Consider the following 57,671-nt stretch of genomic DNA (forward strand, 5'->3'; position numbering starts at 1 on the left):
TCGAGTTTACCGTTCAGAGTGATCGGTTGTTGGCAATGATACTGAAAATAAACTTCCAAATGGTCCTGCAGGTTTTCACCCACACCGGGTAAATTTTGGATCACGTCGACACCCGCGTCCTGCAGCACCTTTTCAGGACCAATACCCGAGAGTTGTAGTAGTTGCGGCGAGCCGACAGAGCCGGCCGCCAGAATAACCTCTTTAGCCGCCGTTGCGACCGTGATCTGGCCGTTTTGCTCATACTCAACGGCGCTAGCACGCTTACCATCCAACACCACTTTACGGGTGAGTACACCACTGATCAGGGTTAGATTGCTACGTTTCATAGCATCACGCAGGTAAGCATTTGAGGTGGATGCTCGCACACCGTTTTTAACGGTCATGTGCATGGTGCCAAAGCCTTCTTGACGGTAACCGTTATAATCATCGGTGGTGGGGTAACCGGCGTCTTCGCCAGCATTAATGAATGCCTGATAGAGCGGGTTGAGCTGCATATCATTACCACCGCAGGTGGTTAATGGGCCGCTATTGCCGCGGTATTGATCACCACCATGATCCCAGCTTTCCGCTTTTTTGAAGTAGGGCAGGCACTGTTGATAGCCCCAGCCAGTGGCACCCTGTGCTTCCCACTCATCGAAATCACAGGCATGACCTCGAACATACACCATGCCATTAATCGATGAGCCACCGCCCAGCACTTTACCCCGCGGGCAGTGCATTGAGCGGCCATCTAAGTAAGGCTCCTTTTCGCTATGAAACTGCCAAGCGTATTTGGGCGTATTCATCGGGTAGGATAGGGCGGTGGGCATTTGAATAAAGATGCTTTTATCACTGCCGCCGGCTTCAAGAATCAGCACGTTGTGTTGGCCACTCTCGGTGAGTCGGTTGGCGAGAACGCAGCCCGCAGAACCTGCGCCAACGATGATGTAATCATACTGTTTTGTGTTCGTCATACTGCTACCGCTTACTCATGAACTGAATATAATTGCCTATTTGTTTACCACCATCATGTGACAGCGCTTCATCAATAGGCTACTAGGGGCGATTTAGCTATTGCTGTTATTGATAGGGGCATTCCACATCCCCAAGTTCGACATACACGCTCTTCACTTGGGTGTAATGATTGAGCGTCTCGATCCCATTTTCTCGGCCAACCCCAGACTGTTTATAGCCACCGACGGGCATCTCAGCGGGAGATGCGCCCCAAGTATTGATCCAACAGATACCGGCTTGAAGGCGTGCAATCACACGGTGAGCACGGGAAAAGTTAGTGGAGAAAACCCCCGCGGCGAGGCCATATTCAGTATCATTGGCGCGCTCGATAACCTCATCTTCATGGCTAAACCGCAGGATCGACATGACTGGCCCAAAGATCTCTTCTTGTACATTTGGCATCTCATCGGTGCAGTCGGCAAACACGGTGGGTTTGACAAAAAAGCCGTTAGTCAGGCCGTCTTCAGTGACGCGTTCACCACCACAAACCAAGCGAGCACCGGCGGCTTTGGCTGCATCGATAAATCCGAGCACTTTTTCCATATGATTCTCTGAGATCAGCGCGCCTACCTGAGTGTCTAGATTGGTTGGGTCGCCAATCACCATGCGTTCGGTGCGTTCAACCACTTTGCTTACAAATTCATCGTAGACGCTGTCATGGACAAACACTCGAGTGCCGTTGGTGCACACTTCTCCTTGAGTGTAAAAATTTGCCAGCATGGCTCCGCCAACGGCGTTATCAATATCGGCATCAGCGAACACAATCAAGGGTGATTTGCCGCCGAGTTCCATGGTGACCTCTTTCAGCGTCCCAGCCGCATCGGCCATGACCTTCTTACCGGTACCGCATTCGCCGGTGAAAGATACTTTGGCGATGTCCGGATGACGGGAGAGCGCCTGACCGACGCGATAATCACCCTGCACCACATTGAAAACGCCATCGGGAAGTCCGGCTTCAGTAAATATTTCGGCTAGTTTAAGTACGCTTAATGGTGTTTCTTCGGAAGGCTTGAATATCATGCAGTTACCAGCGGCCAGCGCGGGGCCGGATTTCCACATCGCAATCTGAATCGGATAATTCCAGGCACCGATACCGGCACAGATACCTAAAGGTTCACGACGGCTATAGAAAAAGTTTGTGCCGCCGAGGTCTTGTTGTTGTCCATGAATGGTAGCGGCCAGCCCTGCATAATATTCGATCACATCGGCACCGGTGACGATATCGACGCAGTTGGCTTCTTGTAGCGGTTTGCCGGTATCCAATACTTCTAGCATGGCGAGTTCATCGTTACGTTCGCGCAGAATAGCCACCGCGCGCATCAGAATTCGTCCCCGTTCAGCGCCACTCATGGAAGACCAGACTTTAAAGCCCGCGTTAGCCGCTGCGACCGCTAGATCGACATCAGCTAAAGACGCTTGTTGTACTTCCGCAAGCACCTCTCCGGTAGCCGGGTTGACGCTGGTAAAGGTCTCACCTGAGGTGGCATCTTGATACTGGCCGTTAATATAGAGCGCTGTTTGCATAGGTGTTTGTCTCACTTCTTTTGCTGCCTGACATTGATGTTGGAATGATCAGGCTTCGCTATTTATATTCAATCGTTGCCAAGCATTAAGGTGCAGCTTAAAGCGGCAGTCGCTGAACTTAACAGGTCAGCTTATTTGGCAATTTTTTATTGATTGATCGTTTAATTAAAAATAATACTGGCTATTTCTTGAGCAAATGTCAAAAGTGAAACATGTCGTTTTTAGAACTTAAATTTATTGAATAAGCCGTTTTTGATTTTTAAGTGGACTGATTTTCCATAAAAAACTTTATAAACTGTTGATTTTAAATGATTATTATTATTTTAAATTTAAGGTTGATTTTTTGCTTTGATTGTCAGTCTGTCGTAAAAAGATATTTCTTTGACGTGAACGGGCAGTGATTTCATGCCGGTAAATTGACCATTAGAAAGTATGTCGTTTCTGATTCATGTCGTTTGACGGTTTTTAGCTGCGACATATCGTTGAATATCTGGGCGAAGACGTTGCTGAATGCTTTGGCGTTAACATTCGGGCTTAATCGTCAGTCTCAATGAGAGGGTTATCTGGACGGTTTATCTGGATGGCTTATCGATAAGGGATAGAGAGTCTGGAAGTTGTATTTTAACTCTGGAGTGATCGATGCTAATGATTTGAGATGTGAGCCGCTCGACCATCGCTTGGCTCACGTCAACGTTGGGCGAGTCCGCTTAAAAAGCGGAGCGGCCCTGCTTTATGCCTATCGATCAGTGCGCTTGATAGTCATTAAGGTGTTCATAGCTATCAACAAAGCGGCGGTACTTATGTTGTCCACAGGTATAGGGTTGATAGCGTGGTGGGTTATCTACCCCCTGACATTGATCAATCACTTTCACTTCGGCATCGAAATCCAGATCCATAAAGAAGGGGATCGAATAACGTTCTTGACCACTAGTATTGATGACGCGGTGAAGCGTCGAGACATAACGATTATTGGTGAAGGTTTGCACTAAATCACCGATATTAACAATAAAGGTATCATCGATCGGGGGCGCACTGATCCATTCGCCATGAGCATTCTGTACTTGAAGTCCGCCAACATTATCCTGCGACAGTATGGTGAGAAAACCATAATCGGTATGTGCACCGATACCAATTTCACGCTGACTCACTGCGCCTGTCTGCGGTGGGTAGTGGAGTAAGCGTTGAATGGTGATGGGGTTTTGTTGTAGCTTTTCAAAATAATCAGCCGGTAGTCCTAGGCTTAACGCGATACCGCTGACTAAGGTACGTCCTAGCGTCATCATAGCTTGATGGTATTGTTCGGTGATGATACGAAAACCATCGGGGTCATTTGCGGGCATCAGGTTTGGGCCGAAGAAGGGCGAAACCTCATGCTCGTGCAGGCCAAAATCAAAGACTTCCTTATAATCACGAGTATTGTCTGGGTCTACATTTTCGCCATACATGGGAATGTAGCCGCGCAATGTTGGCCCTGAATGAATAATATTGAGTTTCTGTTTCTCTTCCATGGGTCGATCAAAGAAAGCTTTTGTTTGTGCATACATCTGTGAGATGAGTTGCTTATCGATACCGTGATTTTTGATATAGAGGAAACCGATATGCTCACAGACAAAGGCCAGCTCTTTGGCGACTTGCTGAGGGTTACTCCCATCGATCAGAGGTGCTATATCGATGACCGGTATTTCGTTGAAGGTCGTGGTTTTACTTTGTAGTCTTGGATCCATTTGAACTGCAGCGGTAGTAGACATGATATCACCCCTAAATAAGACGGTTTAGTTATTGCTGTTGTAGGAGGTAGTGTCTGTGATTAGGGGCTTTTCGGACTATCACCAAAGCGAAAATATAGCGTGTTAAAACGAGAAATTAATGTTTTCTGAGGGCCGAGGGGGAACAACCGTAGCGCTCTTTAAAACATTTGCCAAAGTGGCTTTGTGAACTGAATCCGGTGGCCTGAGCAATGGCACTGAGATTCAGATGGCTTTCTTCCAGTAACTGTTTGGCTTGCTGTAAACGCAGCTGAACATAGTAACGGCCAGGGGTTGTCTGTTCATATTTTTGAAACACCATTTCTAAATTGCGCTGTGTTGTGCCTATCCGCTTGGCCAATGTCGCAATGGGGTAGGGGCGGTCTAGGTGTTTCTTCATGAGTTCGACCGCCGCCCCTAAGCAGGGTGATTTAATTCGCAAGCTGACTTGCTGGCAAGTGGTCTGCATCTCAGCACTACTACGGATTCTTTCTTGCATAAATTGCTGCGAGACTTGATAAATAAAATCGCGCCCCTGATCTTGCCCGATAAGGTAGAGCATCAGATCGAGAGTGGCAGTGCCACCGGCACTGGTGAAAATGTTATCGGTGACGGTATATAGGTTTTCCTGCAGAGCAATCTGTGGGTAAAGCTCAGCAAAAATGTTCAAATGTTCAGGCACTAAGGTGCAACTCTTACCTTGTAATAAACCACATTTTGCAAGAATAAAGCTGGCGCTACTCAACGAGACAATTCGACGACCCTGTCGGTTTAATTGTTTGAGCAGGAGGGTTAGCGCTTGGTTGTGATAGCGGGCGCAATGTTGATAGCCGGCAATCAATACTAATTCGCTATGATGACAGCTATCGAGAGTAGCTGTCATTGTCACAGGCACACCATTAGAACTAAGAATATGCTGCTGAAGACTCTCTTCCGGTGAGCAGATGCTGTAGTGATACAGGGCTTCGCCACGGAGTAAATTCGCCACACTCAGCGCTTCAATTGCGAGCGAAAAAGAGGTGAGGGCAAACCCTGGTAACAGTATAAAGCTAACGTTGATACTCAAGGCGGCGATATCTCTTAGTGAGGGCTAGTTATGTTGTTTTTGTCGGACGGCGCTGGGTGACAAACCAAAGTAATCTTTAAAGCAGTTGCTGAAATGGCTGGTACTGACGAAACCACAGGCGAGCGAGACATTGGTGATACTCTCGTTGCTTTGGAGTAGCAGGCGGCGGGCGTGAGTGATACGCAGCTCTAGGTAATAGCGTGATGGGCTTGTCTCTAGGTGAGTCTGAAACAAGCGCTCCATCTGGCGGCGGGAGATATCGATACAATCAGCCAGTTCTTCAAGGCTGAGAGGCTCTTCGATATTATTACGCATCAATACCATGATGTTGCGTAGCGTTTCCGGAAAGGTTGGGTTATCACCGACCTGTAACGGAATCGATTCTTGATTTTCAGCAACCTGATCGCAGCTTAAGATCTCTCTTACGGCGCGAACAATGTCATTACCCTGCCGTTGAGCAATCAGTTTCAGCATCATCTCTAGGGCGCTCACGGGGCCGGCACAGGTGGCGCGTTTTTCACCAATCACCAGCGTTTTGTCGGACACCTTGGTGTTAGGGAACTGTTCGCGCATATAAGCATGGTTGTCTGGATGGGCGGCACACTCTTGTTGTGCCATTAGGTCGGCATGGGCCAGCGGAATGGCGCCGTTCCATAGGCCCGCCAAGGTGATCCCCAATTTATCCGCCGCTCTTAGACAGGTGGTGAGTTTGGCATTAGGGGCCAGTGAACAGCGAAAACCGCCGCAGACAACCAGTATGTCCAACTCATTACGATGTTGAATAGGCAGGGTTTCAATGGTGCCGCCGGTGGCGATATCGATACCTAGATCACTGGTGACCATACGGGAATCGATCCCGAGGGTCATATAATCAAAGCGCTGCCCCGGCAGTACGAGATTGGCGGTTACCAGCACATCGACCGCGCCAGTAAAGGCCACCATCGAGAAGTTTTTCTGCAGAATAAAACCGACTTTAACCAGCTGTTGCTCAGCGTTATTCTCGTTTAAAAATACCTTGTTGGTATCACTGATCGCTTTGCTGAAGTCTCGTTTGGTCGGTGAGTCTGTCATTGATCGCGTCTCTATAGATGAAAAGATGGGCCGTTTAAGGAGGTAATTGTACTGCTATTTTTAACAATAGATGTAGTAATTACGACCTTAACGGCTTTTTATCTCGCTTTATCAACGGGTTGTGTGGAGCTGGAAAAGCGTTCCAGCGACCTTTTAGGGTTGCATGATTAGATTAAACAGCGTGTTACAGTGTGGGGCATTATCCAATTGTTCAACCGCAGTGACTATCTGCTGGCATCGGGCTAGCTCAAGGTTAACACCGGCGAGGCGGGCAAACTTCTCTTTAAACTCTGAGTCACTCATCGGCGTGCCTGGGTCGCCTTTGGCCTGGGTGATCGGACTAGTGAAACAGCGACCGTCTTTCAGCGTTAGGGTAACGCGGGACAGGATCTCTTGCGGAAACCGTGCAGACAGGTCAGCCGCTTCTTTAATCTCGATCTTGCCACTGATCGCTAGAATATCATCGGCAAAGATAGCGTCCCCGGTAACTTCAGACGGGCCTACCTGACCCCTAGCAATTAAGGCGGCGACGGGAAAGGCCAGCCCATATTGCGCTTCATCGGCATTGCGCGGGAAATGTCCTTGGAGACGCATCGACTCATGAAACGTTTCAATCTCGATTTTATCGACACTGTCTCCGTTAATTTCTGGATGCGCGTGCAGCAACGCCGTGACCGCGGTCAGTGATGGCTGTGCCCAGCGGCATACCGGCCAAGGCTTAAAGTATTGGGCATCGATCTCCCAGCGTTCACCTAGGTCATCCCAACAGTGGGCGATCGTGTCGTCGGCAACGGTTTCTGCCGGTGCGCCGGTAATACCGGATTGCGCCATAAAGACCGCATTAAGACCGGCATAGGCCCCCGCGCCATGAGCATCCCGAAGGTTGGACGGGAAATCAATTAAACGCATCATTGGGCAGCGTGGGCCAAAGTATTCGGCGATCCCCAGTGCATGGAGAAACTGTTCTTCATTCATATTGAGTAAACGAGCGGCTCCACAGACTACGCCCAGTCCGGAAAAAGCCCCGGAAGCATGATACTCAGAGGCACTATCCATGAGCGCAACACCGGCACGCAGGCCCGTTTCGTAGGCCACTGTCAACGCTGATAAGAAGGTTTCACCGCTGATCTCATGACCCTGCTGACGATAGGCATCAGCCAGTGCCAGTAGGGCAGGTACGACCGTCGCGCCAGCATGACCTTTAGAGGTAAAGTGACCTTCGTGGGCGTCCAAACTATCGGCACTGAAACCACCGGCCCAGGCTGCGCCGAGAGGGTGCACAGAACGTCCATCAAACAGTAGCCGAGCGCTATGGTTGGCACTCGGGTAGTGTTGTTGGGCATATTCACGGATATTCTGGCTAGTTTGGTTATTGATGGCACCGGCTAGCACGCCAATGATGTCCAGCAATGAGGTGCTGACACGGTGACGGGTTGCTTCCGGTAGGTTAGAAAAACTCAGCGTTTGCACAAAGTGATACAAATTCATGGCAAATAATCCTGCTGATAAAGACTCAGTAGAGGGTAAAAAAGGCACTCGAAAGTGCTTCTCGAAAGCGTCTCTCGAAAGTGCCTTTGTTTAGCTTAGGGTGAGATTATTCTGCAACGGCCCGGGCAGCGGCTAACCAGCTATCAAACTTAGTTTGGTGAGCGGCAATCCAGTCGTGAGCATGACGCTTGATATCGGCAATAGATTTTTCGCCATTTTGCATCTTCAAGTTCTGAGCACTTTCATCACCGGCGGTTATCTGTACCAATGATAGAAACTTAGTGGCGACAGGGTTTTCTTCAGCGAATTCGCGATTCAATACGGATTTTACTTGATCGACCGCAAACCCTAGGTTTTTACCTTCAAAGCTGGTGTTAACATCGTTGTTGCCGTCGGGGAGTGATGTGTGTGGTACTTCTAACCAGACAACATCTTCGCCTTCTACCAGTACACCGGCGATCCATTGTGGAACCCAAGTGAAGTAGAAGATTGGCTGACCTTCCTTGTAACGGGTAATGGTGTCGGCCATGAGGGCAAAGTAAGATCCCTGATTGTGGCTAACGGTGTCTTCTAAACCATAGGCTTTCATATGGTGGTTAATCACCAACTCACAGCCCCAGCCTGGGTTACAGCCGGTTAGATCGGCTTTACCGTCGTCATTGGCATCGAATAATTTAGCAATCTCCGGCTTTTTAAGGTCGGTCAGCTTGGTGATGTTGTATTTATCAGCGGTCTTTTTATCGATCAGGTAACCCTGTAAAACACCGGGAATGGTATCCCCTGCTTTAACCATGTATTTATCGCCACCGGCTTTTTGATAAAAGCTGTCATGAAGGATATCCCACATGTGTACACTGAAGTCTGCATCACCGTATGACAGCGCCAGCATCATGGTGGCATATTCGGTTTCTTTCGGGTCTTCAACGTCGTACCCGAGCGCTTCTAATCCAGCAATGGCTATTTCACCACGAAAACGTTCTTCGGCAATACTGGGAAAAATAGGCGTCACTTCAACGCCCTTACCCGGCAGGGATTCTGCTTGAGTGGTTACACTGAAGGTCAGTGCGGCTAGGGCAGCGGTTGCGGTCAGTTTGACCATCGAGCGATTGAGTTTTTTCAGGTGTGACTGGATCATGAGTAAATCCTCATTTATTTTTTTAAGTTGAGCATCATTTAGCTAAGTAATTAGCGGGTTTGCATGCTGCGGTAGCCACGCACGAAGAAACCAACGGGACCCGTTTCGTACCAATGTAAGGTATTGTTTATATCTGAGCGTTCACCCATTGCTTGGGTTAAGCGATCAAGGAAGATGGCCAGCAGTACCAGACCTGCACCGCCAACGGTTGCCAAGCCCATATCCAAACGGCCAATGCCCCGTAATACCATTTGTCCAAGCCCGCCGACTGAAATCATTGAGGCGATTACAACCATTGAAAGTGACAGCATCAGGGTTTGGTTGACCCCCGCCATAATGGTCGGCATAGCTAGAGGTAATTGAACCTTCAGGAGCATCTGTTTAGGTGTGCAGCCGAATGCGCGGGCGGCTTCAATCTTATCTTCAGGCACCTGACGGATACCGAGGTTAGTGAGGCGAACCAGCGGCGGCAGGGCAAAGATGATGGTGACCAATACGCCGGGCACATTACCAATACCAAACAGCATGACGACCGGCACCAGATAAACAAATGCAGGCAGTGTTTGCATGGCGTCGAGTAGTGGACGGACGATTCTTTCTACGCGGTCACTACGGGCTGACAGAATGCCCAGCGGCACACCGAATACAACACAGAAAAACAGTGAGGTGAGCACCAATGAGAGGGTGGTCATTGATGCCGACCAGACACCGATCAAACCGAGGCTGAAAAGGGTAATGGCACAAAATAACCCCATTTTTTTACCGGCGAGTTGCCAGCCCAAGAGTGACGATAAGATGATACCGATCAGTGGTGGAATTGATTGTAATATCGCTTCGGAGAACTCTAAGACCTGATCAATTGGCCAGCGGATAGCGCGAAAAAATTCACGAAAATTTTGTACTAAATAGTTGAGAATGCTCTCGACCCAGTCACCCAGCGGGATAGTGAGAAACTGAAAAGGGTCTAGCAGGTTAAATTCTGACATAGTTCTTCCCCGAATTATTGTTATTAAAGAGTGATTAGCTGTGGCTCATTGTTTGCAGCAGTAGATCTTTGGAGATCACACCACAGAAACGACCGTTGCGAGCGATGACCGGCACCGGATAGCTAGCATTGGCGACTTTTTTGATCACATCTTTGATCATGTCGTCGCTATAAATGGATTGATGCTGCTTGACCTGCCGGGAGAGTAAGGCATCAACATTGTCGGAGGCGTCAACCTCGTTAAGCGGCACAATTCCCTGTAACTTGTCCTGGCCATCCAGTAGGTAACCAAATTGGCTATTGGCTGGATTAAACGGCTGTACAGCGCCATTGATGCGAATGCTGCAACCGCTTTCTTTACAGGCAATGTCGCCGGCTTTAAGAAACTTACTGACATCGACACCTTTGAAGAAGGTTTCAACATATTCATCAGCGGGGTTGCTCATAATCTCTTTTGGAGTACCGACCTGAATAACCCGCCCGCCTTCCATAATGGCGATACGATCGCCGATACGGATCGCTTCATCGAGATCGTGGGAGATGAAAATAATGGTGCGTTCCTGCTCTTTCTGCAGCCGGATCAGTTCACCTTGCATCTCATAGCGAATCAATGGATCGAGTGCCGAAAAGGCCTCATCCATCAGGAGAATGGTTGGGTCATTTGCCAGCGCACGTGCTAGACCAACACGCTGTTGCATACCGCCGGATAACTGGTGTGGAAAGCTTGAACCATGTTCACCTAAGCCCACCTGTTCGAGTGCCTCAAGGGCTCTGCGTTCACGTTCGTGGCGTTCGATACCGGAGATTTCCAAGCCGAAAGCGGCATTTTCCATCACGGACATATGCGGCATTAGCGCGAAGGACTGGAACACCATGCTCATCTCTTTACGGCGAACATCCAGCAGGTCGGCGTCACCTAGGGCGGTAATATCTTTGCCGTTTAACTCAATGGTGCCGGCGGTTGGTTCGATCAGCCGATTGAGCAACCGGACCATCGTTGATTTGCCTGAGCCTGAAAGGCCCATGATGACAAAAATTTCACCCTTCTTAACGGAAAATGACGCATCGAAAACACCGACCGTCTGACCCGTTTTATCAAAAATTTGATCTTTACTTTCGCCGTTACGGAGCATCTGCATTGCCGTATCCGGTTGGTCGCCGAATACTTTATAGACGTTTCTGATAGACAGAATATTTGTGGAGTCTGTCATGCTGCCCTCTATCAATTTTTATGTTTGTTATCTTTATGAACTGCGGTGAGTGTCTCCCTCAGTCCTTTAATGACTGTACCGTCAGCTGATCGTCAAAATGATCAATTTTCGGTGCAGCATTCTTCTTATTGTTCTGTTGTTCACCCCATTTAAGTTAAGGGGTTTGAGAAAAATCGTCCAACGACTAATTTTCCGTAAAAACCATAACGTTTAGTTATTAGTGATGATAAAAATGCAGCTTAAAACTGTATTAATAACTAAAAATGGGGGAAAGGGGTTGAGATGGTGAATTAGGTCTATCGTCATATGCAGGGCGTGAGTATGACGAGCGCTGTATTGAGAACTATTTTGCAGTGCTGTCTTAAGTGCTGTCTTAAGTGCTGTCTTAAGGACTATCTTAAGGGCTATCTTAAGGGCTATCTTAAGGGCTGTCTTAAGGACTGTCTTGAGGGTTATCTTGAGGAGTATAAACAGAAATACCCAGCCTGCAGAAACAGGCTGGGTTGTGGTCAGTTGCGACTTAACTCAACTTGCTTTTCATTGTGTCGCAGTACCAATCAACAAACTGGCATACGCCATTTTCGGCAACTTCAGAGAATGGGCCTGGGATATAAGAGGGTGAGCTAACACCTCTAAAGGTTTCTTCGACGAGCTGACGGTCCTGATCGTTAGTGGCCAGCCAAACTTTGGTGAGTGTGTCGAGATCATAATCGACGCCTTCAACGGCATCTTTCGGCACGATCCACTTGGTGGTGACCAATGTTTCGCCGGAGGATAGCGGCAATATCCTGAAGCTCAGTGCATGGTCGCCCAAAAAGTGATTCCAGGTGGATGGGTAGTTGAAATACAGCAGTGCGCCGATATCTTCAACATCGGTATTATCTAAACGACCGTTGACCGCGGGCTTGCCGTCCATGGTGTAACTCACCGCTTTTGCAGCCAGTGGAATACGGGTCATGCGGTATTGGCCTGCTTCATCCATCACTAGGCGGCTTGGTAAACCCGCTGCTTCGCACTTATCCCAATGAGCGGTTAGTTCTGGATCATCGCTACCGCCAACGCCGGCAACCGAGAGGTTTTCGACGAATGAATTTAGCAACTCTGGATGGTTACTGTCGCAGTGATAACATTCGCGGTTGTTTTCAAATACCAGTTTCCAGTTGCCTTTTTCAAGTAAGTTGGCTTCATGGGCGACCTTACAGTTTTCTAAGTTGTGAGGCGCAATAAAGGGTGAAACATCCTGACGAAACTGCTCGAAATCCGGAGCCTGATCTGCAACACAGATATAGATGAAGCTGTTGACGATCTCGCAGTGTACCGGCATCAGGCCGTGATCATCATTGTTGAATTTTTCGCCCATGTTACCCGCGAATAGAAGTTTACCATCGAGGCCGAACGTCCATTTGTGGTAAGGACAGACTAGTTTAGCGGTTTTACCTTTGGCTTCTGAGCAAACGCGCGAACCCCGATGACGACAAGCATTATGAAAGGCGCGCACATTATTTTGATCGTCACGCACAATAACGACGGGGTAATCACCCACCTGAATGGTGAGGTACTCGCCAGACTTTTCGATCTCAAAAGTATGACCGGCAAAAATCCACTCTTTGTGCCAGATCTGTTCTAGATCTTGCTGATAGACCTCTTCGTCACGATAGATCTCGCGGGTGAGTGCATGTCGAGGTTTACGTTGATTGATGAGCTCCAGAGTTTTGGTTTTGTTGGTCATCTTTGTGGCTCCTATGACCCTACACTACGGTAGGCTTTTATTGTTATGGCTTTATTGGCCGCTGAAGTTACACTGGTGCTGCTGTCGTTGACGTTCACGCTGGTGTCGTAAAACTGAGAGACGAAACCAGTAGCACAGTTTAAACTGCTGTGAATAAGTTGAATCCTGCTTATATTTACAATTTCAGTTTATGGCCGGGTGAGAAACCGATAAAGCGACTTTTTATTAAGAGAATTGAATACCTGACGTTATGGTTAAACATGTAGAGCCCGACCAGATTTTAGTGAAGATGCCCTCCTTGCGAGCAGTAAGGTCGTTTGTTGCCGCCGCTAAATATCAAAACTTTACCCGTGCCGCAGAAGCGTTGTGCGTAACTCAGGCGGCAATCAGTCGTCAAATAAGAGAGTTGGAAGCTTCTTTAGGGGTTAGTTTATTTAAGCGGGCAGGTCGAGCCGTTGAGCTGACAGAAGCGGGCACTATTTTGTATGATGCGGCTTACCTATCGTTTGTGAACATTGCTCAGGCAGCACAGCGGATTAAAAACAGCGATAAACGTAAACAGGAGCTTATTATCTGTTGTTCGCCGGCCTTTTCTGCATTTTGGTTATCGAGTCGACTACCGGGTTTTTTTGCAGATCACCCGAAAATCGATGTGAATATCGTCACTACCAATAATTTTTTACAGATGGAGCCGGGTGTTCATCCAGATATCTTTATTAATAAGGTGAGTGATCCCCGTGAAGGTTATCATTCCATCCCCCTGTTTTATGACCTGATCTATCCGGTTTGTTCACCCCTGTTTCTGAAACAGAATCCGGATATCGTTACACTCGATGGTTTATTAAACACCACTTTACTTAACCTAAGTCCCTATGGCCGTTCGCAGATTGCCGAACATGTTGATTGGGAAGTGTGGTTGGCCAGTCAGGGCGTCTCGATGGATGTGAATAATTCGGATGGTCGTCGGCATGTTTTTAATGCGAACGATTATAATATGCTAATTCAGATGGTGCTCAATCATCAGGGGGTCAGTCTCGGCTGGAATCAGTTAGTGAAGCCCATGATCGAGCAGGGTTGGCTGGTGCGGGTCGGTGAGTTTGAAACCGATTATCGAGAAAAGCTGCATTATTTAACTTACTCTGAAAGCAAGCGAGATAATCCCGCGTTTCGTTCTTTCAGGGATTGGTTTTTGGATGTGATACAGGCGGAAGAAACATGGGTGGGGAAGTAACGTCGCTGAGTTAACGCTCAAACATTACTTTTCTATCATCTTTGATAAAAAGCCCTCCGAAACGGAGGGAAGTCACTTAGGTTAGATCACTGACTAACCGTCTCACAGTAAGCACTGCGCCGAATGGCGATTAGTCAGGATCGAGTGAAGAACGCTTTAGATATTCATGGCCGCCATCTCACGGGCAATGTATTCAGATTGTCGAATGGCTAAGGCAACAATGGTGAGTGTTGGATTTTCAGTCGCTCCGGTGGTGAATTGGCTGCCATCGGATATAAATAGATTATCGATATCATGGCTCTGACCCCAACCATTAACGACCCCATCCTTGGCGTTAAGGCTCATTCTGTTGGTACCAAGGTTATGGGTGCTAGGATAGGGCGGCACTCGAATGGTATTCAGTGCGCCAATCGATTCATATACCGCCGCCCCTTGCTTGTAAGCATGTTCTCGCATGGCAATGTCATTGGGATGATCGGTGACATGAACATTAGCAACCGGTAGACCATAGTGGTCTTTGACCTCATGGTTTAGGGTAATTCGGTTGGTTTCTTGTGGCATATCTTCACCAACGAGCCACATACCCGCCATATTTTCATAGTTGTCTAATTCGCCGGTAAACTCCTTGCCCCAACTGCCTGGGTTGAGGAAGGCGGCTAAAAAGGGTAGGCCGAGCGATATGGTTTCCATTTCATAGCCCCCAACAAAACCCCGTTTGGGATTATGGTCGGATTCATCCTGAATAATACCCGCCATCGTGGTGCCGCGATGCATATTAACGGGCTTTTCAAATACACCATAGACGGAGCCTGTCACATGGCGCATGTAGTTTCTGCCCACTTGGCCCGAGCTGTTAGCCAGCCCATCTGGAAATAGTGTGCTGGCGGAATTCAGTAATAACCGTGGACTTTCAATTGAGTTACCGGCAACGCAGACTATACGGGCTTTCTGCTGTTGTTGTTGACCGTTGGCATCCATGTAGACAACGCCATCGACTTTGCCCGCTTGGTTATGGGTTATTTGTAGCACATGGGACTCTGCGCGCAGCTCGAAGTGTCCGGTAGCCTGAGCTTTAGGAATCTCAGTATAAAGTGTTGACCACTTAGCGCCCATTCGACAACCTTGGAAACAAAACCCTAGTTGACGACATGATCCACGACCATCTCGGGGTTGTGAATTGATCGCCATACGCCCGGTATGAACTTCCTTATAGCCGAGCTGTTTTGCGCCAGCCTCCATCACCTTATAGTTATTATTGCCGGGTAATGCGGGGATGCCGTTAGTTTGTGTCACCCCCATTTTATCTTCGGCCTTATCATAATAGGGCGCTAGATCTTGAAGCGTAATCGGCCAATCTAATAGGTTGGCGCCCTCAACATGGCCGTAGGTGCTAAGGCCTTTGAATTCGTGTTCTTGAAATCTTAAGCTGGCGCCTGCCCAGTGCAGGGTTGAGCCGCCGACGGTTTTACAGATCCAGGCGGGTAGGTTCGGGAAGTCTTTAGCGACTCGCCATTCGCCGGACGCGGTACGCTTGTCCAGCCAGGCCTCTTTGGAGAACATTTCCCATTCTTTGTTAACGAAATCGGTTCTAAAATCGAGGTGCTTGCCTGCCTCTAAGCAGACCACATTAATGCCTTTCTGTGCTAATTCATTGCTGAGGGTGCCGCCCCCTGCGCCAGAACCGATGACAACCACGACACTGCTATCGTTCAGATCAAATTTTTTCATTGTTATTATCCTTAATCTTATTAGTGGTTAGGCAGCCAATCGATATCGTTGAAGCCACGTTCTAAATAACCACCGTAGGGGAAAGAGGGGCCTTCATAGCCAAACAGGCTCCAGATCTTGTCATTGTTATACAGTGCCACCACGACGTGACTACGTACCTGATTGAAGAAAGGGCTGCCTTCAATTTTCTTAACCACGACAAGCTGCTGCTCAGCCGATAAGGCTAAGAAGTTATTTTGGCTGTGTGCATTGAGAGTCTGAACACCCTCGGTCAATAGTGTCAGTAAGGCGGGATCGTTTTTGGCGTTAGCATCTAATCCTTCGACACAGGCATCGTAGTAAACATTCGTCAGTTGGTTGTGAGGATAGAGAACACGACAGAGAGCCGAAAGGCTCTTGCCTGTTTTATGATCAAGTGTGGTTAGCGTCATTGCCCATGCACTGGGGCTAATGCTGATGCCTGATAGGGCTATAGCAACGGCACCGGCTGCGGTCATGGTGCCTTTTTTTAAGAAGCTTCTACGGCTCAAGTTTTGCTTTGTCATACTCAACTCCGGAATTTTATTGTTGTGGTTTCGGAATGCTGTAGCAGAGGGTTATTGATAGCGACCATGTTTTTCTAAAAACTCGATTTTGTAACCATCAGGGTCGGTGACAAAAAAGAAACGCGCAAATAATTGATTATCACGGTGAAACTCTTTCACCTCGGCGGGTTGATAGCCTAATTCGGTGAGTTGCTGTTGCGAGGCGACGGCATCGTCAACACAGACAGCGAGGTGACCATAACCGGAGCCGTGAGTATAGGGCTCGGTTTGGTTGTGATTATGGGTGAGCTCTATTTCGAAATCGTTTTCGTCGTTACGCAGATAGACCAGTGTGAAATCGTCAAAGTCGAGACGTTCTGCGATATTCAGGTCTAGCGCCTGTTGGTAAAAAGAGAGTGACTGATCTAAATCAAACACTCGGATCATGGAATGGATAGCTTTGGCCATTTCTGAATTAACCTCATCTGATTGATGTCGTAAAGGTTAATTCTTTCTCTGCCGGTTAGGTGGTACTGGAGTACCACACACATAGTCTTTGCTGTAAGTAAGTTAGCTAGCCACTGAGAGTTGTTCGCGCACGGTACTCATTACCTCGTTCGGTTTTTCGAGATAGAGTGCGCAGGCACAACGTAGTAAGGAGGCGAAGTTGGGCACATCGCCGTTTATATCCAGTGCTTCATCATAAATTTTAGAGAGAAACTGTGGGGTGCTGACTTCCTGCTCTGCCGCGACGCCATCGAGAATACTCCAAAATTTGGCTTCCAACTTAACACTCGTCGAGTGGCCAGCTAAGCGCAGCGAGCGGGTGACAAATTTATAATTCTCAGGATTCTGACCAGCAAAAATATGGCACATGGTGAGCTCTCTTTTTATTTTTTGGCGATTAACAGACCCACAGTATAAGGCATTGGTTGACCGAGTTTCCAGCCAGGCTTTGTTTTGCCGCACCGCTGTTTGGCTTGCTGACGGACTATGTGGAGGTGTAGATGTTGGTTTTTTTCATAACCTGAGGTTATGTTTTTAACGAATAAAAGGTTGATTGTGGAGGTGTTGGCCCTGTCATTACAATTTTAGTCAGTTCGGATAGCCCACTCAGGAAGAAGAATCCGGTCATATAACAATGATAATGAAGGTAAATAAAATGTATTTTGAAGGGATCTATACCCCCGTTGTTACGCCGTTTAAAGCCGATTATACGGTTGATTATGATGCTTATGCGATGCATGTACAGTATCTGCTTGATTCAGGTGTTCAGGGCTTAATGATTGGTGGCACCACGGGTGAATACTATGTTGAGAGCCATGCCGAAAGGGTCGAGTTGCTGAAAATAGCGCGTCAAATCTGCGGCGATAAACTACAAATTATTTTTGGTACCGGCTCTCTTAATCCTCTTGAATCGATCAAATTAGCCGAAGACGGCGCTAAATATCAGGCCGATGTCATTCTTATCTCTACGCCGCCTTACTCTTTGCCAACGCAGAAAGAACTGGCTGAACATGCGTTGACGATTGACCGAGCCGCTAACCTACCGGCGATGCTTTATAACTACCCAGATCGCATGGGTGTGAATATGGAAGCTGAATTTTTCGATCGTATCGCCGACTGCAGCAATATTTGTAGCATTAAAGAGAGTTCAGGCGACATCAACCGCCTGCATATGCTGATCAATGACTATCCAAACATTCAGGTTGCCTGTGGTATGGATGATCAGGCGCTGGAGTTTTTTGCTTGGGGCGCTAAGAGCTGGGTGTGTGCTGGATCTAACTTCCTGCCGCAGGAGCATAAGGCTCTCTATCAAGCCTGTGTTGTCGATAATGACTTTGCCAAAGGTCGTCGCATTATGGCTGAGATGATGCCGTTGATGCATGTGTTGGAACAGGGTGGCAAGTTTATCCAGAGCGTTAAGCACGGGGTCACACTGGATGGTCGTGTTGGCGGGGAAGTGCGTAAGCCGCTGCTGGGGTTAGATGATGCAGAGAAAGAAGCGATGGCTCAGGTTGTCGCTCAGCTAAAAGAGAATATTGCCAACATTGTTGCGGAGGGTTAAGCGATGGCTGATTTACTGACACATGACGAGTATAAAACGATTGCGGCTCAGCTGACGCCGCCGTCTATGAGTTTTATCAATGGTAGCTTACGGCCCGCCAGCGATGGTGGCACTATCGCTGTGACCAATCCAGCGACCGGCGAGCGGATTACCGAGATTGCCGCCTGCACCACAGAGGATGTTGATTATGCGGTCGCGAGTGCGCGTGCAGCGTTTGAAAGTGGCTGTTGGAGCAAGATGCACCCGTCTGAACGTAAAGGCATCTTGATTAAGCTAACCCAGTTGATCGAACAACACGGTGATGAATTGGCGGTGTTGGAATCGATCGATTCGGGTAAGCCGATCTCTGATTGCGTCACCATCGATATACCTGAAGTGGTGCATACCCTTAGCTGGCATGCAGAATTGATCGATAAAATTTATGATCAGACGGCCCCTGTTGGCTCGGGTGCGATGGCGATGGTGGTGCGTGAGCCGGTCGGTGTGGTCGGTGCGGTGTTGCCGTGGAACTTCCCCATTTTGATGTTGGCTTGGAAAATGGCCCCTTCACTGGCGGCGGGCTGTTCAGTGGTGCTGAAGCCTGCTGCGCAGACGTCATTGACGGCCATTCGAGTGGCTGAATTGGCCGCTGAAGCGGGCGTGCCTGCGGGTGTGTTCAATGTGGTGACAGGTTCCGGCCGTGTTGTGGGCGAGGCGATTGGCCGTCATATGGATATTGATATGGTGACCTTCACGGGCTCTACCGTCACTGGGCGCCGTTTCCTTAACTATTCTGCAGACTCTAATATCAAAGAAGTCGTGCTGGAATTGGGCGGTAAAAACCCCTGTGTTGTACTCGATGATGCGGAAGATCTTGATACCGTTGCCGAGCAAGTGGTTGCCGCAGCTTTCTGGAATATGGGTGAAAACTGCTCTGCGGGTTCTCGCTTAATAGTGCAGGAAGGGGTTAAAGAGGCACTGCTGGCAAAAATTGTAGAACATGCCAAAGCGTGGAAAACGGGTGATCCCCTCGATCCTAGCAATCAATTAGGTGCGCTGGTCGATAAAGGTCATTTCGATAAGGTTACAGAGTATTTCGACATCGCCAAACAAGACGGGCACCGACTCATCATGGGTGGCGAGTCTGTTGATGGTTGTTATGTTCTGCCGACGATCTACGACGATGTTAAAAACAGTGATCGTTTAGCCACAGAAGAGATATTCGGTCCTGTTCTTTCGGTGATCACCGTGAGTAGTTATGAAGAAGCGATCGCCGTTGCCAATGATACTGAATATGGTTTGGCCGCCTCTGTCTTTACGGCGAATGCGCGTAAGTCTATGCGGGCTGCTCAGGCGCTGCGGGCGGGTACGGTCACGGTTAACTGCTTTGGTGAAGGTGATATCACCACGCCATTCGGTGGCTATAAGCAATCGGGCTTTGGTGGCCGTGATAACTCCATTCATGCCCATGATCAATTTACTCAGTTGAAAACGATCTGGGTCGATCTCGGTGATGAAGCGTAGACCGTTGCGCTGACTGACAGCTAAAGCACTCGATATTCAGGTACAAAGCTCAGGGCGAACCGCTGTGAATGGGTTCGCTCAGGGGGCGCGTTTGCCTGATGATAGGGGCGGAAAAAGTTATGAATAACACGATAAATGTAAAACGATTGCCGAAAGACCCAGGTCCCGCCGCGTGGAATCGTATTCTGCCATCATCCGCCGGTTATTCGACGCTGAAGGATGATATTCATGCGGATTGGGTGGTGATCGGAGGTGGATTTGCCGGGTTAGCCGCGGCTCGTCGCCTCAGTCAGTTAGTGGGTGATGAATCCATAGTGGTATTGGAAGCCAGCCGGATAGCCGATGGCCCCGCCGGTCGTAATAGTGGTTTTATGATTGACCTGCCCCATGATCTGAATTCAGATAGTTATGCCGGTACTCAGCATCAAGATCAACAACAGATTCGACTGAACCGTGCTGCGATTGAGTTTGCCCGTGAAACGGCAGAAGCCTACGGCATGGGGCGTCAGGTCTTTGATCCTTGTGGGAAAATGACCGCTGCAGGCACCACCAAAGGTATGGCGCATATCGAAAGTTATCGCGGCCACTTGGATGCCCTCGGCGAAGCCTATGAACTGAAAAGCGCGGCCGATATGAAAGATTGGACCGGTAGCGATTTTTATCAACAGGGATTATTCACCCCAGGGGCGGTGATGATTCAGCCCGCCGCCTTTGTTCGTCAAGCGGCGAGAGGCATGAGCGAGCGAGTATCTATCTATGAGAATAGCCCGGTAACGTCGATGCAACTTGGTGCGGAGCACCGTTTAATCACACCGAGTGGAAGTGTACGTGCCAAACGGGTGATTCTGGCGGTTAATGGGCATATTCAATCCTTTGGCTTTTTCCCTGGTCGGTTGTTGCATGTGTTTACCTATGCATCGATGACTCGGGCGCTGAGTCCGCAGGAAGTCACCCGTTTAGGGGGCGCGCAAGACTGGGGTATTTTACCTGCAGACCCGATAGGCACCACGGTGCGGCGCAGTTCGGATTACCGTGGCAGTGGCAACCGGATCGTGATCCGCAACCATGCCACCTTGAATCAGTCGATTGAAGTCGGCCCTAACAATATGAAGCGGGCAGCGGGCTTACAGGATCGCTCCTTTGCTAACCGTTTTCCTATGCTTGAAGGGGTGGAGATGGAGTATCGCTGGGGTGGACGGCTCTGTTTGTCATTGAACTCCATGCCCGCGTTTGGCGAGATTGAAGAGCGAGTCTGGTCGGCTTGCTGTCAGAACGGACTCGGGACTGTTAAAGGCACATTGTCAGGCATGATGGCAGCGGAAATGGCGGTATTAGGCCGTTCCGATCTGTTAACTGATTTTCTTGATCATCAACAGCCGAAACGCTTACCACCGGAGCCATTTTTATCGCTGGGGGCGAATGTCACCATGCGCTGGAAAGAGTGGATGGCGGGTATCGAACTCTGAGCGGACAACCCGAATAGCGTTGAAATAATAATGATAAACACCAGCCAATAACTGGATGGGAGAAACCGATGAGTGAATTTAATACCTCCGATTTTATGAATCCGATGATGACCCAGACCTGGTCAAATGGTCGTCATTTGGTACGTTGCGTTAAAGTGATTGCTGAAACCCACGACGTGACAACCTTTACCTTTGGTATGAACCAACCGGTGTTATTTTTCTTTAAACCGGGACAATTCGTCACCTTAGAGCTGGATATTGATGGCGAACGTTTAATGCGTTCTTATACCATTTCGAGTTCACCCTCGATCCCTTATAGTTTTTCGATCACCGTTAAGAAAGTGCCGGGTGGTAAAGTATCGAATTGGCTACATGAGAACCTTAAATCCGGCGATCAAATTGCGGTGCATGGCCCGGTGGGGCAGTTTAATGGGATGGATTTTCCGGCGGAAAAAGTTTTACTGTTATCAGGCGGTGTGGGTATCACACCGGTGATGTCGATGGCCCGCTGGTGGTTTGATACCGACTCTGATGTGGACATGGTGTTTGCCCATAGCACTCGCACCCCCAACGATATTATTTATGCGCGCGAACTGGAATATATGTCTACGCGGGTGGATAACTTTAAACTGCACCTGATCTGTGAACATACGGAGATCGGTCAGGCGTGGGGAGGGTATCGGGGTTATCTTAATTTACCGATGCTCGGCTTGATCGCCCCCGATTTTCAAGAACGAGAAGTATTCTGTTGTGGTCCACAGCCCTATATGAGCGCGGTTAAAGCCATGCTGCAAGAGGCGGGCTTCGATATGGATCGCTATCATGAAGAGTCGTTTGGCGAAACACCGGTCAAGGATGTTGAGCGGGCAGAAAAACATGCCGATGAGGCAGAGATAGAAGCGCAGGAGCCGAAAGAGTTGGTTGAGGTGCGCTTCATGGAGTCCGGCACATCAACCGCGGTTGAATTGGGCATTAACCTCAATGAGGCCGCCGCGGAAGCGGGTATTAATATTGCCAAGGCCTGTGGTGTGGGGATCTGTGGAGCATGTCGAGTTAAAGTGATTTCCGGCGAGTATGATATGCAGCAAAATGGTGGCATTACCGATGAGGAAATAGCGCAGGGGTATGTGTTATCGTGCTGTACTCAAGTACAAGGTGATATTGAAATTGATTACTAATGTCAGCGGCTAATGTCATAATCACTACTTGTTATTAGGATTGCAGGGCTTCGGCCCTGCTTTTTGCTTTAAGTAGCTGATGGCTAAGGTATTACTGCAAGGAATCGAGTGTGAAGGATTATCGTAAACAGTTTTGGTTGGGCGTGCGGGATCTGCTGCCGTTGATGTCGGGGGTGTTACCGTTCGGGTTGATCACAGGTGCTACCGGTGTTTCGCTAGGGATGGATCCGGCGATGGTGGTGGGAATGACGGCGTTATTTTTTGCCGGTTCTGCACAGTTGGCGGCTTATTCGCTGATTCAAGATAATGCCCCCTTTATTATCATAGTGGCGACCACCATGGTGATTAATCTACGTTTTGCGATTTATAGCGCTTCTTTTGCCCCGATACTGGGGCCGTTGCCTAAACGCTATCGTTTTTCATTAGCCTATATCTTATCGGATCAGGTCTATGGGCTTTGCTCAATGCCAATGGAGATGGCTAAGAATCGCTCGGAACGAATTTGGTATTTAGCTGGGGTGGCATTAGCGCTCTACGTTACTTGGATGATATCGGTGATACTGGGTATCGTATTAGGCGCGGGGATTCCTGCCCATTGGTCGCTGGAATTTACCATTCCGCTAGCTTTTCTCGCGATGTTGGTGACCACCATTACCAGCCGTTTGTTGTTTATGGTGGCGATGATCTCCGGTTGCTGCGCTATCGCCTTTCAATTATTGCCGTTTAATAGCGGCTTTATCGTTGCCGTGGTGGCGGGTGTTTCGGGTGGTTTGTTATTACCGAGTTGGCTAAAAATGAAAGGGCGTTCTCATGAGTGATAACCTGCAACTCTGGTTACTGTTTATCGTCGTTGGCTTAGGCACCTTTTTTATTCGCCTCTCTTTCATTCAGTTTCATGGCAGTGCAGAAGCGTTGATCGCTCGAAGTAAGCATATTTTAATGCTATTACCGCCGGCTATTTTAGCGGCACTGTGTATTCCCGCTATCGTGTTTACCCGCCCCCTAACGGCGTATCAGCCGGACTATTTTCAATGGATCGCTGCCCTTATCGCTATCTTAATTGCTCGGTTTAGCCGCAGTGTTTTCTGGCCTGTTACCGGTGGGATGATCTGTTTATGGTTGCTGCGGTATATGAGTAGTTAGTATCGCGAGGCGGTAGGAGCTGTGCCCTCACAGCGATAAGATCGTAGTCTGACGTTCGAACGCTTCGTTTGTCTGAGATCCGCAAGGTAGGAGCTGTGCCCTCGCAGCGATAAGGCCGTCGTCCGACGTTCGAACGCTTCGTTTGTCTGAGGCCTGACAGGTAGGAGCTGTGCCCTCACAGCGATAAGATCGTAGTCTGACGTTCGAACGCTTCGCTTGTTTGAGGTCCGTAAGATAGTTGTTGTGCCCTCACAGCGATCTGACGTTCGAACGCTTCGCTTGTTTGAGATCCGCAAGGTAGGCGCTGTGCCCTCACAGCGATCTGACGTTCGAACGCTTCGCTTGTTTGAGTTCCGCAAGGTAGGCGCTGTGCCCTCACAGCGATAAAGCCGTAATCGTGTTCTTGATGTGCATTATCTGTTCTGTGCAAGCATCGCCCATCGTTAATACCCTCGCTAGAGGTGCTTTGTTCATCACTATTCTCATTGCGACATGAATTTTTGCGATCTGATGCTCTGTCGTATTTGGACATTCTCGAGGCGTGTTCGAGCATAGCGGCTTTAAGTAGACCCGTTAATATCAATCTCACGAAATCTAATCTGTTGTCATCTGTATGACCGCAGTGCCAGACATTCTCATACATAACGATAAATTGATATTTAGGCTCGCCTGATTTGATCTGGCGTGGAGGTTCAGATGTTTAAGAAAGAAGACTTGATTCAGGGATATGATGACGTATTGTGGAATGCGATCTGTAACGAGGAAGTGCGTCAAGAAGATCATATCGAGCTGATTGCATCTGAGAACTATACCAGTCCGCGAGTGATGCAGGCGCAAGGTTCTGCTCTGACCAATAAATACGCCGAAGGTTATCCTGAAAAGCGTTATTACGGTGGTTGTGAATACGTCGATGTCGTTGAACAGTTGGCACTGGATCGTGCTAAAGAGCTGTTCGGTGCTGAGTATGCCAACGTTCAACCACACTCGGGCTCGCAGGCTAATGCGGCCGTGTATATGGCATTATGTGCACCGGGCGATACGGTGCTAGGTATGAGCCTTGCGCACGGTGGTCACTTGACTCACGGTTCTCATGTTAACTTTTCCGGCAAAATCTATCACGCGGTTCAGTATGGTTTGAACGAAGCGACCGGCGAGATCGATTATGACGAAGTTGAGCGTTTAGCGCTCGAGCACAAGCCTAAAATGATCGTGGCGGGTTTCTCGGCCTATTCTCAGATTGTCGATTGGGCGCGTTTCCGCGAGATCGCCGATAAAGTAGGCGCTTACCTGTTTGTCGATATGGCGCACGTTGCCGGCCTAGTGGCGGCGGGTCTTTATCCAAACCCGGTCCCTTTTGCCGATGTCGTCACGACAACCACTCACAAGACGCTACGTGGCCCACGGGGTGGTTTGATTCTGTCTCGCAATAGCGAATTTGAAAAGAAACTTAACTCGGCGGTATTCCCCGGAGGACAGGGCGGCCCGCTGATGCATGTTATCGCCGCGAAAGCCGTTGCGTTTAAAGAAGCGCTAGAGCCTGAATTCAAAACCTATCAAGCGCAGGTGATTAAAAATGCCAGCGTGATGGCCGATGTCCTCAAAGAGCGTGGTTTTGAGATTGTTTCCGGTGGCACTAAAAACCATCTGTTTTTGTTGAGCCTGATCAAACAAGGGCTGACCGGTAAAGATGCCGATGCGGCGCTGGGTCTGGCCAATATCACCGTCAATAAAAATGCTGTACCGGGCGATCCACAATCACCGTTTGTGACCTCGGGTTTGCGTATCGGCTCTCCTGTGATTACCACACGTGGCTTTAAAGAAGAACAGTGCCGTGTATTAGCCGGTTGGATTGCCGATCTACTGGATGTACTGAATCAGCCTGAAGCGCTAGAAGCAAAAATCGTTGAAGTGAAACAACAGGTTAAGGCGTTATGCGCCGATTATCCGGTTTATAAGTAAGTTTTTAAACACCCGGCGGCCGATAGCGACGTGTAAGCGACGAGCCGCCCATTGAGTTGGAGCTGATGTAATGCAGAAATATTCAGGTTTCGGGCTGTTTAAACACAGTCTGACACATCATGAAAACTGGCAGCGTGTATGGCGCAATCCTACGCCAAAGAAAAAATATGATGTGATCATTATCGGTGGTGGCGGCCACGGTTTGGCGACCGCGTATTACTTGGCGAAAGAGCACGGTATCACCAATGTGGCGGTGCTGGAGAAGGGGCATCTCGGTGGCGGTAACGCCTGTCGTAACACCACCATTGTACGTTCTAACTATCTGTGGGATGAATCGGCTGCGCTGTATGAACATTCGATGCAGCTGTGGGAAGGTCTCGCACAGGAACTGAACTACAACGTGATGTTCTCGCAGCGAGGTGTTTATCATACCTGTCATACACTGCAGGATATGCGCAGTAATGAGCGGCTGGTCGCGGCTAACCGCTTGCAGGGTATCGATAACGAAATGGTCGATGCCGAACAGCTGCAAAAAGAGATTCCGACCATGGATTGCTCGAAAAATGCCCGTTATCCCATCATGGGTGCCTCGGTGCAGCGGCGTGCCGGTAACGCGCGTCATGATGCCGTGGCTTGGGGTTATGCCCGTGCGGCAGATGCACTGGGTGTCGATCTGATTCAAAACTGTGAAGTGATCGATATGGAGATCAGCGATGGCAAAATCACCGGTGTAAAAACCAAGCAGTACGGTGTTTTGAAGGCTGATCGTGTCGGTTGTGTAGTGGCGGGTAACAGTGGTGTATTAGCGAAAATGGCCGGTATCGAACTGCCAGTTGAATCGCATCCGTTGCAGGCTTTAGTGTCTGAACCGATCAAGCCGTTCCTGGATACGGTGGTGATGTCTAACCATGTACATGGCTATATGAGTCAATCCGATAAGGGTGACTTGGTGATCGGTGCCGGTATCGATGGTTGGGTAGGTTATGGTCAGCGCGGTTCTTACGGCATTATCGAACATACCATTCAAGCGATTGTTGAAATGTTCCCTTGCACCAGCCGGGTGCGGATGAACCGTCAGTGGGGCGGTATTGTCGATGCTTGTCCTGATGCCAGCCCGATTATTTCTGAGACGCCGATTAAGAACCTGTTCTTCAACTGTGGTTGGGGTACCGGTGGATTTAAAGGCACGCCGGGTTCTGGCAACTTGTTTGCGCATACCTTGGCCGATGGTAAACCCCATCCGATTGCCGAACCTTTCTCTATACAGCGCTTCCATACGGGTGCACTGATCGATGAACACGGCGCTGCCGGCGTCGCACACTAATAGGGGCTTAACATGTTACATATCTATTGCCCGCATTGTGCGGAATACCGTGAAGAAGACGAGTTTCATTGTGCCGGTCAGGCGCATATTTCTCGCCCGTTGGATCCTGAAGCCTGTTCTGATGAAGAGTGGGGTGAGTATCTGTTTTTCCGCAAAAACCCGCGCGGTCTTCATCATGAATTATGGGTACATGCGGCCGGTTGTCGGAAGTTTTTCAATATGACTCGCGACACCCAGAGCTACGAAATTAAAGAAGTCTACAAGATTGGCGAACAGCCATCTGTAGTTGCTGAGTAACAGGAGCGGAATCATGACACAGCAGAACCGCCTCACTAGCGGAGGTCGTATTGACCGTTCCACACCGCTGACGTTTACCTATAACGGTAAACAGTATAAAGGCTTTAAGGGTGATACGCTGGCATCAGCGATGCTGGCTAACGGTATCGACGTGGTTGCACGTAGCTTCAAATATAGCCGTCCTCGTGGCATCGTCGCCTGTGGCGCCGAAGAGCCGAATGCGGTATTGCAATTGGGGGCGACGGAAGCCACTCAGGTGCCTAACGTGCGTGCCACACAGCAAGAGCTGTTTAATGGTTTAGTCTCGGCTTCAACCAACGGTTGGCCGAGTGTCGATACCGATGTGATGGGCATGATTGGTAAAGTGGGTGGCAATATGATGCCACCGGGCTTCTACTACAAAACGTTTATGTTTCCGGAATCCCTGTGGGACACCTATGAATCGATGATTCGTAAGGCCGCCGGTATTGGCCGTGCGCCCCGCGAAAGAGATCCCGATACTTATGACAGCATCAATCAGCACTGCGATGTGATGATTGTGGGTGCTGGGCCTGCGGGTTTAGCGGCGGCGTTAACGGCTGCTCGTGGTGGCGCTCGGGTGATTATTGCCGATGAGCAAAATGAGTTTGGCGGTAGCCTGCTCAATGGCACTGAAAAACTCGATGGTAAGCCTGCCTCTGAGTGGGTGCGGGCCGTGGTTGAAGAGCTCAGCCGTTATGATGATGTTTTGCTGTTACCGCGTTCAACGGTGAATGGTTATCACGATCATAATTTCCTCACGATTCATGAGCGTTGCACCGATCATTTGGCGGATATTGCACCGGTCAATCAGGTGCGTCAGCGGATGCATCGCGTTCGGGCTAAATGGGTGGTACTGGCAACGGGTGCTCATGAACGTCCATTGGTTTATGCTAACAACGATGTACCGGGTTGCATGGTCGCCGGTGCTGTTTCTACCTATATCAATCGTTACGGCGTCGTACCGGGTAACGAATTGGTGGTGATGACCACCAATGATTACGGTTATCAAGCCGCGTTGGATTGGGCCGATGCTGGCCGTAAAGTGGTCGCCATTGTCGATACTCGTGAAGCAGCGGTGGGTGATCGTACCGAAGCGGCGCGTCAACGAGGCCTGAATATCATTTCCGGTTCTGCCGTGATTGAAGTGCAGGGCACGAAACGTGTGACTGGCGTGTCAGTCGCCGGCTTGAGTGCCAGCGGTACTAAAGTTATTGGTTCAGTGACTAAGCTGAAAGCCGATACCGTGGCCACATCCGGCGGTTGGAGCCCCGTTATTCATCTGTCTTGTCATACCGGTAGTCGCCCTGTTTGGAGTGACTCCGTGGTTGGCTTCTTGCCCGGCGCTACCGTGCAGAAGCAACTGACCGCCGGTGGTATCAATGGCCAGTATGAAACGGCGATAGCCTTGCAAGAAGGCTTCGATGCGGGTCAGAAAGCGTTGGCGGAAGTGGGCTTAGCCGCCGCTAACGTGGTGTTGCCTGAAACCGAAGCGATGAAAGTTGCAGCGCCGATGAGTCTGTTTCATATTCCGCACTTGAAACCAACCTCTCAAGCGCCGAAACAGTTTGTCGATTATCAAACCGATGTGACGGCTGCGGGTATTGAAATTGCTTGTCGCGAAGGCTTTGAAGCGATTGAGCATGTGAAGCGTTATACCGCGATGGGATTTGGTACCGATCAGGGTAAGTTGGGTAATATCAACGGCATGGCGGTGGCGGCGAAAGCGCTGAATAAGTCGATTCCCGAAACCGGTACAACGGTTTTCCGTCCAAACTACACGCCGATTGCCTTTGGTGCGATTATCGGGCGTAACTGTGGCGCACTGTTTGAGCCCGAGCGTTACACCGCGATGCATAAATGGCATGTGCAGCAAGGCGCGCTGTTTGAGGATGTAGGACAGTGGAAGCGCCCTTGGTATTTCCCTCAAGCGGGCGAAACCATGCAGCAAACCCTTAACCGTGAGTGCCTAGCGGTGCGTAATTCGGTGGGTATTCTGGATGCTTCGACACTGGGTAAAATTGATATTCAGGGTAAAGATGCGCGTGAGTTCCTCGGCCGTGTGTATTCCAATGCTTGGGCTAAGTTAGCCGTGGGCAAGTGTCGTTATGGCCTGATGTGTGGCGAAGACGGCATGGTGTTCGATGATGGTGTTACCGCTTGTCTGGGTGAAAATCACTTCGTCATGACCACCACCACGGGTGGCGCAGCGCATGTGTATGAATGGTTGGAAATTTACCATCAAACCGAATGGCCAGAGTTGGAAGTCTATTTCAATACCGTGACGGATCATTGGTCAACCGCTACGATTACTGGCCCTAACAGCCGTAAATTGTTGGCAGAATTGACCGATGCCGATGTCACCAATGATGATTTCCGTTATATGGATTGGAAACAGATTACCGTGGCGGGTGTTCCTGCTCGGGTATTCCGTATCTCCTTTACCGGTGAGTTGTCATTTGAGATCAACGTGCAGGCGAACTATGGCATGCATGTATGGGAAAAACTGATCGAAGCGGGGGCTAAATATGGCCTGACCCCTTACGGTACAGAAACCATGCACATTCTGCGCGCGGAGAAAGGCTTTATCATTGCCGGTCAGGACACTGATGGTTCGGTGCATCCTTATGACTTGGGCATGGGCTGGTGCGTCTCTAATCAGAAGCCATTCAGCTACATTGGTAAGCGGGGGATGAATCGTTCGGACTGTACGCGGGAAAACCGTAAACAGTTGGTGGGCTTAAAAACCAAAGATCCTAAGCAAGTGATTCCGGAAGGTTCTGCCGCGGTATTGGATCCTAAAGGTCCTAAGCCGCTGGAAATCCAAGGGCATATCAGTTCCAGTTATTGGAGTGAAACGCTAGGCCACTCGATTGCGATGGGCTTTATTAAAGGCGGTCTCGATAAAATGGGTGAAACGGTGTATTACCCAATGGCCGATGGCACGGTGATTGAAGCTGAAATTTGCAGCCCGATCTTCTTCGATCCGAAAGGGGAGCGTCAAAATGTCTGATCTAAATAACATGACGGCTGCCGAGAGTGCAGCCACCAAAGCGGCAATAATGAATCAGGTACCTGGCTCAGAGATTGAAGGGCAATCGCCACTGCATCATGCGGATTTTGCCAGCCTTGCACAGCAAGGCCCGAAAACCGGTGGTATCCATCTGCGTGAGCATAAGTTGTTGGGGCATTTGACGCTACGCTGTAATGCAGAAAATGCTGAGCAGCTGGCGGCGGTGGAGCGGGTATTGGGCGTTGCGTTACCCCTGCAACCCCTATCATCGGTTGAAAGTGGCAATTACTCGATTCGTTGGATGTCACCGGATGAATGGCTCATTCTGGTACCAGGGCTAGAAACCTTCGAGATTGAAACGAAGTTTCGTGATGCGATGCCGGGTCATTATTCACTGGTTAACAGCAGCGGTGGTTCAACGGTATTAGAGCTGTCCGGTGACAATGCGGTGACGTTGTTGCAGAAAGCCACCTCGGTTGATCTGCACCTTAACAGCTTCCCGGTGGGCAAAGTGGTTTCGACGTTATTCGCTAAGAGTACGGCGACCATTCGGCGTATCGATGAGCAACGTTTTGAACTGGTGATTCGTCGCTCGTTTTCAGATTATATTTGGCTCTGGATACAAGATGCTAGTCTAGAGTATGGCCTCGTTATCGAAGCCTGATAGTTGCTCTGCCTTAACTGAATAAAACCAGCCTAAGGGCTGGTTTTATGTATGTATGCTCAATAAGAGCAGGAGTTCTCCCATGACAATGATAATAAAATCAAAGCCTTGGATTTTTACTGCAAGCTGTCCCAGCATGTTAGGCACCGTCGATGTGGTTACCCGCTTCATGGCGGAGTCGGGCTATTATGTTGATGAGATTCACTCATTTGATGATCGAGTATCTAAGCAATTCTTTATCCGTATTGAGTTTCAACCCATTAACGACGATTTCAGTGAGGCAAAATTCGATGCTGAGTTCGCGCCGCGGGCCGCTGAATTTGGTATGCAATGGGATCTGACCGAACCTGAGCATCGGCCTCGGGTGGCGATTATGGTGTCAAAGTATGATCATTGTCTTAATGACTTGCTGTATCGCTATCGTACTGGTCAGTTGAATATTGAAGTACCGGTGATTATCTCTAATCATCCTGATCTTGAAGCGTTGGCGCAGTGGCACGATATCCCGTATTACCATCTGCCGATTACCCCAGAGACCAAGCCGGAACAAGAAGCAGAGATCGTCAAACTACTGCAACAGTATGATATCGAACTCACCGTGCTAGCGCGTTACATGCAGGTGCTATCTCCGTGGATGTGTGAGCAGCTCAACGGTAAGGCGATTAATATTCATCACTCTCTGTTACCCGGTTTTAAAGGCGCTAGGCCTTATCATCAAGCGTGGGAAAAAGGCGTGAAAATGGTGGGTGCCACCGCACACTATGTGAATAATGACTTGGATGAAGGGCCGATTATCACCCAGGGTATTCAGACCGTTGATCATGCTTTTTATCCCGAAGACTTAGTCTCGAAAGGGCAGGATGTTGAGCGAGTGACGCTATTCAATGCCATCCGTTATCACATTGAAAAGCGCGTGTTTCTCAATGGCGGACGGACGATCGTTTTCTCCAGCTAAAGGGTTTCTCCCTTGTTAATGCTGTAGCGTTTTTCACTCAGGTGAGCAGCGTGTCTTTATGAGGTTGGTCGGGATTACTTCTTCCAGAGGGGTATGTAGTGTGTGGCTCATTCCGGCTAACCTCTTTTTCTTGTCAATGACGGCCGACGCTGATGGCAAATAGCCCACTGCAACGCAGTTGGCAAATTTCAGGTCGTAAATTGGCATACAGCTACACTGATATCAGACCATAATTAATTTTTAGTATAAATACAGCGCACAGAATGCGCGGTGGAGCCTTTATGTCTATCTCTGTTTTCGATCTTTTTAAAATAGGCGTTGGTCCGTCCAGTTCTCATACGGTGGGGCCAATGGTGGCTGCCGCTAATTTTGCCGACTACTTAGCTGAGCAAGATTTAGCCAAATCCGTTGCCCACATTCGGGTCGATCTCTACGGCTCGTTAAGTGCAACCGGTATTGGTCATGGTACCGATAACTCGGTGATTGTTGGCTTAATGGGGGAACGGCCTGCTGACATCGATCCGGATATGATTTTGCCAACAGTGATGGCCCTAAAAGAAAGCAATACACTTCATTTGCTGGGGCAATATCCCATCGAATTTGTCTGGCAGCGAGATATGAAGCTGTTAGAGGAAAACCTGCCGTATCATCCCAATGCGATGGGTTTAACCGCGTTAGATGCCGATGATCAGGTTCTCTATGAGAACACTTACTATTCTATCGGTGGCGGGTTTGTCATCGATGAAAGTGAAGCCACGGCGGATGCTCACTTAGTGCCTCAGGTTAGCCTACCTTACGAATTTAATAATGCGGTAGAACTGCTGAAACTCTGTGAGGAGCATCAATTCTCGGTCAGTCAATTGATGATGGAAAATGAAAAAGTCTGGCGCAGCGAACGGGAAATCCGCGATGGCTTGATGGATATCTGGGCGGCGATGAAAGATTGTATCGCGAATGGTTTGCACAGCGAGGGTATTTTGCCCGGCGGACTCAATGTTAAGCGACGGGCGATGAGTCTACATAAATCCCTGATTCGATCGACTAAGCCTAATATTATCTCCTCGACTCTAGGGGCGATGGATTGGATTAACCTTTACGCATTGGCGGTGAATGAAGAAAATGCAGCGGGTGGGCGTATGGTCACGGCGCCAACCAATGGTGCCGCTGGCATTCTACCGGCGGTATTGATGTATTACACAGAGTTCACTCAGAACTCGACCGAAGAAAATGTGGTTGATTTTATGCTAGCGGCCGCCGCGATTGGCGCGCTGTGTAAGAAGAACGCATCAATTTCAGGCGCTGAAGTGGGCTGTCAGGGCGAGGTGGGTTCGGCCTGTGCGATGGCTGCGGCGGGCTTATGTGAAGTACTCGGGGGTACCCCAGAGCAGGTGGAAAACGCGGCTGAAATAGGACTCGAGCATAATCTAGGCTTAACCTGTGATCCTGTGGGTGGCCTCGTGCAAGTGCCCTGTATTGAACGCAACGCCATTGGCGCAATGAAAGCGATCAATGCGGCACAGATGGCGCTGCGAGGCGATGGGAAACACTTTATTTCACTGGATAAGGTGATTCGCACCATGCGCGATACCGGCATGGATATGCAAGATAAGTACAAAGAGACGTCCCGTGGAGGCCTAGCGGTTAACGCGATTGAGTGTTGATATGAGCGGCATGCACCTAAGAGACCGTCTTGGGTGCACTCTGCTGTGTATTCTAAGGTACGCGTTAATACGTTAGCCGCTGTGAACAACGGTTTTATCGTTGTTTACGTTGCGTGATGGCGTTAAAGGTCCATCTTTTTGGACTGTTCCCGGGCATGGCTCGGGGAGGCACCGAAATAGTCTTTGTAGCAGTTGTAGCAGTTACTGAAATGGCTGGTGCTGATAAAACCACTGGCCAGCGCAATATTGGTGATCGATTCATTGCTCTGTAAGAGTAAACGGCGAGCATGGGTAATGCGCAACTCTAAATAGTAACGTCCTGGCGAGGTCTCTAGATGATTCTGGAATAAGCGCTCGATTTGGCGACGTGAGATGCCGGTACAAGCGGCTAACTCTTCCACGCTCATCGGCTCTTCAATATTAGCGACCATTAACGCCATAATATCGCGTAAGTTTTGCGGTAAGCAGGGGTTGTCCCCTGGCTGATTAATGCGCACATGGCTGCTTTCTGAGAGCTGATCACAACTGATAATCTCGCGAATAGCGCGAGTGATATCCTTGCCTCGCAGTTGGCTGATCAACTGCAACATCATCCCCATGGCACTCATCGGTCCAGCACTGGTCAGGCGTTTTTCTTCTATGATGCTCACCTGTTCACTGACCTTCACCTTCGGAAACTGTTCGCGTATATAGGCATGGTTATCAGGGTGTAAGGCACAACTTAACGTATCTAATAAGCCGGCATGAGCCAGCGCAATTGCGCCATTCCATAGGCCGCCAAGCAATCGATCTTGGTTATCGGCTAGCTTAAGTAGGTGGGTGAGAGCGGCATCTGGTTGGGTTGAACAACGGTAACCACCGCAGATAATCAACAGGTCGGGTAGTGGCTGGTTAATCAGGCTACTGAGCGACCCTTGAGCGGCTATCTCTATACCAAGGTCACTCAACACTGGGGAGGTTTCAGCAGCATAGGTTTGATAGTGAAATAACGGTGTCGTACAGACAAGGTTAGCGGTGACCAGTGTATCGACCGCAGCGGTAAAGCTGGCGAGGGAAAAGTGCTGTTGAAGCACAAAACCAACTTCTAGGATGGCTTCATCCTGTCTGCCTGATGGCAGAAAAGCACTGTTCGTATCACGCATCAGTGCACTAAAATGTCGTTTTTCTTTTATGATGGCCATGATTTAACTCTTTTATAATGTCTGTGTTATATCAGTTTTATCGACGGGGTGGTAATCAGATGATTTTTGTTTTTTTAATATTGTAAAAGATTGTAAATAGATGTTAATGAGTATTTGTTTGATGATTTTATGCTGTAAATCGCATTGCTTTTTGTAATTTTTATATGACCGTTTTTGGGTTGATTTAGTTGTTTTAGCCATTTAATAATGGTTTTGTTTGTTTTGGTTTACATTTGTTTTTATGAATGAATTTCATGCGTTTTTTCATGGTTTTTTGAGGGCTTTTTAAGTGGGTTTTATCCCTGTATAAAATAGGTGTTCGTTTTTAAACGATTGATTAAGGTCGACAGTACGTTGATGGCTGTTTCGATATCTATGTTAATCAATATATAAAAATAACCTGCTTATATAAAACGCGGAGACCACAATGAAAAAAATCAATAGTCGCTATAGTTTGAAATCTGCTATCGCCTCCAGCCTGGTATTAGGCGCAGTATTGGCGACACCTGTTGCCTCTGCGACCACCTTGCGTATTGCTAGTCAGCACGCCCCAGATCAATATGCATCGCAAGTATTACGTCAGATTAAAGCCGACCTAGAAGGTGCCGGCGTTGATTTGAAAATCAAACTCTATCCAGCAGGTCAGCTTGGCTCTGGTGAGCAACTGATCGGCGAAGCCGTACGTGGCAGTATCGATATTGTTCACTCATTTGTTTATAGCCATAAAGACCCCGTGTTGGAGATTAACTCACTGCCATATCTGGTATCTAACTACGATGAAATGGAGAAGGTATTTAGCCCCGGCTCTAATTTCTACGGTATCTTCGATCAGCGTATGGATAAGATGGGCCTGAAATTACTGGGCGTGACCGCTGAGGGCTTTATCGGTGTGATGTCCTCTTCTATGCCGGAGAACTACACAACCACCGGGCCTAAAGGTCAGAATATCCGTGTGTGGAGTGCTCAGTCTGCTAAGTTAGCCACTAAAGATATGGGTTATAACACCACTACGATTGATTGGGGTGATGCGTTCCCTGCGATTCAGCAGGGTGTGGTTGACGGTATGATTGGTGCAACACCTGAAGCGGCTTACACAACCTTTAAAGAAGCGATTGAAAATTATATTCCTTACAACGCCTTTGTTGAAAACTACGCTTATTATGCCAGTAAGAAAACCTGGGAGAAAAAGTTAAACGAAGAGCAGCGCAGAGTGATTAGCGAGGTCTTTGCTAAAGCGGCGGCGGGTTTTGTTGACTGGAGCCGTGAAAACGATGCCGCTAACCTGAAAAAGCTTGAAGCGTTTGGCGTTAAGATCCTACCGCTAACCGATGCTGAGCGCAGCGCAATGGCCACTGAAATTCGTGCTAAAACTTGGCCTAAACTGGAAGATCGTTTGGGTAAAGATATCTTAGAAAAAGTAAAATCTGACCTTTAAGTTTTACTCTTGACTCCCCGCCTTATGGTGGGGAGTGCTACGTCGATACTATTTAATATTCTTATTAATGTAGATGAAATAATGTTTAAAATAATTTCATCAGTGGTCGATATATTCAACAATAAGAGTGTAGCTCTATGCATTTAAATATACCTCGCCCATTGAGCTCGTTGGTTAATGTGATGATCCGTTGCCAAGGATATATATTAGCAACGGCCAGCTTGATCATGGCATGTGTCTTTTTCTTTGTCGTCATTCTTCGTTATTGGTTTCAGGCTGATCTGTTTGCTTACGAAGAGTGGGTGTTAATGATCGCCTTCTGGGTTTATTTCCTAGGAGGTGCGATGGGTAGTTATGAAAACACCCATGTAAAAGCCGATTTTCTACTCTCGGTGATCGATAATGTGCGTACTAAATGGATCGTTGTTAACTGTACGCTGTTCTTGGAAATCGTGATTGGTATCGTCCTCTGTTACTGGGGTTGGCTGATGTTGTGGGAAGAGATCAGTGCTTACCCTGATTGGCAACGTACCACCGGACTAGAACTACCGTTTTTCATTCCTAAGCTAGGCATCTTTCTGGGTTTTGTCCTGATGTCATTCTATAGCGCGTTGCATCTTTGGAGCGGCCTACGGGATGGACCAACCGAAGAATGGGCTTCGGACGAAGCGCCACCTCATATCTAATTTAGGTATTCCTTATGTTGATTTTACTGACACTTTTAGTGATCTGTGTTGCTTTGGCGGTGGGTATTCCTGTCCCTTTCGCCTTTGGCTTGGCATTGATCTATATGTCTCTGACCGGTGATCATGAGCCGGCTGGCTTTCTGACGTCCGGTCACTGGCGCATGAATGTTCTGGTGCTACTGGCTATTCCGCTGTTTATTATGGCGGGTACTATTATGGAACGGGGCAAGATTGCTGAGCCCCTTGTTGAGTTGGCTGAGCTATTTGTTGGTCGTTTTAAAGGCGGTATTGCTTATACTGCGGTGGGTGCGAGTGCCATTTTCGGCTCGATTGCCGGTAGCGCAACGGCGACGCTCACCTGTATTGGCAGCATTATGATGCCGCAACTACGTAAAGCCAACTATCCGGAAGGGCTATCAGCGGCGTTGATCACCAATGCTGCACCATTGGGTTTGTTAATTCCTCCGAGTGCTATCCAGATTATCTATGCGTGGGTTACGCGGCAATCGGTACTTAAGTGTTTCTTAGCGACGATTATTCCGGGTCTGATTTTGGTGTTCTTACTCTGTGTTGTTAACTACGTGATGTTACGTAAACACAAAGATATTAAAGTGCTGCCAAAATCCGATAACTTTACTAAAGAGGTGACGAAAAAAACTCGTTTTGCCTTTCCTGCTCTGCTGATGCCGTTTATGATTTTGGGCGGTATTTACGGTGGTATTATGACGCCGACTGAAGCGGCGGGTATTGCGGTTGTATATGCTATCCCAGTCGGTTTCTTTATCTACCGAGGTTTAAATATCGCTAACTTTAAAGAAGCATTGGTGCAGTCTGCGACGACCACCGGTGTGGTGATGGTGATGTTCTTTATGGTGATGATTGTTAGCCGCTTGCTAATTTTTGAAGATATCCCTGATTTAGCTAAAGAGCTGATTTTTTCGGTATCGGATAACCCTATTATTGTGCTGATTATGATCAACGTGGTGATGATTCTGATTGGTATGTTGATGGATGATGTCAGTGGTGTACTGCTCGCCTCACCGCTGTTATTCCCGATCGTGGTTGAGTTGGGTATTGATCCGATTCAGTTTGCGGCGATTGTTGGGGTGAACCTAGGTATGGGTAATATCACACCACCAACCGCGCCTCTACTTTATCTTGGCTCTCGGGTGACCGGTGTGAGAGTCAGTGCGATGCTCAAACCGACACTGATTATGATTCTGTTTGCGTGGATTCCAACACTGATTATCACTACATATATTCCACAGGTATCACTCTTTCTACCGGAGATGTTCTTCGGTTGATTATTCCCGTTAGGCCATGGGTTATCGAGAAAAACAAAAAGCCCCTAAGTGTTTAGCTTAGGGGCTTTTTTAGGTTTTAAGTCTGATGAGGTTTAGGCATCAATAGACTAGCAGGATATAGACGGAGTAAGTACTTAGTTAAGCTTTCCACTGTTGCGCTAGCTCGAGGGTATCCGCCATCACTTGCTGGAGTGTTTCGAGCAATGCAGGTGGTGCGATGTCATTGTTTTCAGCCAATTCTTCAAGCTGTCTCAGTAGATGGCTTGCATGAGTAAAACCGATGGTGTCGCAAGCCCCCGCGAGCTTATGTGCCTGCTGCGCAATTTCATAGTCGTCGACTGCTTGCAGACTTTGTTGCAGTGTCGGCCAGAGATCACCATGGACTTTACAGTAGCCCTGCATCAGAGTGGCGAGCTTTTCCGGTCCGAGCATCTGTTGGTGAACCTGAATAACCGCTTGATCGAGTAACGGTTGTGTCTCTGTGGGTAGTGTTGGCGCGGCGGTAATCTGTTGCCCGCCTGATATCGCGTCGAGTAGCTGCTTTTTACGTACCGGTTTAGCGATGACACTACTGATACCCGCTTCAAGATAACGATGGATATCTTCCGGTCTGACGCTAGCGGTTAAGGCGATGATGCGGGTATGGTAATTAATACAGTCGGGATCGTTATTGAGTCGGCCACAGACTTCCAAGCCGCTGAGTCCCGGTAGGTGCATATCCATGAGGATAAGATCAAAATGTTGACGCTTGCCAAGCTCGAGGGCTTTGATACCATCGCTGACAATCGTTACCTGATGGAGAGTATCTGCCAATAATCCCAGCACGACTTGTTGATTGATATGGACATCTTCAACCAATAGGATGTGTAGCCCCGTACTATCTTGCCATACAGGTTCGGTTATCGTGGCGGAGGTTGTCGGCGTTGCGATCGGTAGATCTAATTCAAACCAAAATGTACTACCTGCGCCTGCATGGCTGGAGACGCCGATCTCCCCTTGCAGATGTTCTACCAACTCCTTACAGATGGCCAAACCTAAACCGGTGCCGCCAAAGCGACGGGTAATGGTTTCATCGGCTTGGGTGAAACGGTCAAAAATATGTTGTTGTAGTTCGGGTTCAATCCCAATACCTGAATCGTGAATACTGAATTTGATGCGTTGCTTATCCGTATCCTGAGACACTAATTCAGCGCTCAGGATGACATCGCCCTGGTCGGTAAATTTGATGGCATTGCTGAGTAAATTTGTAATGATCTGTCGTAGGCTGCTCTCTTCGGTATAAAACTGCTCGGCAATGTCATGGCAGTATTTTAATTGCAGGTTGAGTTGTTTACGATTCGCCTCGGGTGTTAACAACGCGGTGATATTGTGGAGTAAGTTTTTCACCGAGAAGCAAGTGGGGCTGATCCGGTAGGCTCCTTCCACCAGTCGGCCGTATTCGAGTACATTATTGAACGTTTCAAGCAGTGCATTGGTGGCATCGTACAGCACCTGAATATGTTCTCGCTGGCGTTCATCTAAGGGCGAGTTTTCTAACAGTTGAATCATGCCCAGCATGCCGTTCATGGGGGTTCGAATCTCATGACTCATGGTTGAAAGGAAGCGCGACTTCGCATGACTGGCTTCTTCGGCAGCTTCTTTTGCTTGCAATAAGCTGGCGGTGCGGCGTTCGACCATCACCTGCAACTGATCTCGGTTATAGCGCAGTTCTTGCTGTTCCTGTTCGCGACGACTAATCTCTTGGCGTATCGATTGACGCATATCATTCAGCGCGGTAACCAGTTGATCGAGCTCATCGCTACTGCTTGGCGGTTGACGGTTTAGGGTTAGGCTATGTTCCAACTGGCCGGCACCGATATCACGGCTGTAGTTGGCCATCGCTTCTAAGTGACGAGTGATTTGACGGTGAAAGATGATCAGTATGACTAACACAATCAACACGACCAGCAGTGATTGGGTGAGGAGAATATTAATACCCCGGCTCCAGATACCTTGATAGACCGCTCTGAGATCGAAGCTAACCTCTAATTGCCCGAGTTTGCGTTGCTGGTCTGGGGTTTTGTGAATCAGATCGTAGCTTTGGGTTTGCACTGGGTTGTTGGCCGTGACGGTGAGTTCTCCCTCTGAGGTGACGGCACCGGTCTCGGTGTTTTTAAGCACTAAATAGCTGACATCCGGCAGGTTATGTATCCCTTTGAGTTGTAGTTCGATCTGCGCATGATCGACATCCCAAAGACTCTTTGCCAAGCTAGCCAGATAACTACTTCGAATGAGGGCTATCTGTTGATCGATGGCGCGAAATTCACGGCGATAGTCTAGGGTGAGTTGCAGCGCAGTGGAAAACAGGATGAACAGACAGCTACAGCTACACACATAGAGCATGATGCGGTAACCCAACGGATGCAGGCGAGAATAGCGGGCTATTTTGGGTATCAGCCCTTTAGGCTGGATCATTGATCTGGTTCCGCCGTTGTCTGATCGAGATATTGCAAACTATATTGCTCTGTTAAGCGCTTAATACTGCCGTCTTGATGCATTTCTTGCAGGCGGCGATTAAGAAACGTCAGGTGTGGTTGTAAACCACTATGTTTGCCTACTGCAAGAAAATAGAGTTCAGTGGTGATTTTGTCGTTCAGTGGCATGACCTGTTCATAAAAGCCGAGTTTTCGACTTTGTAAATTGCCGCTAAGCAAGCCAACTGGCATGAAATCGATTTTTTGTTGGGCGAGTTTTTGAAAATTTTGGCGATTACGTGAAACATACTCGATACGGGTGTTGTGCCATAAAAATTGATCCAGTCCTTCGCCAAAGCTATCGCCGAGCAATAAACCGGCGACTTTTCCTTTTAGGTCATCTAGGGTTTGATAGGCTAACGGTTTTTGACGGTTCACAAATAGGGTAATTTGATCGACGATAACCGGTTGACTGCTAAACCACAGATAAGCGTCTCGGCTGGGAATATGATAGGCGGCGACGATAATATCGGCATTACCTTGCTGTACTTCAAGTAAGCAGCGTTTCCAGTTATAACCCGAGCGCAGAGTGACGCGATAGCCGAGCTCAGCAAATAGCTGTTGAGTGACTGCCGGTGCTAATCCGGTGAGCTGCTGTTTGTTATTGATCCAAGAGACGGGGGGATAAAATGGATGGCCACAGGCTGTTAGTGTGCGGCTATAACCGGTGCTGGGTAAAAGAACGAATAGCGCACTTAACAACGAGATCAGTATGATCCGCGCTGTCATGTCATATCCACAGGCTTAGGAGTAAATAGATAACCGGTACCGTGGACGGTGAGGATGGTTCTGGGATTGGCAGGATCATCATTTAGTTTACGTCGTAAGCGGCCGATTAATACATCAACGGTACGATCACTTGGAATCCACTCTCGGTTACGTATCTGTTCTAATATTTGTATTCGGCTCATGACTTTACCGGCGTTGATCATCAGCGTATTGAGTAGCTGAAACTCGCCTTCGGTGAGTTGTGTGGTTTGCTGTTGTTCATCAATCAGTTGACGTCGATCGAGATTCAGCTTCCAACGGTCAAAGCTTTTGAAGTTGTGGGGTAGGGAGTCGGTGGGTTTTTGATCGGTACAGTGACGCACGCGACGCGCTAGGTTTTTGGTACGCGCCAAAATTTCACGAGGATTGAAGGGTTTGGTGATATATTCATCTGCCCCACACTCCAAGCCAATAAGGCGGTCGACATCATCTTGTCGCCCCGTGACTAAAATAATCCCCACTTCGGTATTCACCCTTAATTCACGTGTTAGCGTGAGGCCATCTTTGCCGGGCAGACGGATATCGAGTAACAGGACGTCAATGGCTTCACTACGCAGAATGGCTTCGGCTTGCTCGGCGGTATCTGCAGTAAAAACGGTGTAGCCTTCTTCTTCAAAATAACTTCTCAGGCAGTGCCGAGTAAGTTCTTCATCGTCGACGACAAGAATGCGGGCTTCAGTGCTCATAAAAGGGTGTTTCCCTCGACATGTTCTGTCTTATTGTTGTTATCGGATGCTTCATTAGCATGATTTTAGAATCCCTGAAAATAGTGCTTTGTAGGGGGGCTTGGCAAGCCTGTTTACATTATATTTACAACCTTTTACATATTTTGCGGAGTGATTGGGTCTTGCCGCCTCTTGTGGGGTGCTTTAAGCGGGAATATAGCCCGTAGCATGAGATAAAAAGTTCTCATTTTGAATAATTGATGTTAAAAATGATGTTTTAATCGGTTGAAGTACTTAGCTGTCTGCTAGGGCTTGTCGATTGCCCAAAAATGCCTTTTCTAGTGTTACATCAACGAGATGTACGTGCAGGTTAATCTATGACGTATGACGTAAGCGGTGGCCCATCCCGCACGATTGGTTTTCTACTGTTAAATAACTTCACCATGATCTCTCTCGCCTCGGCGGTTGAAGCCTTGCGGATGGCCAATCAGCTCAGTGGAGAAGAGCTATATCACTGGTACACCATCAGTGTGGATGGGCAGCCGGTGAGTGCGAGTGATGGCATCACCATTACCCCGGATGTCAGTGTTGATAGCTGTCCGCCACTCGACACAGTCATTGTCGCGGGTGGGTTGAATATCCCCAATGTTTACAATCGTGTTCATATTAACTGGTTACAGAGTATGAGCCGCAAGGGCTGTAAACTCGGCGGGATATGTACGGGGGCTTATATGTTAGCTGATGCGGGATTACTGGATGGCTATGAATGCAGCACCCACTGGGAATACCTGGCGGCACTGCAAGAAGCGTTTCCACGCGTAAAGTGCTCTAATCGTCTGTTTTGTTTCGATCGTGGTCGTATGACCAGTACCGGCGGCACGGTGCCACTGGATATGATGCTGAATCTGATTAAGCTTGAGCATGGCTATCAGCTAGCGGCGGCGATTTCTGAGATGTTTATCTGTGATCGTGTACGGGATGAAACGGATCAACAGAAAGTGCCGCTACGGCATGTGCTGGGCACGACTCAACCCAAATTGCTGGAAATAGTGGCCTTGATGGAGGCCAATATAGAAGAAGTGATCGAAATGGATGAACTCGCTCGTTACGTTGACCTTTCTCGACGACAGATGGAACGACTGTTTCAGAAGTATCTCGAATGTTCCCCATCGCGTTATTATCTCCGCCTAAGGTTATTGCGAGCACGGCAGCTACTGAAGCAAACATCCATGTCGATTATTGATATTGCCGATGCCTGCGGTTTTGTCTCTAGTCCACACTTTAGTAAGTGTTACCGTGAACAGATGGGTGTTCCTCCGCGTAGTGAGCGCACGGTAACTATCCCCGACATCGACGCGCAAGGGGTGAATGAATACCGCTCAGTTATTGTGCCTCCCGTCAGTGAGTTAATCTATCGGAAGACTTTTTCAGAGGCTAAAACAGAAGCCACCTTTGGTTCGATTGAATTGAAGGGCAAAAAGAAGCCTGATTCATAACGGCCTATGACTCCAAGCAGGGGCGGGCTGTATATGAGTTTAGCGCGAAGCGAATGAACATCCGTTTTTTCTGTGCTTTTTCCGAAGCTTTTCTAGCAAGTTGCGTAGTGAGGTTCGAACCACGGGCAAGCGGCGAAGCCGCGATCGGACCACTGTATTTCTTTGTCAGCTTATGACGGTTTACGGCCGTGATATCCCGCCTGTCATGAGGGCTTAGCAACACCGCAAGATAGGGTGTGAGGGTGGTTCATTCTCATAGGGCAGACTCCGTTTTCTAGTGTTTTTGCGTTATGTCTCGGTATTCATGCGTTTCTACTCGTCGCTTTTAGTAGTGTGTAAGTCGTTTCCAGCCCCTTTTCATTTTTCGTGAAAAACTACACTGATCCTAATGATGAAAAGCCACCAAGGCTTTTTTGCTTGAGGGCCTGAGCTTGAATTGCCGAGGCCATAACTCTGATTCATAAGGATATCGACAATGAATGCAGCTGATCTACACAATGATGCCATCGTTATCGACGGTTTGATCTGTGCTAAGTGGGAGCGCGCCCTGTTTGAAGATATGGCAAAAGGCGGCCTGACGGCGGCAAACTGTACCGTGGCGTTTTGGGAAAACTTTGAAGGCACGGTGCGCAATATCGTTGAGATGAACAACCTGATCGAAGCGAGCAGCGATCTGCTGATCAAGGTACGTACTACTGAGGATATCAAACGCGCCAAGCGGGAAGGTAAAACCGGCGTGATGATGGGCTTTCAGAATGCCAACCCGTTTCAAGATCAGCTCGGCTATGTGAAAGCGTTTAAAGATCTGGGCGTGGGCATTGTGCAGATGTGTTACAACACTCAGAACCTAGTCGGCACCGGTTGTTATGAACGTGATGGTGGTTTATCTGGTTTTGGTCGTGAGATTGTGGCTGAGATGAATAAGCATGGCCTGCTGTGCGATCTCTCTCACGTTGGCCCGAATACCGCGAAAGAGGTAATCGATGAATCCCAACAGCGGGTTTGTTATTCCCACTGTTTACCGTCTGGCTTGAAAGAGCATCCGCGTAACCGTAGTGATGAAGAACTGAAGTATATTGCCGATAAAGGCGGTTTTGTCGGCGTCACCATGTTCACGCCTTTCTTGAAGGCTGGGGTTAACGCCACTATCGATGATTACGTCGAAGCGATTCAGTACGTTTACAACATTGTCGGTGAAGATGCGATTGGTATCGGCACCGACTTCACTCAAGGCCACGGCCACGATTTCTTTGAATACCTCACTCACGATAAAGGTTATGCCCGTCGTTTGACGCGTTTTGGCGAGATCGTCAATCCAAAAGGTATCCGTACGGTGGGTGAGTTCCCCAACTTAACCGAAGCGCTGTTACGTCATGGTTTCTCTGAAACTCAGGTGCGCAAAATTATGGGTGAGAACTGGGTCACCTTGTTAAAGGATGTTTGGGGCGAATAACAAGATAAAGCATGGCTCAGCCTGCCATAGCGGCTGAGATAAATCGAATTGATAGAGAATTTTGAGGTAGAGAATCATGAGTGGACACGCACCCGAAATGCCAATAGTTGTTGATGATGAAACCGGTGTATGGACCACCGACGCACTGCCGATGCTGTATGTGCCGCGTCATTTTTTTGTGAATAATCATATGGGTATCGAAGAAGAGATCGGAGCCGAACGTTATGCCGATATTCTCTATAAAGCGGGTTATAAATCAGCTTATTACTGGTGTGAAAAAGAGGCCGAAGAGCATGGTCTCGAAGGTGCGGCAATCTGGCATCATTACTTGAAGCGTTTGTCTCAGCGTGGTTGGGGTTTCTTTATCACCGAAGCGCTGGATGTCGAGGCGGGTACGGCCACCGTTCGCTTAGAAAACTCTTGCTTCGTTTATCAGTATGGACAGGTGAATCGGAAGGTCGATTATATGTTTACCGGTTGGTTTGCGGGTGCGCTGGATCAGGTGGCTGAGAGCTTAGGTTATACGGTTCGTACGCAGTCTGAACAAACTCAGTGCGCTGCTGAAGAAGGTTGTGATGTCGGCTATTTCGAAGTTAAACCGTTGTAAATAACGATGGTTTGACTGCTCGATTCGGTGTCTGAGTGTGACCTGAGTTGAGCAGCGTTAACGACACTTTTCATATCAATAAATATGCTTTGCATAAGCGATCGATGAGCCCTCTCATGGCAAATTGATCCTTCCAAATTAATGGTAATCGGGGTGAGATATCATGTCCCAGTTTGATGTTCTGTTTGAGCCTTTAAAGATTAACAATTTGACGATTCGTAACCGTATTGTCAGTACGGCTCATGCCGAGGTATATGCGACCGACGGCGGTATGACGACGGATCGCTACGTTAAATACTATGAGGAAAAAGCCAAAGGTGGCTGTGGTCTCTGTATTTGTGGTGGTTCGAGTGTGGTATCAATCGACAGTCCGCAAAGCTGGTGGAGTTCGGTCAATTTGTCGACCGATCGTATTATCCCGCATTTCCAAAATCTAGCCGATGCGGTGCATAAGCATGGCGGCAAGATTATGATTCAGATAAGCCATATGGGGCGTCGATCTCGCTGGGATGGTGAAAACTGGCCAAACCTGATGTCGCCTTCGGGTATTCGCGAGCCGGTGCATCGCGCTACCTGTAAAGTGATCGAAGAGGAAGAGATTTGGCGCGTCATTGGTGATTTCGCGCAGGCGGCTCGGCGTGCCAAAGAGGGTGGCCTCGATGGGGTTGAACTGTCTGCGGTGCATCAGCATCTGATCGATCAGTTCTGGTCACCTCGGGTGAACAAGCGAACCGATCAGTGGGGCGGCAGCTTTGAAAATCGTATGCGTTTCGGTATGGAAGTGCTGAAAGCGGTGCGGGCGGAAGTCGGTCGTGATTTTGTTGTCGGGATGCGTATTACCGGTGATGAGTTCCATCCTGATGGCTTAAACCATGACGATATGAAAGAGATTGCCGCGTATTACAACGCCACGGGCGAGTTGGATTTCTTTGGTGTGGTCGGCTCGGGTTGTGATACCCACAATACGCTGGCTAACGTGATCCCGAATATGAGTTACCCACCGGAGCCGTTTTTACATTTGGCTGCGGGTATTAAAGAAGTCGTTGATGTGCCGGTGATTCATGCACAGAACATCAAAGACCCGAATCAAGCGAAACGGATTGTCGAAGCCGGTTATGTGGATTTTGTCGGTATGACCCGCGCTCATATCGCCGATCCGCACATTATCGCTAAGATCAAAAATGATCAAGTCGATCAGATTCGTCAGTGTGTCGGTGCTAACTACTGTATCGACCGTCAGTATCAAGGCTTAGATGTACTCTGTATTCAGAATACCGCGACTTCGCGTGAATATATGGGCTTGCCACATATTATTGAAAAAACTACCGGGCCGATTCGTAAGGTGGTCGTGGTGGGCGGTGGCCCTGGTGGATTAGAAGCCGCGCGTGTGGCTGCCGAGCGGGGTCATGAGGTGATTTTGCTGGAAAAAGCAGCAGAATTGGGCGGTCAAATAACGCTGGCGGCGAAAGCTCCACAGCGCGATCAAATTGCCGGTATTACGCGCTGGTTGGGTATGGAACTTGAACGACTGGGGGTTGATGTTCGTCTGGGTACGGCTGCGGATAAAGCGCTTATTGATGAGCTTAAACCCGATGTTTGTGTATTGGCGACGGGCGGCATTCCGTTTATCGAACAGAACCCTGAATGGGGCGCTGCAGAAGGCTTAGTGGTCTCGAGCTGGGATATTCTCAGCGGCAAGGTTGAAGCGGGTAAAAATGTACTGATCTATGACACGATTTGTGAGTTCTCGGGCTTATCGGCGGCGGATTATCTATCGGCTAAAGGTTCGTTGGTCGAGATTGTCACCGATGATATTAAGCCGGGTGTCGGTATTGGCGGCACGACCTTCCCGACCTATTACCGTTCTTTGTATGAGAAAGAGGTGATTATGACCTCTGACTTCTTGCTGGAAAAAGTCTATCGCGAAGGGGATAACCTAGTCGCGGTGTTGGAGAACGAATACACCGGACAGCGTGAGGAACGGGTGGTGGATCAGGTGGTGGTTGAAAACGGTACGCGTCCGAATGAAGCACTGTATTACGATCTGAAAGAGATGTCTTGCAACAACGGGCAGATCAATAATGAGGCGCTGTTTGATATTAAACCACAGCCAGTATTGAGTGCAGCGGGCGACGGTATGATTCTGTGGCGTTTAGGCGACTGTGTGTCGCAACGTAACGTGCATGCGGCGATGTATGATGCCTTGAGATTGTGCAAGGACTTATAATACGATTACGCCGATGGGCGATGTTAAAACGCGTCGGGTGATGCTGATATAGCGCTGCTATGCTTCGCCTCCCCGTCGGGTTTTGTCTACCCTTGTCGGCGTTCATGACGCTTCTTCTACGTTAGTATTCACTGTTTTTACCGCTGGTTTAGCGGTTGAGTACTGAGTCTCAGATACCTGTATTTTTATGAGGGTACCCAATGATTTTTGAGTGGTTAAATCCTTTATTGATTGCAACAGCGCTGCTGCTGGCTGTGATTGGTGCGGTGCGTCGGGTCAAATTGTGGCGTGCGGGTCAGCCGGATCAGGTTGATTTGATCGCAGGCTTGATGGCCATGCCGGGACGTTACCTGCACGATCTGCATGATATTGTCGAACGTGACAAATACATGTCTAAAACCCATGCGGCCACCGGCGGTGGTTTTGTTCTGTCGGCATTATTGATCATGCTGGTGCATCTGCTGGGTATCGATAGTCAGCTATTAGCCTGGGCATTGTTGGCCTCGCTGACGTTGATGTTTGTCGGTGCGCTGTTTGTCTTTAAGCGTCGCTTGAATCCACCGAGTCGGCTTTCCAAAGGCCCCTGGATGCGGTTACCGAAAAGCTTGTTAGCGTTCGCTGGCGGCTTCTTTGTATTGACACTGCCCGCGGCAGGTATGCTGTCTGATGGCTTTATGGCACAGGCAGGCGGGGCTTTGTTAACGCTACTGTTAACGGCGCTGATTATTTGGGGCATGGGCGAGCTGTTTTTTGGTATGACCTGGGGCGGCCCGATGAAACACGCCTTCGCAGGGGCGTTGCATTTGGCGTTTCATCGGCGCTCAGAACGTTTTGGCGGTGGCCGTTCGACTGGATTGAAACCGGTTGATCTAACCTTGGCCACTGAGGTCGGTGTCTTGGGCGTGGCTAAACCAACCGACTTTAAATGGAATCAGTTGCTTGGCTTTGATGCCTGTGTGCAGTGCGGTAAGTGTGAGGCGGTGTGTCCTGCATTTGCTGCCGGTCAGCCATTGAATCCGAAAAAGCTTATACAGGATATGGTGGTCGGTTTAGCGGGTGGCAGTGATGCCAAGTATGCCGGTAGTCCTTATCCTGGGAAAACGGTCGGTGAGGCTCAAGGCGGACCGAATCAGATCATCACTGACGGTTTGTTAGCACCCGAAACACTTTGGTCTTGCACTACCTGTCGGGCCTGTGTGGAAGAGTGCCCGATGATGATCGAGCATGTCGATGCGATTGTTGATATGCGCCGTTTTCTGACGATGGAGAAGGGCAGCACACCTAACAAGGGTGCTGAAGTGCTGGATAACATTATTGCGACGGATAACCCCAACGGTTATGCCCCAGCCAGCCGCACGCATTGGGCGGCGGATCAAAACTTGCCGTTGATGAAAGAGGTTGGTGAAGCTGAGGTGTTGTTTTGGGTGTCTGATGGTGCCTTTGATATGCGCAGTCAGCGTATTCTGCGAGCCTTTGTTAAGCTGCTCAAAGCGGCGAAGGTTGATTTTGCGGTACTCGGTGATGAAGAACTCGATAGTGGCGATGTAGCGCGTCGTTTAGGGGATGATGCCACTTTCCAAAACTTGGCGAAGCGTAACCTAGCGGTATTGTCTCAGTATAAGTTCAGTACCATTGTCACCACCGATCCGCACGCCTTTCACTGCTTACGCAATGAATATAACGATTTCGGTTCGGATGCATTAGAGGGGGTTGAGGTATTGCATCATACGACTTTCCTGAATTCACTGATGCAACAGGGGCGTTTACAGTTAGATCCCTTTGTCGGCGGCAAAGTTACCTATCATGATCCGTGTTACTTAGGCCGTTATAACGGTGAATATGAAGCCCCCCGTGAACTGCTACGCTCGATGGGTATTGAGATCGCCGAGATGGAACGTTCGGGTTACCGCTCGCGCTGCTGTGGCGGCGGTGGTGGTGCACCGATTACCGATATTCCCGGTGAGCGGCGGATAGCTGATATGCGGATGGACGATGCTAACGAGACCGGCGCTGAGCTGATTGCGGTCGGCTGTCAACAGTGTACTGCGATGTTGGAAGGGGTGGTGGAGCCGCGTCCGCAGGTGAAAGATATTGCTGAAATTTTAGTGGATCAGTTGGTTGATTCAAGCGCACACGTTTTAGCTCAGGAGGTGCACTGATGTCCTCACATGATGCCTTAGATATTCTGCGGCGTGATCCACGGGCCGAATGGATCGCGCGTAACCGCTTGCATCCGTTACATGGCGCGGTTGTCGATAATGATATGGCCGAGCAGCGTGGCCCGAGTGGTTTGTTGCGAAAAAATCCGCATCGCATCGGTTTTATTGGGCCGAACGGTATTAAACGTATCGATCGACTCAAAGGTAATGCTGCCGCCTCGGTTAAGGGACGTCGTAGCGGCGCTGCTCAAGCGGTGCAGCTGCCGTTACATCGCGTCGAAAATCCCGATTTTTATATCGCGGTGGTAGCGGATATGGTGGGCGGACGACTCACCAGTCATGATAAAGATGTGCTCGGTCAGGCTCATAAATTAGTCGCTGCCATGGCGGGCGAAGGGGCGGTCTTAACCGTCTGTTTTGGGGCCTCGAAAGAGGCGCATTTTGATACTGCCGGTGTGGATCGATTGTTGTTACTCGATGATGAAATCTATGATGATTATTGCCCCGAGCAGCAGTTGGCGGCGTTGCAGCAAGTTGAAGCTGAGTATCAGCCGCAGTATTGGTTATTTCCGGATAGCGTCAATGGTGGTACTGATTTGGGTTCCCGTTTGGCGGCGCGATTGCATCAACGGCCTGCGGTGCAAGCTTGGCAGGTAGATCATCAAACCACGGTTTGTCGTGGTGCCGGCGGCACCGTGGATATTACTCGCGAAACGCCGCGGGTGTTGATGTTAGCCGAGGAGTGCGCCGATCAGATCGATGCTAGCCGTCATGAAGCGTTGTCCGTGACATTGACAGCGCTGCCAACGGTGATTGCGCAGTTACAGAATCAAGGTCCGGTGGCCGTTGATCCTAATGCGGTAGCACTCGCGGAGGCTGAATTTATTCTTTCTGCCGGAAATGGCATCCATGATTGGGAGCAATTTCATACCGCAGCGGCGGTGTTGGGGGCCACGGAAGGGGCGAGTCGAGTGGCGGTGGATGATGGCTTTATGCCACGTTTCCGTCAGGTCGGGGCGACCGGTACTTGGGTCACCGCGCGGGTGTATCTGGCGGTGGGTATCTCCGGCGCGATTCAGCATATGCAGGGGATTGGGCAGTGCGATAAGGTGATAGCGATTAATACCGATGCCGGCTGCGATATGGTTAAACGGGCTTCACTCAGCGCTATTGGTGATAGTGAAGCGATTCTGGGTGAGCTGATCAAGCGAGTGCAAGCTTACCGAGCACAGTTATCCGTTGCGGGAGATCAGGATGCAGCCTAATTCATCACAATCACATAATCTTAATATTGCTACGCTGGTGTCGGTGGGTAAACATCCGCAATCAGGTCGGGTGCGACGCGCCGATCAGGATAGCCGAGCGGTTGAACTGGGCCTGAGACTAACGGCTGATAACCCTGCTGGGCTGACGGTCCTGCATGCGGGAGATCCCGCCGAGCCTAGCTTGAGAAGCTATGCGGGTATGGGCTTAGCGGCGATTAAAGTGCTACAGCTCGATCCCGCAGCGGATGCTGTGGCGCCTTTAGGTGAACAGTTACAGCAGTGCGGCGCTGATATCGTCTTAACGGGGGTGCGCGCCGAAAGTGGCGAAGGATCGGGTATGTTGCCTTATCAATTGGCGGAAAAACTCGGTTGGCCTATTGTGCCTCGGGTCGCCGATATTGTTGCGGTGCAAGAGGGCGTTGCCGAGGTATTGCAGGCGTTACCCCGAGGTCAGCGTCGCGCGATCAAGGTACGTCTACCTTTCATTGCCAGCATCGATACGGCAGCACCAGCGGCACGTCAAAGCGCTTTTGGCCCGGCTCAGCGTGCCGAGATGCGGGTGAGTGTGATCCCTGCGGAAACGGATACGGTGCGTCAATCGTGGGATGAAGCGGTGGCTAAAAAGCGCCCTAAACGACTCAAAGTGATAAAAGCGAAAACCGCAGCAGAACGTTTCAAGGCGGCGACCGCTAAGTCGCAGTCTGAAGGGGGACGCATTATGAAGCAGGAAGCAGTAGACGAGCAGGCTCAGGCGATTCTAGATCTGTTAATTGAAGAGGGCGTTTTACGCTGATACGGTGAGTCTGTCGTAATTGAAGTAAAAAGCGCCGCTAAAAGAATAGCTTAGCGACTCGTTGTTGCATAAGATTAAGCCGCTTGGTTACCAACTGTTGAAAGTTAACAGTCTGATCTTAAACCCAAAAATTTACCAGACATCGTTCTGGTTGATGACTTAACCACTTTGAAGATTCACGGCTTCAAAGTGGTTTTTTTTTTTGGTTTTTCATGATTATTACCCCCATTATACGTTAGTATGGCGCGCTGTCGAAAACAGGCATTTTGTCGTTTTTTCTGTCGTAATGAGTCAGTTGTCAATCGGCCAATACTCGTAATATCGATGCAACCTGCTGACCGCTTTTCAGTGGAAGAGAGTGATGCTCTTCCGGCACTGAAGTTTAGACAGGTATTGTTTGCGTGAGGTTGCTGAGCATGAAACCAGTTGGCTCTGACGGTTTATTGGTAATTTGCGCCCTGTTCGACAGTTATTTAAAAGAGAATCTGGAGTAATTCTATGAACCAAAAAGTTCAAAGCAGCTCAAAATCAGCGGAATACACCTCTGATTATAAAGCTGGGCAGGATAACGTCCAGGTGTTGGGAATGGATATCCACAACCCGGTATTTAGCACGAGTGCGTTGGCCATTATTGTTTTCATTGTGCTGACCCTCGCATTTCCTGCTGCAGCCAAAGAGATGCTAGAAGGCGCACGCACTTGGGCTACAGGCACTTTCGACTGGTTATTTATGATCGGTGGTAACGTGTTTGTGTTGTTCTGTTTGCTAATGATTGTGTTACCCGTAGGTCGTATTCGCTTGGGTGGTGCTGATGCTAAGCCTGAATTTAATCGCATGTCATGGTTTTCCATGCTGTTTGCGGCGGGTATGGGTATCGGCTTAATGTTTTGGAGTGTTGCCGAGCCGGTAGCTTACTATACCGACTGGTGGGGCACGCCATTAAATGCGGCGCCGAATACTCCTGAAGGGGCTGCCGCGGCGATGGGCGCTACGCTGTTCCATTGGGGCTTACACCCTTGGGCGATCTACGGTGTGGTGGCATTGGCACTGGCCTTCTTTACTTATAACAAAGGTTTGCCACTGACTATTCGTTCAGCGTTCTATCCAATACTGGGTGAGCGTGTTTGGGGCCCTATTGGCCATGTTATCGATATTGTTGCAGTGCTGGCGACGATCTTTGGTCTGGCAACCTCATTAGGCTTAGGGGCTTCACAGGCGGCTGCGGGTCTTCACTTTCTGTTTGATGTTGATAATGATATTACGACACAAATTATTATCATTGCTGCCGTTTCAGGGATTGCCATTCTCTCGGTTATTCGTGGTTTAGAAGGCGGCGTGAAAGTATTGAGTAATATCAATATGAGCATCGCTGGAATTCTGTTGCTGTTTGTCATCGTGACAGGCTCTTTAACAGGCTTCTTTAGCAATCTAACGTTGACGGTGAGTAACTATGTCACCGATGTTATCCCGCTGAGTAACTGGGTTGGCCGTGAAGATGAGAAGTTCTATAACGGTTGGACCGTGTTCTACTGGGCATGGTGGGTCTCTTGGTCTCCATTTGTGGGGATGTTTATCGCGCGGGTTTCACGAGGCCGTACGGTACGTGAATTTATGACCGCCGTGTTACTGATTCCTACGCTGGTATCGGCTATCTGGATGGCGGCGTTTGGTGCCCTAGCCCTAGAGCAGGTACAGAGTGGTACCGGTGCACTGGCTAATGGCTTAAGCGATGTATCATTGGCGATGTTCCAGATGCTGGAAAACTTGCCGTTTACGGCGATTACCTCGGCGTTAGCGATTATTCTGGTATTGGTGTTCTTTATCACCTCATCGGATTCGGGCTCCTTGGTGATCGATTCGATTACGGCAGGCGGTAAAGTTGATGCGCCGGTTCCACAGCGTATTTTCTGGGCGGTGTTACAGGGCTTGATTGCGGCCGTGTTGCTCTACGGTGGGGGTGCTGAAGCGCTCAAAGCGTTGCAAGCCGGCGCCGTGACGACTGGGTTACCGTTCACCGCGATTCTGCTGCTGATGTGTTTCAGTATTTATAAAGGCTTGAAAACCGAGCTATAAGACGGTTTTTGTTAGCCTGTTTTAACCTTTTAAAAAGCTGGTATTTCGCCAGCTTTTTTTCGTTTAAATCACGTGCTATAAAGCCTTTTCAAATTGAGTTTTACGGGAGATTTCCTATGATGATTACCGAATTAATCGATCAGGACGATTATCGAGACTGGTTGATTCAGGCAGGCATTCCCCTACCGACAGAGATAGATTCACCGGCCGAATGTAGCGCCGCCGCATTACGCTGGCTTGAGACTCAGGATGACGGGATACGCGCTGAATTCAAGGCAGCGGTTACAGCGTTTAATACGAAGCGTTCGATCATGTTGCCGGTGGTGCAAGCGGCCTTATGCTTACTTGAAAATGCTTAGGACTGTCTCAGCGTATTCGGTTAACGCGGGTAAAAATGGAGAAACATACTCACGGAGTCATCAACAGTTTTTTGACACTGCTGCGCCTCGGGTAATGGCTGATTCATCAGTCGTAGAGGCCAGAAGCTGACGCTCTTGATCAACCCCATAAACTGCTCTGAAGCATAGTGGGGGGACGGCCTCTTTTGAGCGATTATCTTTAATCGCCGCGCTAATCCAACCTTCAAATCCCTGTTCCTGTTGTTGCAACGGCTGTAGCGCATCTTGCACCAAGGTTGGCGAGTGGATGCATTCAGAAAAAATAACTCGAATAAGATTAATCATATGCGGGTCACTAAACAGTTTAATTTTAGCATTCCGCAATGATGATGCCGGTGTATAACGGCACATTTGATTTGGCTAGGCATGCTTGGTATGAACCGTTGGCGCGTCTGAGTGAATTAGCTTGGGGTGCGTCAATATCCTTTGCTGTGCCGAAAATAGGGGAGCGCATGGTCGTTGGTGAAGCGCGCTTTTTCGAGCATTGATGAGATCGATGATGGAAACCCAACAAGCTAAAGAGTCGCTGCATTATTGACAGTCTGATTGAGGAGAATTGAGCATCGCAGAGGTAATTTTGGTGGCTGGCATTCAAGTCGTCATGAGGCGTTAATGCCAATCACAGTGACGCATACTTGAGGCCATTAGAGCGTACAGTGGCCGCCTGCTTTAACACTCAAAGCGTAAACATCATCAGCCGGTCAGCCTTGCCGGTTTACTGATATGACATCGTTTAAGGTTGCTTTTCTATTTCACGTTGCAATGCTTCAATTTCGTCCAATACACGCATGAACTTAGCACCAAAGTCAGTTACTTTATACTCAACTCTAGGGGGAACTTCATGGTAAGAAATACGCTCTAAAATGCCGAATTCTGTATTTTTACGTAGGCACTGATTGAGTACTTTGGTGGTTAACCCCTCAACACTGCGTACCATTTCACCGGGCCGGTTAACGCCGTTAGCCAAGAGTTGATAGACCGTCAGCGACCATTTGCAACCATAGATGGTCTCAACCATCTGCGCACTTTTCGTCGGTGCCATTTTTCTGGATGTTTTTTTCTCTATCGTTTTCATAAAGATGTACTAAAAAGTACCTACCTTACCTAAATGTTCTTACTTATTAACGGCTTAATTATACGCTAAATTCTCTCTCAAAGTTGACATGGGTAGGAGATAGACGATGAACAATTCAAGTATTGCGTTAATTGTAGGTGGAACCAGTGGCATCGGTTTAGCCGCCGCTAAACAGTTGATCGCTCAAGGTGTTAGCACCATCATTTTAGGGCGGCATAGCGATAAATTGGCAACAGCCAAAGCCGAACTCGATGCCATCGCTCGTGACGGCGCGATGACCGAAACCTTAACGGCTAATCTGTATGAGCCGCAGGATATGGATCGCGTTATTGAGGCGCTCAACAACGAAACACGTCAGATCAAATACTTTGTCAATGCAGCGGGTTATTTTAATCCTAAACCATTCTTAGCACACTCCTTTAGTGACTATGATGCTTATGCTGTTTTGAACCGTGCAACGTTTTTCGTCAGTCAAGCCGTCGCCCAAAATATGATCAAGCATGGTGGTGGCTCAATGGTCCATATTGGCTCAATGTGGGCTAAGCAAGCGATTAAAGCCACACCGTCATCGGCTTACTCAATGGCCAAAGCGGGTTTACATGCTTTAACTCAGCATATGGCCATGGAATTAGCGGAATACGGCATTCGAGTCAATGCGGTGTCGCCCGCCGTGGTAAAAACCCCGATTTATGAAAACTTCATTGATCCTGCTGACATTGATGACGCGCTGGCTGGATTCGATGCGTTTCATCCTATCGGTCGTATCGGCACTGCGGAAGATATTGCTAACAGTATCACCTTCCTACTACAAGATAATGCAAGTTGGGTGACCGGTGCTATCTGGGATGTCGATGGCGGCGTTATCGCCGGTAGAAATTAAACTGTTGAATCTGATTAGGAATTGAATATGACGACCTTCATCAATGCCGACTTTGAACAGCGGGTGGTGATTCGGCCCGCTGACTATCATTGGGTTGAATCGCCGATGGCGGGTGTCGAACGGATGATGCTCGATCGCATCGGTGATGAAGTTGGACGTGCCACTTCAATTGTTCGCTATGCACCCTTTAGTGAGTTTTCGCCTCATACTCATGCGGGCGGCGAGGAATTTTTGGTGCTGCAGGTGTTTTTTCCGATGAGCACCGAGATTATCGAGAAGGTTGTTATGTGCGTAATCCTGCGGGCTCGTCACATATACCTAGAATAGGTAAAGAAGGCGCGACTATTTTTGTTAAATTACAGCAATTTAGCCAAGGCGATACTTATCAGAAAGTGATCGACACAACAACGCAGGTTTGGCATCAAGGGCTGGTGGAGGGGTTAACGGTCATGCCATTACATGAGTTTCAAGGTGAACATATCGCTTTAGTAAAATGGCAGCCGCATACGCGCTTTAATCGCCACCGGCATTGTGGCGGGGAGGAGATATTCGTATTAGCGGGCACGTTCCATGACGAACATGGCTGTAATCCTCAAGGGACCTAGTTGAGAAGTCCACATTTGAGTCAACATACGCTGTTTACCAAGGAAGATGGGGCGTTGATTTATGTGAAAACAGGACATTTCTGTATAGCTCAAAGGAGCCATTCAACGGAGTGACTCAACGGCGTTACGCCATTGACGCTAAAAACCGCACAGCGATGTTTAACGCTGTGCGGTTCTTTGCGACTCAACAAGTCTGTATTCAGGTTAATCGTCGATGCCCCTAACGGTTTTCGATTGGGTGACTTAACCTTTTTTTAGATTGTTCTGCACGGTGTCGCTGTACCATTCCATGAAGTTGACGATACCAAACTCATAGGTTTCGGAGTAAGGGCCGGGTTGATAGCCGACAGAGTTAATCCCGCGCTGGTTTTCTTCACCTAAAATACGATCTTGCTCGTTGGTAGCATCC

At 48.9% G+C, this 57,671-nt stretch carries 49 protein-coding genes and 1 pseudogene (2 of these 50 only partly in view); 29 read left to right on the forward strand and 21 right to left on the reverse strand.

The window, feature by feature from the left end; translation table 11 throughout:
* From betA to Q4488_RS00770, 10 genes are all read right to left on the reverse strand, one after another.
* A protein-coding gene (betA, locus tag Q4488_RS00725) for a choline dehydrogenase (RefSeq protein ID WP_303578525.1) crosses the window boundary here: on the reverse strand, positions 1-953 show its 5' portion. The gene continues 754 nt to the left of window position 1, outside the view; only the first 953 of its 1,707 coding nucleotides appear in the window; its start codon is at positions 951-953; the stop codon falls past the left edge of the window.
* A gap of 106 nt (positions 954-1,059) precedes the next feature.
* A complete protein-coding gene (gene betB, locus Q4488_RS00730; protein WP_303578657.1) occupies positions 1,060-2,517 on the reverse strand; it encodes a betaine-aldehyde dehydrogenase in 1,458 nt (485 codons plus the stop codon).
* Positions 2,518-3,260: 743 nt separating this feature from the next.
* Positions 3,261-4,265 carry an isopenicillin N synthase family oxygenase gene (locus Q4488_RS00735; protein WP_303578526.1) on the reverse strand — a complete coding sequence of 335 codons (1,005 nt, stop codon included), beginning with the start codon at positions 4,263-4,265 and terminating at the stop codon, positions 3,261-3,263.
* Between the two features lie 115 nt (positions 4,266-4,380).
* Positions 4,381-5,328: a GlxA family transcriptional regulator gene (locus Q4488_RS00740; RefSeq protein ID WP_303578527.1), complete on the reverse strand. Its 948-nt coding sequence runs from the start codon at positions 5,326-5,328 to the stop codon at positions 4,381-4,383.
* Positions 5,329-5,352: 24 nt separating this feature from the next.
* Positions 5,353-6,399: a GlxA family transcriptional regulator gene (locus Q4488_RS00745; RefSeq protein ID WP_303578528.1), complete on the reverse strand. Its 1,047-nt coding sequence runs from the start codon at positions 6,397-6,399 to the stop codon at positions 5,353-5,355.
* 153 nt (positions 6,400-6,552) lie between these two features.
* Entirely contained in the window at positions 6,553-7,887 is a 1,335-nt protein-coding gene (locus tag Q4488_RS00750; RefSeq protein WP_303578529.1) for an MmgE/PrpD family protein, read from the reverse strand.
* Between the two features lie 106 nt (positions 7,888-7,993).
* The gene (gene proX / locus Q4488_RS00755) at positions 7,994-9,022 is read right to left on the reverse strand and encodes a glycine betaine/L-proline ABC transporter substrate-binding protein ProX (protein WP_303578530.1); all 1,029 of its coding nucleotides are present in this window, start codon (positions 9,020-9,022) and stop codon (positions 7,994-7,996) included.
* 50 nt (positions 9,023-9,072) lie between these two features.
* Positions 9,073-10,008, reverse strand: coding sequence for a glycine betaine/L-proline ABC transporter permease ProW (gene proW / locus Q4488_RS00760; protein WP_303578531.1), 936 nt, complete (start codon positions 10,006-10,008; stop codon positions 9,073-9,075).
* A 34-nt stretch (positions 10,009-10,042) separates the two neighbouring features.
* Complete coding sequence (gene proV, locus Q4488_RS00765) at positions 10,043-11,218, reverse strand: glycine betaine/L-proline ABC transporter ATP-binding protein ProV (protein ID WP_303578532.1); 1,176 nt, start codon at positions 11,216-11,218, stop codon at positions 10,043-10,045.
* Between the two features lie 520 nt (positions 11,219-11,738).
* The gene (locus Q4488_RS00770) at positions 11,739-12,947 is read right to left on the reverse strand and encodes an aromatic ring-hydroxylating dioxygenase subunit alpha (protein WP_303578533.1); all 1,209 of its coding nucleotides are present in this window, start codon (positions 12,945-12,947) and stop codon (positions 11,739-11,741) included.
* Positions 12,948-13,236: 289 nt separating this feature from the next.
* On the opposite strand from Q4488_RS00770, the gene Q4488_RS00775 reads away from it, so the two are divergent.
* Entirely contained in the window at positions 13,237-14,178 is a 942-nt protein-coding gene (locus Q4488_RS00775; RefSeq protein ID WP_303578658.1) for a LysR family transcriptional regulator, read from the forward strand.
* 156 nt (positions 14,179-14,334) lie between these two features.
* On the opposite strand, the gene Q4488_RS00780 is transcribed toward Q4488_RS00775, so the two are convergent.
* The 4 genes from Q4488_RS00780 to Q4488_RS00795 all read right to left on the reverse strand — a co-directional run bounded on the left by Q4488_RS00780 (position 14,335) and on the right by Q4488_RS00795 (position 17,306).
* Positions 14,335-15,906, reverse strand: a complete 1,572-nt coding sequence (locus tag Q4488_RS00780; protein WP_303578534.1) for a GMC family oxidoreductase — start codon at positions 15,904-15,906, stop codon at positions 14,335-14,337.
* Between the two features lie 20 nt (positions 15,907-15,926).
* Positions 15,927-16,451 (reverse strand): twin-arginine translocation signal domain-containing protein, encoded by a 525-nt coding sequence (locus Q4488_RS00785; protein ID WP_303578535.1) that lies wholly within the window; start codon positions 16,449-16,451, stop codon positions 15,927-15,929.
* A gap of 51 nt (positions 16,452-16,502) precedes the next feature.
* A complete protein-coding gene (locus Q4488_RS00790; RefSeq protein ID WP_303578536.1) occupies positions 16,503-16,898 on the reverse strand; it encodes a VOC family protein in 396 nt (131 codons plus the stop codon).
* Between the two features lie 102 nt (positions 16,899-17,000).
* Entirely contained in the window at positions 17,001-17,306 is a 306-nt protein-coding gene (locus Q4488_RS00795) for a ribbon-helix-helix domain-containing protein (RefSeq protein ID WP_303578537.1), read from the reverse strand.
* A gap of 286 nt (positions 17,307-17,592) precedes the next feature.
* Here Q4488_RS00795 and Q4488_RS00800 point away from each other — a divergent pair, with 286 nt between their 5' ends.
* The 13 genes from Q4488_RS00800 (at position 17,593) to Q4488_RS00860 (ending at position 33,679) form a co-directional block, all read left to right on the forward strand.
* Positions 17,593-18,498, forward strand: coding sequence for a dihydrodipicolinate synthase family protein (locus tag Q4488_RS00800; protein ID WP_303578538.1), 906 nt, complete (start codon positions 17,593-17,595; stop codon positions 18,496-18,498).
* Between the two features lie 3 nt (positions 18,499-18,501).
* Complete coding sequence (locus tag Q4488_RS00805) at positions 18,502-20,001, forward strand: aldehyde dehydrogenase (RefSeq protein ID WP_303578539.1); 1,500 nt, start codon at positions 18,502-18,504, stop codon at positions 19,999-20,001.
* A 119-nt stretch (positions 20,002-20,120) separates the two neighbouring features.
* Positions 20,121-21,467, forward strand: coding sequence for an FAD-binding oxidoreductase (locus Q4488_RS00810; protein ID WP_303578540.1), 1,347 nt, complete (start codon positions 20,121-20,123; stop codon positions 21,465-21,467).
* Positions 21,468-21,535: 68 nt separating this feature from the next.
* A complete protein-coding gene (locus Q4488_RS00815) occupies positions 21,536-22,645 on the forward strand; it encodes a hybrid-cluster NAD(P)-dependent oxidoreductase (RefSeq protein WP_303578541.1) in 1,110 nt (369 codons plus the stop codon).
* Positions 22,646-22,755: 110 nt separating this feature from the next.
* The gene (locus tag Q4488_RS00820; protein WP_303578542.1) at positions 22,756-23,463 is read left to right on the forward strand and encodes an AzlC family ABC transporter permease; all 708 of its coding nucleotides are present in this window, start codon (positions 22,756-22,758) and stop codon (positions 23,461-23,463) included.
* Positions 23,456-23,788 (forward strand): AzlD domain-containing protein, encoded by a 333-nt coding sequence (locus Q4488_RS00825; RefSeq protein ID WP_303578543.1) that lies wholly within the window; start codon positions 23,456-23,458, stop codon positions 23,786-23,788. Before Q4488_RS00820 ends, Q4488_RS00825 begins: the two co-directional genes overlap by 8 nt.
* Before the next feature lie 696 nt (positions 23,789-24,484).
* Positions 24,485-25,747 (forward strand): serine hydroxymethyltransferase, encoded by a 1,263-nt coding sequence (gene glyA / locus Q4488_RS00830; protein WP_303578544.1) that lies wholly within the window; start codon positions 24,485-24,487, stop codon positions 25,745-25,747.
* A 70-nt stretch (positions 25,748-25,817) separates the two neighbouring features.
* Positions 25,818-27,071 (forward strand): sarcosine oxidase subunit beta family protein, encoded by a 1,254-nt coding sequence (locus Q4488_RS00835; RefSeq protein WP_303578545.1) that lies wholly within the window; start codon positions 25,818-25,820, stop codon positions 27,069-27,071.
* A gap of 12 nt (positions 27,072-27,083) precedes the next feature.
* A complete protein-coding gene (locus Q4488_RS00840) occupies positions 27,084-27,368 on the forward strand; it encodes a sarcosine oxidase subunit delta (protein ID WP_303578546.1) in 285 nt (94 codons plus the stop codon).
* 13 nt (positions 27,369-27,381) lie between these two features.
* Positions 27,382-30,399: a sarcosine oxidase subunit alpha family protein gene (locus tag Q4488_RS00845; RefSeq protein WP_303578547.1), complete on the forward strand. Its 3,018-nt coding sequence runs from the start codon at positions 27,382-27,384 to the stop codon at positions 30,397-30,399.
* Positions 30,392-31,063 (forward strand): sarcosine oxidase subunit gamma, encoded by a 672-nt coding sequence (locus Q4488_RS00850; RefSeq protein ID WP_303578548.1) that lies wholly within the window; start codon positions 30,392-30,394, stop codon positions 31,061-31,063. Before Q4488_RS00845 ends, Q4488_RS00850 begins: the two co-directional genes overlap by 8 nt.
* An 88-nt stretch (positions 31,064-31,151) precedes the next feature.
* A complete protein-coding gene (purU, locus tag Q4488_RS00855; RefSeq protein WP_303578659.1) occupies positions 31,152-32,018 on the forward strand; it encodes a formyltetrahydrofolate deformylase in 867 nt (288 codons plus the stop codon).
* A 281-nt stretch (positions 32,019-32,299) separates the two neighbouring features.
* The gene (locus Q4488_RS00860; protein WP_303578549.1) at positions 32,300-33,679 is read left to right on the forward strand and encodes an L-serine ammonia-lyase; all 1,380 of its coding nucleotides are present in this window, start codon (positions 32,300-32,302) and stop codon (positions 33,677-33,679) included.
* Between the two features lie 122 nt (positions 33,680-33,801).
* Here Q4488_RS00860 and Q4488_RS00865 read toward each other — a convergent pair whose 3' ends face one another.
* A complete protein-coding gene (locus tag Q4488_RS00865; protein ID WP_303578550.1) occupies positions 33,802-34,860 on the reverse strand; it encodes a GlxA family transcriptional regulator in 1,059 nt (352 codons plus the stop codon).
* 427 nt (positions 34,861-35,287) lie between these two features.
* Between Q4488_RS00865 and dctP the strand changes: the two genes are divergently transcribed.
* From dctP to Q4488_RS00880, 3 genes are all read left to right on the forward strand, one after another.
* Positions 35,288-36,295: a TRAP transporter substrate-binding protein DctP gene (dctP, locus tag Q4488_RS00870; RefSeq protein WP_303578551.1), complete on the forward strand. Its 1,008-nt coding sequence runs from the start codon at positions 35,288-35,290 to the stop codon at positions 36,293-36,295.
* 137 nt (positions 36,296-36,432) lie between these two features.
* Positions 36,433-36,981, forward strand: a complete 549-nt coding sequence (locus Q4488_RS00875) for a TRAP transporter small permease (RefSeq protein WP_303578552.1) — start codon at positions 36,433-36,435, stop codon at positions 36,979-36,981.
* A gap of 14 nt (positions 36,982-36,995) precedes the next feature.
* On the forward strand, positions 36,996-38,285 hold the full coding sequence (locus tag Q4488_RS00880; protein WP_303578553.1) for a TRAP transporter large permease: 1,290 nt from the start codon (positions 36,996-36,998) through the stop codon (positions 38,283-38,285).
* A 138-nt stretch (positions 38,286-38,423) separates the two neighbouring features.
* On the opposite strand, the gene Q4488_RS00885 is transcribed toward Q4488_RS00880, so the two are convergent.
* From Q4488_RS00885 to Q4488_RS00895, 3 genes are read right to left on the reverse strand one after another with little or no spacing between them, the layout of a single operon-like run.
* Entirely contained in the window at positions 38,424-40,739 is a 2,316-nt protein-coding gene (locus Q4488_RS00885) for an ATP-binding protein (RefSeq protein ID WP_303578554.1), read from the reverse strand.
* The gene (locus tag Q4488_RS00890) at positions 40,736-41,527 is read right to left on the reverse strand and encodes an ABC transporter substrate-binding protein (protein ID WP_303578555.1); all 792 of its coding nucleotides are present in this window, start codon (positions 41,525-41,527) and stop codon (positions 40,736-40,738) included. The genes Q4488_RS00885 and Q4488_RS00890 overlap by 4 nt, the downstream gene beginning before the upstream one ends.
* Positions 41,524-42,252 carry a response regulator gene (locus Q4488_RS00895; protein WP_303578556.1) on the reverse strand — a complete coding sequence of 243 codons (729 nt, stop codon included), beginning with the start codon at positions 42,250-42,252 and terminating at the stop codon, positions 41,524-41,526. The genes Q4488_RS00890 and Q4488_RS00895 overlap by 4 nt, the downstream gene beginning before the upstream one ends.
* A 356-nt stretch (positions 42,253-42,608) precedes the next feature.
* Here Q4488_RS00895 and Q4488_RS00900 point away from each other — a divergent pair, with 356 nt between their 5' ends.
* From Q4488_RS00900 to Q4488_RS00940, 9 genes are all read left to right on the forward strand, one after another.
* Positions 42,609-43,727, forward strand: coding sequence for a GlxA family transcriptional regulator (locus tag Q4488_RS00900; protein ID WP_303578557.1), 1,119 nt, complete (start codon positions 42,609-42,611; stop codon positions 43,725-43,727).
* A 475-nt stretch (positions 43,728-44,202) separates the two neighbouring features.
* Entirely contained in the window at positions 44,203-45,180 is a 978-nt protein-coding gene (locus Q4488_RS00905; RefSeq protein WP_303578558.1) for a dipeptidase, read from the forward strand.
* Between the two features lie 76 nt (positions 45,181-45,256).
* Complete coding sequence (locus Q4488_RS00910; RefSeq protein WP_303578559.1) at positions 45,257-45,787, forward strand: 4-vinyl reductase; 531 nt, start codon at positions 45,257-45,259, stop codon at positions 45,785-45,787.
* 163 nt (positions 45,788-45,950) lie between these two features.
* Complete coding sequence (dgcA, locus tag Q4488_RS00915) at positions 45,951-48,014, forward strand: dimethylglycine demethylation protein DgcA (RefSeq protein ID WP_303578560.1); 2,064 nt, start codon at positions 45,951-45,953, stop codon at positions 48,012-48,014.
* A 200-nt stretch (positions 48,015-48,214) separates the two neighbouring features.
* Positions 48,215-50,173, forward strand: coding sequence for a (Fe-S)-binding protein (locus Q4488_RS00920; RefSeq protein WP_303578561.1), 1,959 nt, complete (start codon positions 48,215-48,217; stop codon positions 50,171-50,173).
* A complete protein-coding gene (locus Q4488_RS00925; RefSeq protein WP_303578562.1) occupies positions 50,173-51,438 on the forward strand; it encodes an electron transfer flavoprotein subunit alpha/FixB family protein in 1,266 nt (421 codons plus the stop codon). Before Q4488_RS00920 ends, Q4488_RS00925 begins: the two co-directional genes overlap by 1 nt.
* Positions 51,428-52,231, forward strand: coding sequence for an electron transfer flavoprotein subunit beta (locus tag Q4488_RS00930; protein ID WP_303578563.1), 804 nt, complete (start codon positions 51,428-51,430; stop codon positions 52,229-52,231). The genes Q4488_RS00925 and Q4488_RS00930 overlap by 11 nt, the downstream gene beginning before the upstream one ends.
* Before the next feature lie 498 nt (positions 52,232-52,729).
* Positions 52,730-54,304 carry a BCCT family transporter gene (locus tag Q4488_RS00935; RefSeq protein WP_303578564.1) on the forward strand — a complete coding sequence of 525 codons (1,575 nt, stop codon included), beginning with the start codon at positions 52,730-52,732 and terminating at the stop codon, positions 54,302-54,304.
* Positions 54,305-54,420: 116 nt separating this feature from the next.
* A complete protein-coding gene (locus Q4488_RS00940) occupies positions 54,421-54,663 on the forward strand; it encodes a hypothetical protein (RefSeq protein ID WP_303578565.1) in 243 nt (80 codons plus the stop codon).
* A gap of 20 nt (positions 54,664-54,683) precedes the next feature.
* Here the strand turns inward: Q4488_RS00940 and Q4488_RS00945 are convergent, their stop codons facing one another.
* Complete coding sequence (locus Q4488_RS00945; protein WP_368411560.1) at positions 54,684-54,926, reverse strand: TetR/AcrR family transcriptional regulator C-terminal domain-containing protein; 243 nt, start codon at positions 54,924-54,926, stop codon at positions 54,684-54,686.
* A gap of 99 nt (positions 54,927-55,025) precedes the next feature.
* Between Q4488_RS00945 and Q4488_RS00950 the strand changes: the two genes are divergently transcribed.
* Positions 55,026-55,190 carry a hypothetical protein gene (locus Q4488_RS00950; protein WP_303578567.1) on the forward strand — a complete coding sequence of 55 codons (165 nt, stop codon included), beginning with the start codon at positions 55,026-55,028 and terminating at the stop codon, positions 55,188-55,190.
* Between the two features lie 245 nt (positions 55,191-55,435).
* Here the strand turns inward: Q4488_RS00950 and Q4488_RS00955 are convergent, their stop codons facing one another.
* Positions 55,436-55,777, reverse strand: coding sequence for a helix-turn-helix domain-containing protein (locus tag Q4488_RS00955; protein WP_303578568.1), 342 nt, complete (start codon positions 55,775-55,777; stop codon positions 55,436-55,438).
* 106 nt (positions 55,778-55,883) lie between these two features.
* Between Q4488_RS00955 and Q4488_RS00960 the strand changes: the two genes are divergently transcribed.
* Together Q4488_RS00960 and Q4488_RS00965 are read left to right on the forward strand one after the other, a co-directional pair.
* Complete coding sequence (locus Q4488_RS00960; protein ID WP_303578569.1) at positions 55,884-56,657, forward strand: SDR family NAD(P)-dependent oxidoreductase; 774 nt, start codon at positions 55,884-55,886, stop codon at positions 56,655-56,657.
* A gap of 27 nt (positions 56,658-56,684) precedes the next feature.
* Positions 56,685-57,376, forward strand: a pseudogene (locus Q4488_RS00965) (cupin domain-containing protein).
* Between the two features lie 129 nt (positions 57,377-57,505).
* On the opposite strand, the gene Q4488_RS00970 reads toward Q4488_RS00965, so the two are convergent.
* Positions 57,506-57,671, reverse strand: partial view of an aromatic ring-hydroxylating dioxygenase subunit alpha gene (locus Q4488_RS00970; protein ID WP_303578570.1) — the 3' portion only. Its footprint extends 1,109 nt past the window's final position; 166 of the gene's 1,275 nt are visible here — the last part of the coding sequence; its start codon lies beyond the right edge, outside the window; its stop codon occupies positions 57,506-57,508.

Origin of the sequence: Amphritea sp. 1_MG-2023, assembly GCF_030547545.1 — a bacterium.
Taxonomy (GTDB): Bacteria; Pseudomonadota; Gammaproteobacteria; order Pseudomonadales; family Balneatricaceae; genus Amphritea.

Excerpts from the sequence above, each read along its gene's own strand:
- betB (WP_303578657.1), bottom strand. The coding sequence starts at position 2,517 with ATGCAAACAGCGCTCTATATTAACGGCCAGTATCAAGATGCCACCTCA.
- Q4488_RS00735 (WP_303578526.1), bottom strand. The coding sequence starts at position 4,265 with ATGTCTACTACCGCTGCAGTTCAAATGGATCCAAGACTACAAAGTAAA.
- Q4488_RS00745 (WP_303578528.1), bottom strand. The coding sequence starts at position 6,399 with ATGACAGACTCACCGACCAAACGAGACTTCAGCAAAGCGATCAGTGAT.
- Q4488_RS00750 (WP_303578529.1), bottom strand. The coding sequence starts at position 7,887 with ATGAATTTGTATCACTTTGTGCAAACGCTGAGTTTTTCTAACCTACCG.
- proX (WP_303578530.1), bottom strand. The coding sequence starts at position 9,022 with ATGATCCAGTCACACCTGAAAAAACTCAATCGCTCGATGGTCAAACTG.
- proW (WP_303578531.1), bottom strand. The coding sequence starts at position 10,008 with ATGTCAGAATTTAACCTGCTAGACCCTTTTCAGTTTCTCACTATCCCG.
- proV (WP_303578532.1), bottom strand. The coding sequence starts at position 11,218 with ATGACAGACTCCACAAATATTCTGTCTATCAGAAACGTCTATAAAGTA.
- Q4488_RS00770 (WP_303578533.1), bottom strand. The coding sequence starts at position 12,947 with ATGACCAACAAAACCAAAACTCTGGAGCTCATCAATCAACGTAAACCT.
- Q4488_RS00775 (WP_303578658.1), top strand. The coding sequence starts at position 13,237 with ATGCCCTCCTTGCGAGCAGTAAGGTCGTTTGTTGCCGCCGCTAAATAT.
- Q4488_RS00780 (WP_303578534.1), bottom strand. The coding sequence starts at position 15,906 with ATGAAAAAATTTGATCTGAACGATAGCAGTGTCGTGGTTGTCATCGGT.
- Q4488_RS00785 (WP_303578535.1), bottom strand. The coding sequence starts at position 16,451 with ATGACAAAGCAAAACTTGAGCCGTAGAAGCTTCTTAAAAAAAGGCACC.
- Q4488_RS00790 (WP_303578536.1), bottom strand. The coding sequence starts at position 16,898 with ATGGCCAAAGCTATCCATTCCATGATCCGAGTGTTTGATTTAGATCAG.
- Q4488_RS00795 (WP_303578537.1), bottom strand. The coding sequence starts at position 17,306 with ATGTGCCATATTTTTGCTGGTCAGAATCCTGAGAATTATAAATTTGTC.
- Q4488_RS00800 (WP_303578538.1), top strand. The coding sequence starts at position 17,593 with ATGTATTTTGAAGGGATCTATACCCCCGTTGTTACGCCGTTTAAAGCC.
- Q4488_RS00805 (WP_303578539.1), top strand. The coding sequence starts at position 18,502 with ATGGCTGATTTACTGACACATGACGAGTATAAAACGATTGCGGCTCAG.
- Q4488_RS00810 (WP_303578540.1), top strand. The coding sequence starts at position 20,121 with ATGAATAACACGATAAATGTAAAACGATTGCCGAAAGACCCAGGTCCC.
- Q4488_RS00815 (WP_303578541.1), top strand. The coding sequence starts at position 21,536 with ATGAGTGAATTTAATACCTCCGATTTTATGAATCCGATGATGACCCAG.
- Q4488_RS00825 (WP_303578543.1), top strand. The coding sequence starts at position 23,456 with ATGAGTGATAACCTGCAACTCTGGTTACTGTTTATCGTCGTTGGCTTA.
- glyA (WP_303578544.1), top strand. The coding sequence starts at position 24,485 with ATGTTTAAGAAAGAAGACTTGATTCAGGGATATGATGACGTATTGTGG.
- Q4488_RS00835 (WP_303578545.1), top strand. The coding sequence starts at position 25,818 with ATGCAGAAATATTCAGGTTTCGGGCTGTTTAAACACAGTCTGACACAT.
- Q4488_RS00840 (WP_303578546.1), top strand. The coding sequence starts at position 27,084 with ATGTTACATATCTATTGCCCGCATTGTGCGGAATACCGTGAAGAAGAC.
- Q4488_RS00845 (WP_303578547.1), top strand. The coding sequence starts at position 27,382 with ATGACACAGCAGAACCGCCTCACTAGCGGAGGTCGTATTGACCGTTCC.
- Q4488_RS00850 (WP_303578548.1), top strand. The coding sequence starts at position 30,392 with ATGTCTGATCTAAATAACATGACGGCTGCCGAGAGTGCAGCCACCAAA.
- purU (WP_303578659.1), top strand. The coding sequence starts at position 31,152 with ATGATAATAAAATCAAAGCCTTGGATTTTTACTGCAAGCTGTCCCAGC.
- Q4488_RS00860 (WP_303578549.1), top strand. The coding sequence starts at position 32,300 with ATGTCTATCTCTGTTTTCGATCTTTTTAAAATAGGCGTTGGTCCGTCC.
- Q4488_RS00865 (WP_303578550.1), bottom strand. The coding sequence starts at position 34,860 with ATGGCCATCATAAAAGAAAAACGACATTTTAGTGCACTGATGCGTGAT.
- dctP (WP_303578551.1), top strand. The coding sequence starts at position 35,288 with ATGAAAAAAATCAATAGTCGCTATAGTTTGAAATCTGCTATCGCCTCC.
- Q4488_RS00875 (WP_303578552.1), top strand. The coding sequence starts at position 36,433 with ATGCATTTAAATATACCTCGCCCATTGAGCTCGTTGGTTAATGTGATG.
- Q4488_RS00880 (WP_303578553.1), top strand. The coding sequence starts at position 36,996 with ATGTTGATTTTACTGACACTTTTAGTGATCTGTGTTGCTTTGGCGGTG.
- Q4488_RS00885 (WP_303578554.1), bottom strand. The coding sequence starts at position 40,739 with ATGATCCAGCCTAAAGGGCTGATACCCAAAATAGCCCGCTATTCTCGC.
- Q4488_RS00890 (WP_303578555.1), bottom strand. The coding sequence starts at position 41,527 with ATGACAGCGCGGATCATACTGATCTCGTTGTTAAGTGCGCTATTCGTT.
- Q4488_RS00895 (WP_303578556.1), bottom strand. The coding sequence starts at position 42,252 with ATGAGCACTGAAGCCCGCATTCTTGTCGTCGACGATGAAGAACTTACT.
- Q4488_RS00900 (WP_303578557.1), top strand. The coding sequence starts at position 42,609 with ATGACGTATGACGTAAGCGGTGGCCCATCCCGCACGATTGGTTTTCTA.
- Q4488_RS00905 (WP_303578558.1), top strand. The coding sequence starts at position 44,203 with ATGAATGCAGCTGATCTACACAATGATGCCATCGTTATCGACGGTTTG.
- Q4488_RS00910 (WP_303578559.1), top strand. The coding sequence starts at position 45,257 with ATGAGTGGACACGCACCCGAAATGCCAATAGTTGTTGATGATGAAACC.
- dgcA (WP_303578560.1), top strand. The coding sequence starts at position 45,951 with ATGTCCCAGTTTGATGTTCTGTTTGAGCCTTTAAAGATTAACAATTTG.
- Q4488_RS00920 (WP_303578561.1), top strand. The coding sequence starts at position 48,215 with ATGATTTTTGAGTGGTTAAATCCTTTATTGATTGCAACAGCGCTGCTG.
- Q4488_RS00925 (WP_303578562.1), top strand. The coding sequence starts at position 50,173 with ATGTCCTCACATGATGCCTTAGATATTCTGCGGCGTGATCCACGGGCC.
- Q4488_RS00930 (WP_303578563.1), top strand. The coding sequence starts at position 51,428 with ATGCAGCCTAATTCATCACAATCACATAATCTTAATATTGCTACGCTG.
- Q4488_RS00935 (WP_303578564.1), top strand. The coding sequence starts at position 52,730 with ATGAACCAAAAAGTTCAAAGCAGCTCAAAATCAGCGGAATACACCTCT.
- Q4488_RS00940 (WP_303578565.1), top strand. The coding sequence starts at position 54,421 with ATGATGATTACCGAATTAATCGATCAGGACGATTATCGAGACTGGTTG.
- Q4488_RS00945 (WP_368411560.1), bottom strand. The coding sequence starts at position 54,926 with ATGCGCTACAGCCGTTGCAACAACAGGAACAGGGATTTGAAGGTTGGA.
- Q4488_RS00950 (WP_303578567.1), top strand. The coding sequence starts at position 55,026 with ATGATGATGCCGGTGTATAACGGCACATTTGATTTGGCTAGGCATGCT.
- Q4488_RS00955 (WP_303578568.1), bottom strand. The coding sequence starts at position 55,777 with ATGAAAACGATAGAGAAAAAAACATCCAGAAAAATGGCACCGACGAAA.
- Q4488_RS00960 (WP_303578569.1), top strand. The coding sequence starts at position 55,884 with ATGAACAATTCAAGTATTGCGTTAATTGTAGGTGGAACCAGTGGCATC.